This is a genomic window from Nocardia sp. NPDC004168, assembly GCF_040610355.1.
In the GTDB taxonomy this organism is placed as follows: Bacteria; Actinomycetota; Actinomycetes; order Mycobacteriales; family Mycobacteriaceae; genus Nocardia; species Nocardia sichangensis.
In genome coordinates, this window is the sequence record NZ_JBEXME010000027.1 from 1 (window position 1) to 56,244 (window position 56,244).

A 56,244-nucleotide genomic window follows, 5' to 3' on the forward strand; every position below is an offset into this window, starting at 1 on the left:
AGATCTCCGCGGTCGAGACCACCTACCAATTCCACCAGGGCGTGCTCTTCGTCAGCGCCGCCACCACCAACCTGTGCCCCGGGTTCGCCGGCTAGCGGGGCTGCACAGCCCAAACCTTTGGGCCGCTACGGATAGTTCTCAGGATCGGGCGGGATAGCGCGTCTTCGATCACAATCGAGCAATGTTCTAGTGGGCGAGTGCGGTTGACGCGCAGACATGTACAAAGACGGCCGCGTGGCGGGCGCGGATAAGCAGGGTCAACAGGGCGGCGCTCAGCCGCCGCGCGGGACTGATCGGGCACTCTCTGCAGTCGGTTTCGCGCAGTACTGCAACGGCACTCTCGGATCAGTCGAGTGGGTGGCCGCGGCGGTAGTGCGATAAGCGGGCCTGGTGTTGGCGGCGGCGTCGCCAGTGGGACCAGGCCCAGATGTGATCGACGCCGTGGATGGGGGGTGAGGACGAGCGCGACGAGCAGGCGGCGGATCTCGGGTAACGTCAGGGCGATCATGTCTGCGGGCTGGTAACCGAGTCCCTCTTTGCGGCAATAGCGTTCGAGGCGGCGAGGTAGGCCAGCGCGAGCATGGACAAGGTGATGTGGGCGTGTACCAGGCCCGATAGTCGCGGACCTGGTAGTGGTCGAGCCCCGCCTCGTTCTTGGCCTGCTGGAACGCCTCTTCCACGTGCCAGCCGGACCCGGCGGTCCAGACCAGGTCCACCAGCCGCGAGGTGGCCGGTCCGTAGCAGAGGTAATAGGCGATGTCGAGCTCGCCATTCTTGTTCGGGGTCAGCGCGCGGCGAGCCAGAAGCCAGTGCCGGTTGCGTCCAAAGGAGGGGTCCGACGACCCGACCGAATCCTGTGTCCAGGATTGATGCCAGTGATGTCGGCAAGAAGGAGACCTGGGCCTGCGCGTCATGGGCCCACCTGGCGAGGGGCGTCGTCTGAGACCGGGATGCGGTGCCACGGAGTCAGTCATCGTCAGCCGCTCTTTTCTTGGTCAACGATGCTTCCAGTTCAAAGACCGTATCGATGCGAAAGGCCCCGCCAGCTGGCGGGGCCTTTCTGCTTGGGCATCGGGTGCCCTGTGGTCAATGCGTTGCTCTACCGACTGAGCTACACCCCCATGAGTGGAGGTGACGGGACTCGAACCCGCGGCCTTCGCAGTTGTCACGAATCATACACCGGGGCATCGACATCAAACATTTTCGAGTGGTCACTCCGTGGTGGGCGCAGTTCCCAGTTGAGCGGCTTTCACTTCGCCGTGCACGACGGCGAGGCTGATGCCGACGCCGCGTGCGATCTCGCGCAGCGACTGTCGGGTGGCGGGCCAGGATCGCGCGGCGCTTGTCGGCGTCGACCACGCGCGGGCGCCCGCCCTTGCCGTTGAGGTGCATCCGATTTGCAGGGCGTCGTCGTGGCTAATGATGTGCCCGACGGCTGGCCACCTGTCGAGAATTGATCGATTGATGCACACAGACTGCTGCCACGGCAGCATCAACCCGACCGTCAGGGAGGCCAGGGTAGGCCTATCCTGTTCAGCGTGGGGGTGTACGAGCAAGTCACGTATCCGGTCGTCCGTGGGTATAGGCCACTTCTGCTGGACCTGTACCTGGTGAGAATCCGGTCTGGCGCTCGCAACGCCAGGTGAGCGAAGCGTGCGGCACCGAATTTGGACGTCGCAACAACTCGAGTGAGCGCTTCGAGCGCCGCCGCGGTCTCGAGATCGCGCCGCACGCAGCGTATCCATTCCGCCACTGTTTGCCGCAGCGTCCAGGTCTGGAGAAACGGGTCACGGTTGCTGTTGCTGAACCCGATCAGTTCGATGTCGGCGGCTACCCCGATGTCCACAACGGGGTCGCGCCGCCGCCCCGACCGCCACGGCGTGAACCTGAGCCCGATCCGCCGCGGGCAGCCTGCAACGAGCTCGGGCCAATAACCCGGACAAGACCGCGCTTCGTGCTCGCCGCGCACCGGCGTCTCTTTGACGAGCATTACAGTTACTGCCTGGTTAAATGTTGCTCACGCACTGTTTGGCATAGCTGTGAGATCTGTAGTCTCGGATCCGGATGCCACCCGATCTAGGGCACCCACAGCCGCCCGATCGGCGACTCGCAGACATTCGCGCCCCGAAGGGCGGTCCGACCTCAGCCTGTGTGGCGGGAGGGCACCGACACCGACACGATTCGGCCCTGCATGCAAGGAAGATCCGCACCATGACCGGTTACGCCCTCTTCGACCGTCAGATCCCGTCCCGTGACCAGCTACCCGATGAGTTCTTCGCGCAGTTCCTCGACCCGACTCGCACCTACAGTTGCGCGTACTGGACTCACCCGGACGACACCCTGGAACAAGCCCAGTCCGCCAAGATCGACCTTGCGCTGGCCAATGCGATCTGCGACCGGGGATGACCCTGCTCGACGTCGGCTGCGGCTGGGGTTCGACCATGCTGCGCGCCATGGACAGCTACGGCGTCAATGCGATCGGGCTCACGCCCCACCGCAACCAGCACCGGTACGTACGCGACCGCCTCGTCGATCGGCTCGTCCGCGGTTGCCCCTACGGCGGTGTGCGACGGCAAAGCTGGCAACAATTCGACCGCCCTGTAGACCGCATCGTCTGCATCGGCGCGCTCGAACACATCCCCCGCCAGCGATACCCCGCCTTCTTCGACTTCGCCTACCGGATGATGCCCGACGACGGAGTGCTGCTGGTACAAACCGTCGTCGCCCAAGACTTGAATCACGCGGACGCGCACCAGGCACCGGCCCTGACGACCGAAGCCGAATTCGCGTTCCTGCGCGGCACCGTCTTCCCGAGTAGCCAGCTCCCACGATCGACCGGCCACAGCCCCAGGGGGATCAACGAGTACGCGCAGGACGCCGGATTCACCCTCACCCGCATTCAGGAACTGGGATCCCACTACACCACCACCCTGGACAGTTGGGCCACCTCTTTGCATGAGCACCGCGACCGGGCGATCGAACTGGCCGGGCAACACACCTACAACGCCTACATCAGCTATCTGACCGAGTGCGCCGACCACTTCCGCCACGGCCACCTCAACGTCATGCAGTTCACCTTCACCAAACCCGGCGCAATACAACCCCCACCACATTGATCCTGCCCGCGCCACCCGGTTTGGAGGTCCCTGGAACCGGTAAGGAGTCGGTTCCTTCGTGCTCAATTCCGTGGGAAACGCCGGCCCCGAAGCCTGAGGTGCTCGAATTGCTCGAGCAGTCCGACCGAGGATTCGACGCCGTCGTCATCGGAGAACCCGCCCGCTACCGGCCCCGACAAGACGCAGAGAGAGGGACTCGGCCGGCGCGCCTGGGAAGCCAGCGAGACCGGCCGATGAGCGCCACCGCGACCGCCACGACGGAGACATCGCCGCGAACCGGCTGCTGCTACGGCAGATGAGCATCGCACCGGGCGACCTGCTCCCCTCCCCACCCGACGCGCCGACCTTCGCCGAGTACGTCCCCCAGGTCCGCGCCCGCCTGTCCGAGGGCACCCTGCGCACCTACAACACCCACCTGACACTGCCGGAGAACGAGTGGCCGGACCGCCGACTACTACATGCGTGGCGTTGCAGCTCGCTGGCGCACCCAGCCGATCCTCGACGAGCTCGACGACCTGCTGGACCGCTTCGATCAACTCACCGCAGGCCTGACGCTCAGCGATTTCGACACCAGTGCCCTGGACTCCTGGCGGATATGAACCACGGTGCGGGCCCGATCAGTAGTGGAAGCTCACCAGGTCGAGGTCGTTGTCGACGCACCAGTGGACCCAGTCGCGTAGCTCGGTCACTGATTCAAAGAGCTCCTCATCTCCGATCCCCGACAGGTCGGCGGCCGCGAACGCGCGGGCGACCGGCTCCAGCTCGGCGCGGGTGAAGTGCCCGATAGCCGGGAAGTCCTCGATCTCCGGCAGGGAGATCGGGGATCCGGAGAAGGCCAGATGATGGGGATCGAGGTCGATACCCAGCCCGTCGAGGACGTCGCCGACCTTGTCGAACCACGAGGTACTGATCGGATACCAGGCCCGGTTGCTCAAAGCGCCGCCGAACCGCGCGCACAGAATCTGCAACGCCATCCCATAGGGCGCGCCGTCGCTGCCGCTGTGCTCCTCGGAAAAGAACAGCTCCCGCAATGCCGTCCGGACGGCCTCAGAGCAAGTCGTGGCCCGATGGACATCCACCATCCAGTCGAAAAAGCCCTGCGGGTCGCCGGTATGCGCGGAGGGCGCCGATAGCACCTCGACATCCACCGCGTACGGCATGATCCCGTATCCCACACCATCTCCCCGTATCAGTCTTCGGCACTACGTCGCCATCGACCACGTCGATCTCACTGTCGCATGCCATGCCGACATGCCTCGATGGACCGGCGGATGGGCCGGCAGCCGCAGCCGGCTGATGCTCGACGATGACGCGTCCAACCTGGACAGGGCTGCAGTCCACGAGGGACGGCTCTGGGCGCTGGACGGACATGCCGCCACAGGAAGCCTGCCGGATGTGGGCGCCGCGGCCGCCGCGCCGCGGCTGTTTTGAGAAGCCGATTGCGAAGCGAAGGGGTGTAGCACGCCTCTACTCACCGTTTCCGCAAGTCGATCTATCGGCCGGATCTCCCGCAGCGAGCACTGCGCTGATATCACCCAGCCGAGGGCCATCTAGGAGCGTCCTCAGATTGGGGCGGGTGCAAACCGCGCTCTGTGCAGCAAACGCAGATACCGGCCTCGGGCTCCATCCGCTGCCGCTCAGCCCTGCCCAGCCGGCCGCTCGCAACGCGGCGCCGACGCTGTCATCGATGATGCAGCGAGGGTAGTCGGCGCGGCCACCACCGGCGAAGTAGAGAAACTTGATGGAGAACGCCCACCCCAACCATGCGCACCGCATTCCGATACGAACCATGCGCACCGCATTCCGATACAGCGAAGGCCGCAGCGGGGTGTAGGCGGCGACCGGGTCGCTGCGGCTCAGGCGGGCGGCCTCGACCAGCAGCGCGATCCGCCGCCCGGACTTTCGATCCAGGTCGCCCGCGACACCGCAATGATCGCCATCCTCGCCGACATCCCGGTCACCGTGGTCAGCGACCTGCTGGGTGTCAGCCCGGCCACCGCCGAACGGCGGTCCCGATACGCCCAGAACGATTGGGCCCGGTATCTCCCCGATACAGAGCCCGATTGAGCGGCCGACACCGGCACCATCCCGATAGTTCACAGGGACCCCCTGCGACATACTACGGACCGCTCGCCTGAGACCGATTTGCTCCGCTGTCAGGGTGGAGGACGCGGTGCAAGCGGTCGGCGAAGGTGATCGCGAACGCGTTGACCGTTGGCTTCCAGCGCATCATCCATCGTGCCCGACCGGCACCGGTCGGGTCGAGCGAACGAGTCACCGGATACAGGCATTTCAGGGCGGCTTGCTCGGTGAGGAATGACCTCGCGCCTCGATCGCACGCCGGTAGTGGACGTTGAGCGATTCCATGGCGTCGGTCGAGCAGATCACCCGCCTGATCTCGAGGTGGTAGAGGCTGTTGCAGAATCGCTGCGTCTTCGAGGTGTGGAGGCTGTGAAACGCTTTCACCAGAACGCCTTCGGGTGGGCGGGGTCTGGCAGGTGGTGCATCAGGCCGGCGGGGCCGGCTTGTGGATCTTCATGCGGTTGAAGGCGGTGCCTGCCAGGTGCAGTTCGCTGGTGGGATGCGCGTGGTCCTGGTCTATCGCAGTCGGCCCAGGCTCGTCAGTACGGCGTTCGCCGCTCGTTCGCCCGACGTGGCTGCGTCGGCGAGCGAAGGCAGATCGAGCTGGTAGTCGCCGGCGAGGTAGATGCTTCCGAGCGGATCACGCAACGTCGGAAGCGAGTTCCTCCGCCCGGGCGCCCAGAAGGGCACGACCCGGCGGTGCCGCCGCACGATGCCCTCGCCCAGTTGCCCTTCCAGCTCGGGGAACACTGTGAGCAGGTCCTGTGCGAATCGCGACACGATCTCCTCGTCGCTGAGGTCGAACAAAGAGTCGGCCTTGGCGCCGCCGGCGAAACAGGCTAGTGCTCCACCCGGCTTACGATCGTCGCCCTTCCGCATCGCCGCGGCGTGATTGAACATCGCCTGGAATGACAGTTGCGGCGTCGAGACGCCGAAATAGTGATCCCAACGCTGCGGCCCGACTTCTTCGGTGAAGAATCCGACGATCACGTACCGGCCGTAAGTGATGTCGTTGAAAGCGTTCCGGTGCTGCTGTGGAAGGTCCGGGATGATCCGCTCGGCGATATCGGCGGGTGTGGTCACGATCGCACGCTCCGCCCGCAACCGCACAGGCCGGTCACCGTCGTGATAGTCGACGACAACGCCGTCACCGTCCTGCCGCACCGAGTGCACCACAGAGTTCAGCCGGATCCGGCCTCCGAGATCTTCCGTCAGCACGTCGGTCAACGTCTGGTTGCCACCCACCGGCAGCGAGAAGTTCGGGATCTTCTCCGGGTCGGCCAGCGCGAGGCCCACCGACGTGACGAACTGGGTGGCGGCCGTCTCCTCCACCTCGCATCCCATCCACTGCGCTGACCACGACCGGACGACGGCGGCGGCCAACTCCGACCGGACACCCTTCAGTAGGTACGACGCCAGCCTGGTGTCGAGCTTGGCGCGAACCCGTTGCGCGATACGGCTCGGCGACTCCAGGAACGGCATGACCGAGAGGATGCGTGCACCGACGACGGCCATCCCGAGACGGTCCATCATGGTCATCCGGGTGCGGAACATGAGCGCGACGGGATTCGATGTGTCGACCACTCCCCCGTTCAAGTACAGCGCGATGCTCTTGCCTGCGAGCGAGCCCATCTCGATGCCGTGCCGGTCGAGGGCATCGATCAGCGTGCCGGTGCCCTCGGTGAACTGGGTGCCGACGTTGATCCAGTAATCGCCCAGCCGGATGGTCTCGACTCGTCCACCCGTGCGACCGGTGGATTCCAGCACGACTACGTCGGTTTCCGGCGCCAGCGTCGTGGCCGCCATCAGCCCCGACATCCCGGCGCCGACAATGACCACCTCGGTAGTCTCTTCATGCACTTCGTGCCTTGTCATTTCGGTTCCTGACTCTAGGTCGATCAAAAGGGACGCTCCGGCGACCACCCCCGGTCGCCGATCAGCGACGATTCGAGGCCCCGCGGAGGCGACATCGCCGCTGATCAACACATCACCCACAGGGGTTTCAGGTGGGCTCTGTGGCACGGCGCGGCTCAAGCCGTAGCCGGAGCGCTGGGACTGACCGCTTGGGCGTCGACGCGCTTGGTGTAGGCGTCGAACGCTTGGTAGGCGCGGTAGTACGCGAACATCTGCAGGCCCCACGTGGACAGCGCGAAGACGTAGAAGATCGTGTGCTCCGCGTCGTCGCCCGGGATGTGGACGAAGTCGTAAATCGCGGCGATGACGAATCCGCAGGCGGTGGCGACGGCGGTCCACACGGCGTGCCCGCGCTCGCGAATGTCCCACAGGCGCTTGACGAAGTAGATCAGGAAGATCGTGGTGAGCACGTTGACCACGATGTAGAAGATCTTGCCGGGGGTGCCGATCTCCTCGGCGAACTGGCTGAGGAGCAAGCCCACCACGGCCGCGAGGGCGAACGCACCGATGTCCACCGCCGCGGACGGTTTGTACCGGTGGGTGACCGTCATCAGCCCGAGGACCAGGATCAGCGTGATGCCGATGGACCGGGAGAAGGCGTCGAGGAAGTAGGCGACGGCGTACATCGGGCTGTCGTGGCCGGCCTTGATGAGACCGTAGATCAGGAAGTTCGTACCCGACGTCGCGACGATGATCCACTCGATGCCGAGTAGGTAGTTTTTGTAGTTGCGGATGAACTTGATCCCGTAGGTGAATCCGACGGCGATCATCCAGATGTCTGCGACCGCGAAGAGCAGTTCTTTGATGGACATGATTTTCTCCTTGGACGGCGGGTTGCGCCGATGGTCATTTCGTGAGGGCTGCCAGGCGGTCGGCGGCGCGGTCGGCGAGCCAGCCCGCGTACAGCGCGGGGCCGCTGACGAAGCTGAGCCGGAATCGCTTGCGGCCGTGCCAGATCGCCGCCAGGTCGGGGTGTAGCGGCGCGCCACCGATCCGGTCGGCGAGCAGATGGCCCACGTACTGCGCTTGGGCGAAGCCGTGGCCGTTGCAGGCCAGCGAGTAGAGCACGTTGTCGGAAGCCTCACCGGCGACGGGGAGCCAGGTGGAGCTCATCCCGATCCAGCCGCCCCAGGCCTTCTGCGGTGTGATGTCGCGCAGGCCGGGGAAACGCTCGTGGAATCCGCGGACGAGGTCGTCGGCGACGTGCGGCGCGGGAGTGCGCTCCGGCAGCGGGTTGCGGCCGGCCTGCACGCGGCGGGTGCCGAAAACGATGGTGCCGCGTGGAGTGACGCGGTAGCTCTCGATGATCATGTGCAGCGTGACCATCGGGGCGCGGCTGGTCCAGCCGATCTCGTCGAGTCGCTCGGGTGCGACGGGTTCGGTCTCGACCAAGGAAGTCCACACCGGGGTCGCGAGGTTCTTCGGCGTGATGGAAAGGCCTGCGCTGTAGGCGTTGGCGGTCAGCAGCGCCTTGCGAGCCCTGACCCTTCCGTTCGGGGTTTCGACGATGACGCCGTCTCCGGTGTCGGTGACGTCGCGGGCGAGTGTGTGCTCGTGGACACGCACGCCGGACCTGATCGTCGCGGCCCGCAGACCTAGGACGAACTCACCCGGGTTCAGCGTGCCGCCGACGCCCTCGCGCACTCCGCCCAGGAAGCCTTCCGGAAGCCCCGCCGCCCGGCCCTCGACGAATTCGGCCGACGATCCGGCCTCTGCCATGACCTTAGCGTTTCGGCGCGCATGCCGCAGTTGCCCCTTGGAAACGGCGGCCATCACAATGCCCTCTCGCCGGTAGTCGCAGTCGATCCCGTGGTGCGCGACGGCGTCCTCGGCGAAATGCACCGCGTTCTCGGCGTACCGGTACAGGGAGCGCAGCCGCTCGCGCTTCAGCAGAAAACCCAGCAGCTCCGGATCGGCGGCGATCGAGTTCGTGATATATCCGGCGTTGCGGGAGGTGGCGCCCCAGCCGAGTGTCTTCGCCTCGAGCAGCACCACGTCGACGCCCTTCTCGGCGAGACGCAGCGCGGCCGACATACCGCCGCCTCCACCGCCGATCACGACCACGTCGCAGTCGATGTCACCGATCAGTGGCTGTTCGACGATGGCAGGTTGTTCGGCCCAGCCGGTGTCGTAGATCAGTTCCATGCAACTACTCCCCCTGGTCTGCGGGGATGACCGCGGTGCCGCGTGCGCGGACCGCGACCAGGGGCGGCTCCAGGACCTGCGCGCGGCCGGAGTCATCGCAGCCGCGGCAGATCACGCGAAGCTCGAAATCTACTGTGCGGCTGCGGTTTCCCTTTTTCACCAGCCTCGCCTCGGCCTCGACGACGTCACCGCCACGCACCGGGACGAGGAACTCGACGGACGAGTAGCCGGCGAACAGGCCCTCGTGGCCGTCCAGTTCGATCGACAGGTTCGTGCCGACGTCGCCGAAAAGCTTCAGAGCGTAGGCGCCGTCGACGAGATTGCCCGCGTAGTGCGCCTCGGAGAAGGCGACATAGCGCCGGTGGATTGCCTTGCTCATGCGATTTCCTCGTGGATGGGGCCAAGAGCGCGGGACTGCGCTTCGCCGTCGATCTCGACGCCGGGGTAGCCGCGCTTGGCGATCTCGGTGCACATGCGCCGGTATTTGCCGACACCGCCCACGTAGCCCATGAAGGTGTTGGGTTTGCCCTCGATGTTGGAGCCGCGGTACCAGGAGTCGGTCGTGGCGAACAGCGTGGGGGCGACGGTCGCCTCAGTGATGTCCACCCACTCGGTTTGGGCCTCGGTGGTGGCCTCGATCAGCGTGGCACCGGTGTCGCGGGCGTGCTCGATGAGATCGGCGATCCAGTCGACGGCCTGCTCGATCGTCACCACCACGTTGCTCACCAGCGCGGGGCTGAGCGGGCCACCGACCATGAAGAAGTTGGGGAAGTCCGCGACCATGATGCCGAGGTAGGACCGGATGCCGTCGTGCCAGGCCTCCTGCAGCTTCTTGCCGGAAGCGCCGGTGAGATCGAGCCCGTACAGCGGGCCGGTGAAGGCGTCGAACCCGATGGCCAGCACCACGGCGTCCACCTCGTAGGTGCCCTTCGCGGTGACGATCGCGTTCTCGGTCATCGTCTCGATCGGCTCGTCACGCAGCGAAACCAACGACACGTTCGGCCGGTTGTAGGTCTCGTAGTAGTCGGTTCCGAAGCAGCTGCGCTTGGCGCCCAGCGGGTGGTACTTGGGCACCAGCAGCTCCGCGGTGGCCGGATCCTTTACGATCTCGCGGATCTTGTCGTGGATGAATTCGGACGCGGTCCGATTCGCCTCGGGGTCGATGAGCAGGTCGGCGAACTCGGCGCCGACGCCCTGGAAGCCGCTGCGCTCATAGGCTTCCTCGTAGCGTCGTCGTCGCTCCTCGTCCGAGACGTCGAAGGCGTTGTCGGTGACGGGGCGATCGGGGATGCCGCCGGGCGAGTGCCTGCACTCCTCACGGATCGCCACATAGTCGTCCTTGACGGCGGCGACCTGCTCGGGGGAGAGTGCGGCGTTGCGCGCGGGCATGACGTAGTTCGGGGTGCGCTGGAACACCGTGAGATGCTCGGCGACCTGCGCGATCAGCGGGATGGCCTGCACGCCCGAGGATCCGGTGCCGATCACGGCGACGCGCTTGCCCGCGAGGTCGTCGAGCGAGATGTTCCACCGGCTGGTGGACACCTGCAGGCCGGTGAAGTTCGCGAGGCCGGGCACGTCGAAGTCTTTGGGGGTGGACAGCCCGCCCGCACCCGAGATCAGGTAGCGGCTGCGCCGGGTCTGGCCGTTGTCCAGTCGCACCTCCCACAGCCGGTCGGCCGCGTTCCACGTCGCACCGACCACGCGGGTGTTGAACGTGAAGTGCTTGCGCAGGTCGAAGCGGTCGGCGACGTGCTCGAGGTAGCCGAGGATCTCGGCCTGCGGGGCGAACCGCTGGCTCCACGTCCATTCCTGTTGAAGCGCTTCGTCGAACGAGTACGAGTAGTAGATGCTCTCCACGTCGCAGCGCGCGCCCGGATAGGTGTTCCAGAACCAGGTGCCGCCGACGCTCGGCCCGGCCTCGAAACCGGCGAAGGTCCATCCGGATCCGGTGAGCCGGTGCGCGAGGTAGAGGCCGGTGAAGCCGGCGCCGACGCCGATGACGTCGACGACCCCGGTGTCCGAAGTGGAGGTGGAATTCATAGCGATTGCCGCTTTCGTCGAAGGTTGGTCGTTACAGGGGAAGGTCGGGAGAATCGACGCCGACTACGCGGTCGCCGCAGAACACCCGCACGGACTCCCCGGGGGCGTGGCCGCCGATTCCCGCGGAGCCCCAGAAGCTTTGTGCCGAACCGTCGGCCAGATCGGCGATCTTCGCGCCGTTCACGCGCACCTCGCCCGACAGCACCCGTGAGCCGATTTCGATGGCGCGGTCCAGGTCGCTGCCGAACACGTAGGCGTCCAGGCCCGACGGGTCGGCGTTGGCCACGCGCAGGGCGTCCTCGTCGGACTCCACGGCGTGCAGGCTGACCAGCGGCCCGAACAGCTCGGCGGTCGCCACTGACGCGTCGGCTCCCGAAGCGACCGTTGGCGACAGGAAGAACCCGTCGAGTTCGGGGAGTTTCGTGGGCTGATGGATGGTGGCGCCGTTGGCCCGCAGCCCATCGATGCGGTTCAGCAGCGTGGCGAAATGCGGGGCGTTCGAGATCGGGCCGAGTTGGGTGTCCTCGTCGAGCGAGTGCCCGACCTCGATACGGGAGATGCGGTCGAGCAGCGCCTCGAGGAGCGGTTCGACAAGAGTCCTGTGCGCGAGCACCTTTCCGGGACCTTCGCACCACTGGCCGTTGAGCTTGGTCATCCCGTCGAGGATCCCGTCGGCGGCCACGGCGATATCGGCGTCCTCCAGCACGAGGGCCGGGTTGTTGCCGCCGAGCTCGAGCTGGAGCACCTTGAAGTCCTCCGCGGCCGCGCGGGCGATCGCGCGACCGGCGTTCGGGCCACCGGTGAAGGAGACGATTTTCACCCGGGGATCGCCGGTGATCGCCGCGCCCACGTCGCCCGCACCGTGGACGAGCTGCAGCGCGCCATCGGGCAGCCCCGCCTCGACGAAGCTCTCGACGATGATCTGGGCGCTGCTCGGCGCGTGTTCGGACGGCTTGAGGATCACGGGGCACCCGGCGGCAAGCGCGCTCACCATCTTCGCGGCGGGGATGAAACTGGGGCCGTTCCACGGGGTGAGGATGGCCGCGGGCCCCCACGGAACCTTGTAGAGCCGCACGTCACGGCCACCGGCCGCCAGCGCAATGCGCCGCGGGATGGCGCGCAGATCAGCGGCCGCGGAACGGATCCGGTGCGGCAGGAACTGCGCGATCATCCGGGCTTTCGCGATCGGAACGCCGCTGGTGAGTGCATCGGTGCGGGCGATGTCCTCGATCTGGGACTCGACGATGTCGGCCGCGCGCTCGATGACAGCGGCGCGTTCCGCACCGGCCGCGTCGTCCCAGCGTTCGAAGCCGTAGGACCGTTCGGCATGGCGCAGGGCCCGCTCCACGTCGGCGGGGCTGGTGGTGACGGTGCGGTGCACGGGTTGCCCGGTGTTGGGGTCGAGGTTCCAGGCGTCCGGGATCGTCGCACACTCGGACCACTCGTCGGCGATGTAGTTGATCGGTTGGGGCAGTGACGCATTCGACATCTGCGACTTCCTTCCGTGCTCAGGTGGGGAACAGATTCGGGGTGATCACACGGTGAGATCGGCGACGATGCGGGTCACCTCTCCCGATTTCATCGCCTCGAAGCCCTTGTCGATCTCGCGGAACGGGATCACGTCGCTGACCATCTCGTCGAGCAGCAGGCGGCCCTGCAGGTAGAGCCGGGCGAACTGTGCGATATCTTCTTGCGCCTGACCAGAGCCCATGTAGGAGCCGATCAGGCGCTTCTCACCGAAGAAGAAATCCGAGGCCGGGAGCGCCAGGTCGGTGCCGTCGGGTGCGATGCCGACGAGGCATGCGGTACCCGTGGCTCGCAGGACCGCCAGCGCGCTCGCCGCCGTCCGCGCGGAACCGACGGCCTCGAACGAGTAGTCCACGCCGTCGCCGAGGAGGTTTCTGATCTCGGCCGCGACATCGGCCGCGCCGTTCACGACGTGGGTGGCGCCGTAGGTCCGCGCTGCGGCGAGCCGGGCGCCGTCGAGATCCACGGCGACGATCGCCGAGGCGCCGGCGAGCCGCGCGCCCTGAATGATGGCCGAACCCACACCGCCGCAACCGATTACGGCGACGGTTGCGCCGGGGCGCACCTGGGCGCCGCGGAACACGGCGCCGACGCCGGTGATGATGCAGCACGACAGCAGGCAGCCCACGTGCAGTCCCACCTGGTCGGGCATCTGCACCAGCGAGTTCTCCCGCATGAGGGTGTGGCGGGAGAACGCGCCGACGTCCCCGAGCCGCTCGACGACCTGGCCGCCGGGCAGTTGGAAGGCGGGCCGGGGCCGCTGCCGGATCCGGGAGACGCGCTGGCATTGGGTCGAGTGCCCGACCTGGCAGTTGCGGCACAACCCGCACGAGGGCGTGAGGGCGCCGACGACGCGGTCACCTGGACGCAACGAGCTCACCGCGGAGCCGACCGATTCGACGACGCCCGCCACCTCGTGCCCGACCACCACGGGCAGTTCGGCGCGCACGGTTCCGGTCATGTAGTGCAGGTCGCTGTGGCACAGACCCACGTTGGAGACCGCGACGCGGACCTCTCCGGGCCCCGGATCGTCGACCTGGATCTCGGTGAATTCCAGCGGTTCGTTCAGCGCGGTGAGGAGTGCCGCTTCGGTGGTGATCATCTTCGTCTCCGATCTCGATTGCGCTATGCGGGCGCCGACGGCGTCGCGTTCTTCGATGTCCAGAAGCGCTCGATGCCTTCGCTGAAGGCGCCGGACTCCCAGGACCGGCGGGCGGCGTCGTCTTCGCGGGCGAACGCCGCCTCGATGTCTTCGGGGCGCGGCCGCAGCAGACCCAGGTGCAGTGCGGTGATACGGGGATCGGAGTTCCATTGCCGGACCACTTCGGCCGCGCGGTCCACCAGCGTTTCCGGGGCAACGATCTCGTCGAGCAGCCCGATCCGCAGCGCCTCGTTCGCGCCGATCCGATGCGAGCCGAGAATGATGCGCATCGCGTGGTTGCCGACGAGGCGGCCCATCAGGAAGCTCGAGGCGTTGGAAATGATGATCCCGCGGTGGTTCTCCGGCTGGAAGTACTCGGCGTCCGAGCTGCCGATCCGTGAATCGCAGCACAGCGTCAGCTCCGAAGCGCCGCCGACCGCGATCCCGTTCACGGCCGCGACCACGGGGATCCGCGTCTCGAGAATCGCGCGGGTGATGTCGTGGAAGGTCGCGAAGGCTTCGCGGATCTCGTCGTAGGTCGCCGGTAGCGTCTGCAGGTCCTCGCCGGCGGAGAAGGCGCGTCCCGCGCCCGTGAGGACGATCCCGCGCACGAGCTCACCCGTGCCGAACCGGCGGATGGTCTGCGCGAGCAGCACCCGGGTGGCCACGTCCAGCGCGTTCAGCTTCGCTGGGCGGTTCAGGGTGAGCACCGCGACGTCCGCATCGATGTGCACGTCCAAGTAGTTGTCGGTCATGTGCGGTTCCTCAGTTGTCCTCGCGCGGTGGTTGCAGGTCGTAGGTGGTGCCGGGGCGCTCGGCGGCGCGCGCCTTCAGCGCAGGCTTCGACACTCGCTCGGACGGCGTGCGCGGGAAGTCGGCGACGAACTCCACGTAGCGAGGAATCTTGAAGCGCGCCAACTGGTTTCGCGCGCGGTCGAGGATCTGCTCGGCGGTGGCCCGGCTCTCCTCGATGCCGGGGGCCAGTTGCACGAAGGCCTTGACTTCCTCGCCGAACAACTCGTCCGGCACGCCGACGACCGCCGCCGCGGTGACGCTGTCGTCGCGTTCGAGAACCCGTTCGACTTCGGCGCCGGCGATGTTCTCCCCGCCGCGCCGGACCATGTCCTTGATCCGGCCCACCAAGCGGTAGCTGCTTGCTTCCCGGACCGCGACATCGCCGGTGTGCAGCCAGCCGTCGCGTAGGACCTGCGCGGTTTCCTCGGGCCGGTTCCAGTAGCCGAGCATCATCGGTTTGCCCGAGGTGATCAGTTCGCCTGCTCCGCCTTCGGCGACTTCGCGGCCCCGCGGGTCGACAACCCGCACCCGCTTGGTGGGAACCGGCTGCCCCAGCCGCCCACTGCCGATGTCGGCGGTGTTCTCGGGGAGGCTGACCAGGTCGACTCCGGTTTCGGTCATCCCGAAGATCTCCCGCCACGGCGCGCCCCACCGTTGCTCGAGTTGCGCGTGGAGCGCGACGGGGATGGCCGAGCACAGCACGATGCGCAGATCATTGTCGCGGTCCTGAGGACTGGGTGGCTGCTTGAACAGCAGAGTCGGCATCGAGCCGAGGACGTAGCAGAACGTGGCCCGGTGCCTGCGGACGTCGGCCATGAAACCCGAGGCGGAGAACCGGGGTAGCACGACCAGCGGCGCGCCGATCGTGAGGGACAGAGCGGTGTTCCACTGTGGGTCCATGTAGGAGTACGGCTGCGAGGTAAGGGCCACGTCGTCGGGCCCGAGACCAGCCGCGTTCGCGCAGACCCACCCCAGCCGGGTCCAGTAGTCGTGGGTCAGCATGCATGCCTTGGGGAATCCCGTTGTCCCTGAGGTGTATTGGAGGTTCGCCAGCGTCGCGCCTGTGATGTCGACGGCGGGCCGGTCCGCCGGGTATCGCGTTAGGTCCCCGGGCGACGCGGCTTCGATGATCCGGACATCGATCAGATCGCTGTTGGAGGTGCGCACCTCTTCGACGAGCGGGGCGTGCGCCGCGTCGGTGAACATCACCCTGGCGCCGGAATCGCGGAGCACGAATTCGAGGTCTGCCCGCTGATAGGACGAGTTCACCGGCACCGTGATCCCGCCCGCCTTGAGGATCGCCAACCAGGCGATCGGCCACTGCACCACGTTGGGCAGCATGATCGCGACCCGGTCGCCTCGGCGGACGCCGTCCTCGGCGACCAGTCGCTGCGCGAGGCGCGAGGTCCAGTCGTCGACTTCACCGAAGGTCCATGCCCGTTGCTCGAACCGGAGGAATTCACGGTCGGGAGCGCGCACGGCCTGGCGTGCCAGGAGGTCGACGAGGGTGTCGAGCGGCGGGTCCATAGCCAGGCGATCGAGTGCGATCGCACGTTCGGGGTGGACTGATTCGACTTGGATCACGTCGTCCTCTTCGGGTGTTTCTCAGGCGGCGGTGGTGAGCCGGGGTGAGCGCTGACGCCAGTGGCGAGCGCGGCCGCAAGGCGAGCTGGCTTGTGATGCCAGTCATAACGGTAGCTCGACTGAGTCATTTGATCAAGGCAAATGACTAACTGCGCCGTTCGCCCCCTCGGTTGTCGGCTGATGGCCTGCCGCCCCGGCTGATAGTGTGAGACCTGACTTGATCAATTGTTCATATCGAATTCGATAGGAGTAACGCATGGCTCGCATCCCCTCCGCCGAACGTCGCGCCGACCTGGTGGCCGCTGCCGTGCGCATGATCGCCGCTCATGGGGTGGACGGCGCGACCACCCGCCGCATCGCGCAGGAGGCGAACGCCCCGCTGGCCACGCTGCACTACTGCTTCGCCACGAAGGAGGCACTGTTCGCGGCCGTCTTCGAGTACGTCGCCGGGCAGTATCGGGAAGTGTTGACGCGCAACGATGTCCGCGGCGACGTACAGACCAGCGCACGCGCTCTGTTACGCGGTGTGCTGCAGTGGTACCTGACGAACCCGGACCTGGGCGCGGCGATCATCGAGCTGATCAGCTGGGCCCGGCGCCAAGAGGACAAGCAGGGCGAGATGGTCTACAACGAGGCGTTCGCGACCATGCGGATGATCCTCGAGGCCGCCTCGACCAAGTCGGGCCAGGCGATCCGCCCGGACACTGTCGACGCGCTGACCTACATGGTGTCCACCTTGTCCGACGGATTCGCACTCAACTGGTTGGTGTTCACCGACCGCACCGCGGCCCAGCGGCAGGCCGAGCTCACCGTGGGTGCGCTCGACGCCTGGATGGCCGTCCATCTCAACTCCGGGCCCATGGTCCAGGCCCCGGAAGCCGCGCCCGAGGAAAACCTTCGTTCACTGATGTCCTGGATGAGCGGGAATTGATGTCGCACCGACCCGGAAGAACTGTGGGCCGCCACCTTCGATGGCGGCCCACAGTCTTTTCCCGGATCAGATTCGCCTGCTCCCCTCGGCGACGATCCAGCTCAATGCCGGATCCTCGCGCTCCATCCACTCCGGATGCCACTGGACACCGAGCACCGGCATCCCCGGCAGCTCGACCGCTTCCACCACGCCGTCGGCCGTGCGCCCCGTGACGATCAGGCCGGTGCCGCAGCGATCGACCGCCTGGTGGTGCCACGAGTTGGTCACCGTGCTCGCGCCGAAGATCCGTTCCGCGATCGAACCGGGCTCGAACGTCACCTTGTGGTCGTCGGCGCCGTCGGTGAGCGGGGGCGACGTCGACAGATGCTCGACGGAGCCGGGCGGCAGATGCGGGATCAGGGTGCCGCCCAGCGCGACGTTGAGGACCTGCAGACCGCGGCACACCCCGAGGACGGGGATCTTCCGGTCGAGGGCGGCGCGCACGAGCGCGATCTCGAACCGGTCGCGTTCTGCGTCGTGGACCATCGGATCATCTCGCGGATCCACGTCACGGACCACCGACAGATCGCCGCCCCAGTACGCGGGATGAACGTCCTGCCCGCCGGTGACGACCACACCGGACAGCCAGTGGCACAGCGCATCCGGATCGGCATCGTAAGGCAGGTTCACCGGAACTCCGCCTGCCCTGGCGATTCGTTCCGAGAAGTCGGACATGAAGGTGTCGGTGAACAGATGACCGTAACGGTGGTCCAACCCCTCGACCAGCCGCAGCCGAACCCGACGGCCGGTGGTGCCGATCATCGGCCGGACGGCCCCCACCATCACGGGAACTCGAAGTATCGGGCCGACTCCCATTCGGAGAGCTCGGCTGACGGATCACCACCCGTGGTGTGGAACTGCATCCACTCCCACCGCCGCGTGCCGACCCAGTAGTCGACGAACTCGTCACCGAGCTGCTCGCGCAGGATCGGATCGGTCTCGAGCGCGGCGGCCGCCTTGGTGATCGTGTCCGGCAGTCGCTCCAGATCGGGCACACACCAGGCAAGGTCGCTGACCGGCTCGGGGGGCTCCAGCGTGCCGTCGAGGCCGGCGATCACCCCGGCGAGAATGGCCGCGACCGCGAGGTACAGGTTTGCGTCGGCGCCGGGGAGTCGGTACTCGAGTCGGGAGTAGGCCGGGTGTCCGCACACCGCGCGCACCGCGGTGCTCTTGTTGGCGATGCCCCACGTGACCGTGGTCGGCGGGCCGCTCAGGTCTACCAGGCGACGGTAGGAGGTGATCTGCGGGAGCATGACGGATGTCGCGCCCCGCATCGTCGCGAGGAGGCCGCCGACCGCGTGGCGCATCGTCGACGACGGCCCGTCCGGGGCGTGGAACGCGTTGATCCCGTCGCGTTGGAGGGATAGGTTGACGTGCGAGGCCTGGCCGTATCCTGCGGTCGGCTTGGCCATGAAGGTCACGGTGTGACCGAGCTCGAAGGCCACTTCGCGCATCACCTGCCGGGCGCGAGCCCAGTTGTCGCACACCGAGATCGGGTCGCCGGGAAGCAGATTGAGTTCGACCTGGCCCGCCGCGTCCTCGTCGCTCCACGCTTCCCACTCGATGCCGATCTCGTCGAGACGCCGAGCGACCGCGGACATGTAGTCGACCCAGTCCTTCGACCTCGCAAGGTGGTACGCGGTGCCCGCGGAACCGCCGAGCGGAGTCAGATCGCGATATCCTTTGGCACGGGCCTCGTGGATGGACTCCTGGAACAGGGTCGCCTCGATCTCGACCGCGATGGTGGCGGTGAAACCGCGCGTTGTCAGTCGGTCGACCAGCTTTCGGGCCAGATTGCGCGGACAGATCCCGATCGGGGTGCCGTCTGTCTGCCAGTAGTCACCGATCACGGACTGCAGACCTGGCCGCCACTGCACGAGGGTCGACATGTCGGGCCGGAACTGCACATCGGACACGTGTCCACGCCAGTCGGGGAAGGGAAAGCCGAAGGTCGGCGCGTTGCCCAGGTCGAGGCCGAACAGTAGATCGGCCATCGCGAAGCCCGAGGCCGCGCTCGCGGCGAACTTCTTGGGCGCGACGTTCTTGCCGAGGAAGCAACCCTCGTGATTGGTGGCCTCCAGCCGGACCGTGTGTACGGCGGCGCCCATATCCGCAGGGGCGGTGGTGATCTCAGACATCGTAACGAACCTTCCAGGATGCGGCGACCAGCACAGACAGCTGAGAAAGCGTGCCGCGCACGCCGATCCGACCGCTTGACATGGCGGCGATCAGGTCGTCGGCGCCCGCGAAGATGCCCGCCAGCAATTCCGATGGGCCTGCGATCACGTAGTGGGTTTCGCCGTCGCCGACGACATGCTCCGCCAACCCGTCGGGGCCCGCCGCGATCACGACGAGCACGTCGGGAATGCCCGGCACCGACCGGGCCGCGGCCCAGAACCGCTCCGCGGCGACCCGCCATTCCGGCAGCGGTGGCGACAGCAGGGCAAGCGCCACCGCGGCGAGATCCTCGGCGCCGACGGGCTCGCCGGCCAGGGCGAATCGCGCGTTCAGGTCGACGGTCATGGTGAGGTCCGGCTCTACGAACACACCGCTCGACACCGCGACGGCACCGTCGGAAATGGTGATCGTCGCGGCCTGCGGGGTGTCGTGGGAGCGAACGGCGACCGTGCCTTCCCTCGCCCCGGAGACGAAGTCCGCACCGTTGGCGCGGACGGAATCGGCGATGGTGCGGCCGATCAGCCGGACGATCGGACTCGCGTCGTCCTCGATCCGAATGTCGACCCCGCCGACCGTGTCGGCCCCGCGCGCAGCGGGGCCGATCGTCGTTTCGGTCATCATTGTTGTCCTTTCGATTCGACGAGATCGTGTGCGCGGTGCACCGCCGACAGCGAATCCCCGAATAGAGCGTGAATCACAGTCATATGTCTGAGTCATATGACTATGATGGTGAGGCACAGATCACTTCTTGTCAACGACTTGCGAGGTCTTCCCATGAACAACGACGCGCCCGCCTGGTGGAATCTGCTCGACGACCAGGCCGCAGCCGTGGCCAGGATGATCAGCCAGGCCCTGCCGAGACCCATCCGTGAGCTCGGGCCGGTGCACGCTCGGGCGCTGATGAACACCGCCCCGCCCGCCGAGCCGATCACGCCGCTGGACCATGTCGAACAATTGACCGTGCCGACACGTGCGGGTGCGATCGGGGCTCGCCTATACCGCGCGGACAGCGCCACATCGAGCCGCGCCACACCCGCCCTCGTGTACCTGCACGGCGGCGGTTTCGTCCTGGGAACCCTGGACGGGGCCGATGAGCTGTGCCGCGCGATCGCCGCCGGCTCCGGCTGGACGGTCGTATCCCTCGACTACCGCCTGGCTCCGGAGAACCCGTACCCGGCAGCGCTGGAAGACTGCGTCGACGCCTTCGCGTGGCTGACCCGGACAGCGCCGGAGCTCGGCATCGACCCGGACCGGATCGCGGTCGGCGGCGACTCCGCGGGTGGCAATCTCGCTGCCGCCCTGTGCCTGCACCGACGCGGCAGCGCCCTCCCCGTGGCGCAGGTGCTCGCCTACCCCGCCGTCGACGACACATTCACCGCGCCGTCGTGGTCGGAATTCGCCGACGCGCCGCTGCTCAGCGCCGCGGACGCGCGCTGGTGCTGGGAGCAGTACGTCGGCGCGGAGCATCCGGGGGGCGATCACCTCGCGGCACCCATGCGCGCCGAGTCACTGCGCGGCTTGCCGCCCACGCTGATCATGACCGCGGAGGTCGACCCGATCCGTGACGATGCCGAGGCGTACGCGGCGCGGCTCCGGGGCGAAGGCGTCCCTGTCTCGCTGACCAGGTTCACCGGCGTCTTCCACGGCTTCGTCACCGAAGTCGGCGTCTTCGCGCAAGCGAAACAGGCGATCGACGAGGTGTGCCTGTACCTGCGCGAGATCGCGCGGGCATAGCTCCGCACCCGGGGGTTCCAAGGCGCCCTGTTGACGTCTGCGAAGGTCCGGCGACACCTCGCGGGTCAATTGACATAGTCATCGAAAAATGAAGCTGCGAAGAGACCGAGTACGGCGATGACCACCAGCCACACCGTCGCTCCGAAGCCTGCGATGACGACAGTTCCCCACAGCATGATGAACGGCCCGTATCCCGCCACGCGCGCCCAGTATCCTTGAACCGTCCTGGATCTGGTAGAGACTCGGGTTCAGGCCACCTCGGCTGAGATGGTCTGTTGATGGTAGAGGTGTTCGTATTCGGTCGGCGGTAGGTATCCGATCGCCGAGTGGAGGCGTTGGGTGTTGTACCAGTGCACCCACGATGCCGTTTCCCGTTCGAGTTCTGCCCGGCCGGTGAAAGGCGGGTGCCAGTCGATCAGCTCGGTTTTGTAAAGCCCGATCGCCGATTCCATGAGGGCATTATCGAGGGCATCGCCGACGCTGCCGATAGACCCGGCGATACCCGAGCCTCGCAGCGTTTCGGTGAAAGCCAGCGACGTATATTGCTCAGGTTCAACCGGTGGTCGCAACACCCGAGGGTACGGAGGGTGTATGGGAAGGCGATCGGACTGGGTGCGGGAGGTCACCGGACGAGCGCCGATGCGGTCGCCGGGGGCTCCCGGGATGCAGCGCTCAGTGGAGCGATTGTTCTGGGACAAGATCGCCGAGGGTCTGTTGCCAGCGGAAGCTGGTGTCGCAGTGGGGGTATCGCCGGTCAAGGGCAGTCGGTGGTTCCGCGATGCTGGCGGGATGTCACCGTATTCCTGGAGCCGGCCCGGCGGCCGCTACCTATCGTTCGCCGAGCGGGAGGTTCGGGGGCGATCAGCAGGGGGCCTCCAGCGGACTCGACCCATGTGTAAAGCATGACGGCTAACTCTATGTTCGTTTGTCTGTCGGCGGCGGCAACCATGCGGCGGAGTCCGCGCGACACTGACCTACCTCGACCGCCGCGAGATCGCCGGCGCCTACCTCGATCCGCTGTGGAATGTGGTCCTCGCCAACGAACGGTTCACCGCGAGCCTGCCCGGCATCGAGCAGTTCCGCGGCAACATGGCCTTGTGGTTCTTTCACCCCGGCTCCACCACGCCCACCGCCGAACCCATCGTCATGCACTGGAATAGCGCCGCCGCCTACCGGGTCGCGACCCTACGCGGCGCCCTCGGACGCCACCGCGACACCCCGCACGCCCTCACCCTGTGTCAGCTAACGTTCGCGGCTGGGTTGAACACCGCTCGGGCAGTTGCCTTCCAGGCTGCGGATATAGTCATTCCAATTGAGCAGTAGCCGATGACCGCGCACGCCCTGGGCCAATTTGTAGATCGCGATCTCCGTCGACCGTTCTGGTGGCAGCGTTCACGCGAGCGCCTACGATCTACCTACGAGTCAGCACAACACCCGTGAGATCGCGGCCTCGCAGATCCGATTCCCAGAGCGACGTCATTTCCATGCGCACACCCCGAAGGTCTTCTGCTCGGTCATGGGGACAGGGCCGCCGCGGTCCACCAACGAACCACCTACTGGATTCTCCGTGGTGGGTTCCGTGGTCGGCACGGATGGCACCGGGGTGGCCCGTTCCTATCGTTATGGACATGGAAATCACCACGAAGACCAGCACCGACATCACCATCGAACTCGAAGTGGCCGACCCCCGAGCCGCCGCCGCGATCTACGAGTCCGCCTTCGGGCTCGGTGACCGGATCGGGTTCCGCGCCTCGCAGACACCCAGCACCGGATTCCGCGGATTCCTGCTGTCACTGGTCGTCTCCCAGCCCTCCGCGGTCGACAGCCTCGTCATCACCGCCCTCACAGCCGGGTTCACCATCGTCAAACCGGCCAAGAAGAGCCTGTGGGGATACGGCGCGGTCCTGCAAGCACCCGAAGGCACGATCTGGAAGGTCGACACCTCCAACAAGAAGGACGTCGGACCGTTCACTCGCGAGATCGACAACCTCGTATTGCTGCTCGGCGTGGCAGATGTCAAGGCCAGCAAGCAGTTTTACGTCGATCGCGGGTTCACGGTCGCGAAGAGCTTCGGCGGCAAGTACGCCGAGTTCGCCAACCCGGGTTCGCCGGTGACCCTGGCGATGTATCCACGCAAGGCCGCCGCCAAGGACGCCGGGATGTCGCCGGAAGGCAGCGGATCGCACCGCATCGTGATGGACAGCGGCATTGGTTCGTTCACCGACCCGGACGGGTTCATGTGGGAAGCCACGGCCTGAGCCCACAAGTTGACCAGCGGCAGAACAACAGGAGAAGGCTCATGAAGTTCCGGACCCACGTCGAACCGCCCGAGCCCATGCGTGGCCTGGAAGTTCCGCCCGAGGTGGTAGCCGCGCTCGGCGAGGGCGCACGGCCACCGGTGACGATCACGATCAACGGGCATTCCTGGAAGAGCCGGGTCGCCCTCATGCGCGGCCGCTACCTGCTCGGCCTCAGCAACGCCAACCGGCAGGCCGCGGGTGTCGAGATCGGCGAGGAAATCGAGGTCGAGGTCGAACTCGACACCCAGCCTCGTGTCGTCGTCGAACCACCGGACTTCGCCGAAGCTCTGGACGCCGACCCCGTTGCCCGCGCCGCGTACGACGACCTTTCCTACAGCCGCAAGCGCGAGCACGTGCACGCCATCGAGAGCGCGAAGAAGCCCGACACGCGTCAACGGCGCATCGAGAAGGCCATCGCCACCTTGCAGGGCTGAAATTCTTACTTCCGCTACAACGGCGGCCCAGGATGCGCCGTACGCGCGGGATTTTCGGTTGTCCGACGCGTGGTCTGGCGGCGGCCGGAGACGGCAAGCCGAGAACCGCCAGGACGCTGTACGCTCGCCTCTTCCAAGAGGAGGTCGCGCGTGAGTATCAATGAGAGTACGGACGACTCGAACGAAACAGTGGCACCGGAACCTGAGGCTCAATCCATCGGGTCGGACAGCCAGCACGCCGCCGAAAGCCTCTCGCGCTGGCAGGTGTCTTGGGCAAAGCTGCCCTACCTCGCCGTTCACGACCCGGAACTACCAGCGCCAAGCATCGACGGTCTGGGAATCCAGTGGATCCACGAGGTCTGTAACCGCTTGTGGTTCTATCGGAGTGCCGATCACTTCGAACCAGACATCACGGTGCCCATTGCCGAGAGTCAGTGGCGGGAATCCCGCGCGCTGACGGGGTCGATCGCCGAATCCTTAATGCTCGGCGCTGCGGGCCTGGTGGAGGGTCATGTGGCTCGAGAAGGGGATCGACGAGGGCAAGTTGGATGTCGGGTGGGGTATCGGGCAGCGGTATCTCGCTGATACGCTGTGTGAGACCGCAATCGCGGTCGGCCACAGATTAATCAACCTCGTCGTCCGTGTGATGCGCACCGATCCGCATACGCAGCAGCGCATGGATGCACTCCGTGTTGGCCGTCAGAAGCCTCTTGCACCGCTCGGCTCGACCTATAAGCCGTTCCAGACCGAAGTCCGCGGCGCCTGGCTGTCGCTCAACGCCACCACAATTTCTCATCTGCGGGCCGTTGCATCACCGCATGCCGACTTGGCCGATGCTGTGACCAGGCTCGCCGACTTAGACGAGCAGAGGTTCGGCCGCGGGAATCTACAGCCTCGTGTGTCCGCCATGGATTGTCATGACTGGCTGGACGTTGCTCACCCATCGGCGGTCCCCATCTTCGACCCGGCGACAGAAGCGTCTCGACGAACCGCCCGCCTGTTCGGAGCCGCAGTCCCGCCCGGTTCGTCGGTTGCCCGACGGCACGTTTCTACGATTTTTCTACGATTTTCAGGCGGGTCAGCACGGGCAACTGTGGGAAAGAAAGGAGATCATCGGGTGCCAGAAATAGTCACCTACCTGCATGAACAGGGAAGGCATGGGAAACGTTGGGCGACGTCGTGGACCTGCGGAAACGCTGTGCCGACTTCATGACCAAGCTCGCACATTCTGCTTCCTGCGGCGCCGAGTGCGAAGTATGGAGCAAACACCGAACGGTGTCGGGAACAGTTGTCCAGCCCGCGCCGTGCATCGCGGTCCGTCAGTCTGAATAGACACCCAGAATGACCAGGCGTTTTCCGATTGCCATATTTCATGTTCGGCCCAGGGCACAGACCTGTGACGGCCGACTCCACAAGCGCGCCATCCGTCGGCTTCCACGCTCGGAACGCCCTCCCGGACTCCCGCATCGACGAGAACCTGAGCCTTCCAGCGGAACAACGCGGCGAGCGGGTTCCCGGTCTCCGCTGCAACTTCGGCAACAGACTCGCCGGCTCTCAGCCGAGCGCACACCTGTCGGCGCATCGGCGGCGCGAAGGATTTTGGCATCGTGACCCCCGGTTAGTCTGCCTCAACTCTCGACACCACGGCCTCAAGAGCTGGGGCCAGATCAGGCGGTCTCATTCACCGGGACAGGCCACTCAAAGGCTGTACCAATGGGTGCGTCCGCGTTTCACCCACCAACATCGCTGCCGCACGATCGCGTGCATCCTGCGCGGAACCCGGAACCGCCGCTGGGCGACCCCCCCTCCAGGAGGGCTGCTCACGCCGGGGCCGCGTTACTCACTGCGTGGACCGGCGACGGCAACGGATCTTCACGCCGTTGTTCAAGCCCGACCCGCCAGCCTCGATGCGGATCGAGCCCAACGGCGGTGAGTAGTCGGCGCATCTGGCAGGATCACACCGTGATCGACTCGCTTGCAACTGATTTGGCGATCGACTGGAAGGACTACGGTCCATTCGTTCAAGGAACCGGTGCAGTTATCGCGGCGCTGGCCAGTGCTGCTCTCGCTGGCTACTTCGTCACGCGCACTTCGAAGAAGACGCCGTATGAACACCTTGCCCTCCTGGTCGAAGCAAGATCAGGTTGGCCAGAAGGACTATCCAGCGTCGATACCGTTGATGATTCGATCAGGCGGGCACTGGCGCAAATCAGATTCATTGAGGGGCGCAATGCGCGTCCCGAGGCTACCGAGGATGAGTTGCTCGCCGAGTTGGACGTGATGCAGGAGCAGAGACGGGAGGGATGGCTCAAGGTCGGCATAACTCTTGTATCGATCAGCTGGTTGGGGGTCCATCTATGGCTCGGTAGCCCACCAAGGCCAGCAATGGTGGGGGTACATATGGTTGCCGGTCTTCCTCGTGGGAAGCGTAATCACGTTCTTTGCCGAGCGCGCTTCGACTCGCCACCTACCCGCCCAGGCGCGCGTACTGGATTCGCTCTTCTCGCGCGAGGCACCAGCGTTGCCGAAGGCTGAAGACGTCTTTGGGGACTACGAGCCGCCGGAGTTGTTCGACTACTGAATGCCACGACCTGCGGGTTTTCGTCCAAGTGTGGATGGCATCAACATCGATCAACCCCGATCAGGTACCTCTGATCGGCCGTGTTCGCCGCGGCGCGGTCGGCGGGATGGACTGCTGCTCCGGGTCGCCAGGCGGACGGCCGAGCCGATGTCCGATACGAGGTCTCCAGATCTTGATTATCCTCGGTCGAGCAGCGCCCGTAGAACGCGAACCGTTGATCACCGGCGCGTTCGACGATTTCGGGGACGAGTCCCAGCAGTTCGTCGAGGACGGCCCATTCGTTGGGTTCGGTCGGCATCGTCGTCCCTCTCGCCGGAGTGTTCGCGGAAATGTCGAAGCCGAAGCGCAAGCAGTGCCCTGGCCGCGTCGTTGGTCAGCGCGGGTGGGCTGTCGGGGCAAACCACTTCGATGATGCCAGGCTCATCGCCTTCTCTGTTAACCCTGCGATTGTTGGGCCTCAGCAGACATGCTGGGACGCCACGCTTTCAACGCCCAGAGCTGGACTGAAGATGGCAGAACGCGCAGTCGCCTCGGAAGACTCAGCGCATGTCCGCAGAGAGGATGTGCGGACTAGCCGAAGCAGCGTACGGGCGCGCATCGAAAACCGATGGCAGTGGACCGAGGGCGAAAGAGTCTGTCCTGCAGTCATTACGGAAGCAAGCCAGCGATGTGGACGAAACCCGAACTTGCAGCGCACTCCGCTGAAAGCAATGCCAGCTACGCCCGGATGCGTCTCGATTGCCCCACTAATCCTTGCGATTCGGTGGACTGCACCCTGCGACTCCATGGTCGTACTCGAAACTGGCTCGGTCGGAAAGAAACAAGACCAGCTTGGCGGCACGCGCGAGGGAAGCGATGAACCAGGCATGGACATGACAGTCTCCTGACTGCCTGTCCGCCGATTCTCCGGAATCCAGGTTACCGCAGCAGGAACACCGCCCCGGACACACCGGGCGACGTGGTCACCACGGCTGCCGGCAACCCCGCGACGAAGCCCGGAGCACTACACCCGCCTCCAACTCCGGGGACTGTGGCAGCCAGCCGGGCGGCCCGTCCTTGCCGATGACTCCCGGCGAATCAGGAGCCACGACTGGCAAGGGCGCTACGGTGTAAAACACCGCCCAACCCGGCGGTGCCGCAGGACTTGGTGGCCATCCGCGACCGCAACCCCTCGCGCCGGATCGGAAGCGCCGGGAGGCCGGTATCAGACTTTGCTGGCGCCGTCGTCGAGTAGTGCGCGCAATGTCATGTGGGCGATGTGGGTTTCGAGTCGTTGCCGGTCGGGCATGACGGCGGCACGGAAGCGGTGTCCCGCTAGGAAGGACAGCACCGCCCATGCGGCCGCTTGCGGGTCGAGGTCCGCGCGCAGTTCCCCGGTTCGCCGGCCCCACGTGATCATCTCGGCCAGGACGTCGGCGAGTTCGCCCATGTGGTGGCGGACCGCCTGCTCGACAGCGGGCTCGGCCGTCATGGTCATGGCGTCGGCGAAGATCACTCCGAGCGAGCCGGGTGCGTGGAGTTCATCGATGTGGCCGGGGCTGAGCAGGTGGGCCAGCAACGTGGCGACGGAGTCGGTTTCGGAGGCGACGGTGCGCATCATGGCGCACATATGCCTGGAGGCGTGTGCCACGACAGCGGCGTAGAGCGCGGCTTTGGAGCCGAAATTCTGGAACAGCACCGGCTCGGTGACACCGACACGAGCCGCGATCTGCGCCATGGTGGCGCGCTGGAACCCCGACTCGGCGAACACCACAGTGGCGGCGCCGATGATCGACGCGCGCCGGTCGGCGGCGCGTAATCGAGTGCGCCGCTGTTCGGCGGGATCTGAGGATGCGCGTGCCATGCAGTCATCGTATCCGCCCTTGCCCAACAACTTAGTTGCGACTAAGTTATTTACCATCTTAGTCGTCACTAAGTTAAGGAGGGGCCATGGGCCTCGGACATTTGATGCATCACACCCCGAACCCGGACACCGCGGGACTCACCATCGACCACGGCGGTACCTACGACGTGTTCGGCGCGGTGTTCTTCGGCGGACGACGCGACCGGATTTATCGCCGCCTCGCCGAGTTGAGCGGCGCCCGCCCGAGTGACCGCGTGCTCGATATCGGTTGTGGGACCGGATATTTGACGCGCCGCTTGGCCGCGGTAGCGGATGTGGGGACGGTGGTCGGTGTCGATGCGTCGGCCGCGGTGCTCGAGCGCGCCCGCAAGATCACCACCGAACGGAATTGCACCTACTCCGTCGGCGTCGCCGAATCGCTTCCCGGCGAGGACAGTTCGTTCGATGTGGTGACCAACTGTTTGATGCTGCATCACCTGCCGGAGGATGTGCGCGCGACAGCGCTGGAGGAGATGTGGCGGGTGCTGCGTCCTGGGGGCCGCCTGTTGATCGGCGAGTTCCGGCCACCGGCCAACCCTCTGGGCCGCCATCTGGTCGGTGCATTGACCGGTCCTTCGATGCAGCACAATCCCATCCATTTGCTCGAGCCGATGGTCGCTGAAGCGGATTTCGAGCAAATCGGCTCAGGCGACCTGCATCCCTGGATCCGCTACATCACAGCCCTGAAGCCGGGAGCCACTCGATGAGGCACTCGACGGGCGTGCTGCGGGTCCTCGCTGTTGTGTTGATCGTCATCGGCCTGGCCGTGCATGTGGGGCTGGGCAGCATGGCCGGGCTCGGAGCCGCCGCCGTGGGCCTGATACTGGTCGCGCATCTGCTGCTCGCCGCCGTCGGGCGTCGATGGCTGCACCGCCCCTCCTCGAGATAGCCGCGTCAACGGCTCGGGGATGAACCGCGATCCATCCCATCCGCCGCGACCAGCCGAGGCGTGTGACCGTCCGCGGCACCCTACTCGCCAATAGGTTCGCATCTGCGCACCTATTGGCGTAAGGTCGCCCTTAGTCGAGCGAGTTCGGGAAGGTCAGCGTGATCGAGGTATTGCGGCGTCGCCGGTTCCGGCGGTTGTTCACCGCGCAGGTGGTGGCGCTGGTCGGGACCGGTTTGCTGACGGTGGCGCTCGGGCTGCTGGCCTACGATTTGGCCGGTAGCGACGCCGGGGCGGTGCTGGGTACCGCGCTGGCGATCAAGATGGTCGCCTACGTCTTCGTCGCGCCGGTGATCGCGGCGATTGCCGAGCGCGTGCCACGCCGGGTGCTGCTGGTGTCCGCGGACGCGATCCGGGCGGTGATCGCCGTGACGCTGCCTTTCGTCACCGAGGTGTGGCAGATCTATCTACTAATCTTCGTGCTGCAAGCCGCCTCGGCGACATTCACCCCCGCCTTCCAGGCAGTGATCCCGGCGGTGCTGGTCGACGAGGACGACTACACCCACGGATTGTCGCTGTCACGGCTGGCCTACGACCTGGAGTCGCTGCTGAGCCCGGTGCTGGCCGCCGCATTGCTGACGCTGATCGACTACAACCTGCTGTTCGTCGGCACCGCCGCCGGGTTCGCCGCATCCGCCGCGCTGGTGGTGAGGACCCCCTTGCCGCGCCTGGTGCCCGGTGACCGGACCGTGCCGCTGATCGAGCGGATCACCCACGGCGCCCAGGTCATGGTCCAGCGGCCCGTGCTACGCGGCCTGCTGGCCATGAACCTCGCCGTCGCCGCCGCGACCGCGCTGGTCATGGTGAACACCGTGATCTACGTCCAGGACCTGCTGCACGGCTCCGCTACCGGTGTCGCCCTCCTCCTGGCCTGCTACGGCGGCGGCTCGATGCTCATCGCGCTCACCATGCCGCGGCTGCTCTCACGCTTCAGCGACCGCCGAGTCATGCTCACCGGCAGCGCTGCGCTGCCGGTGGGGCTGCTCGCCGCCGCCGCGATCGCCGCGATTCAGCCCTCCGCCGAGCGTGGCTGGTTTCTGCTGGCCCTGGCGTGGACAGCGCTCGGCGCGTGCACCTCGATGATCAACACACCGTCCGCGCGTCTGCTGCGCGCGGAATCGACACCGGAGAACCGCACAGCGGTCTTCACCGCCCAGTTCTCGCTTTCCCATGCCTGCTTCCTGCTCACCTACCCCATCGCGGGATGGGTCGGCGCCGGAGCGGGCCAGCTCACCGCCGCACTGACCCTGGCCGCCATCGCTACACTTGCAGCAACCACAGCCGCCCGCGTCTGGCCCGCGACCACGCCGACCGAACCGGAGGCGGTGCCAGCAGGAAGGCGGTGAACGATGGCAGGGCCTCCGAATCCGGCCGCTGACCCTCCCGTGCCCAGCCTCCTGCACCCGATCAGCCCCGACCAACCGCGTCTGGACGCCGCGACCGGCGCCTTCCGCATGCTGTCCGACCCCACCCGGCTGCACATCCTGTGGATCCTCGCCGACGGCGAAGCCGACGTCACCGCCCTCACCGAAGCAGTCGGCGCCTCCCGCACCGCGGTCAGCCAACACCTCGCCAAACTCCGCTTCACCGGCCTGGTCGACACCCGAAGAGAAGGCCGCCGCATCATCTACCGCGTCCGCGACGGCCACCTCACCCGACTGGTCCGCGAAGGACTCAACCTCGCCGACCACATCGTCACCGGCGAACCACCACACGCCTGACCGATTCGATCCGAGCCGACTTCGCCATGCCATGGCCTTCGCCGATCAGGCTGGACACGACAGGTGCGCACACTTCACATCGCAGCCACAGTGCAGCGGGCACAGCGGTACCAATTGTCGGGTCGACAGCATGAGCCGCCTGATGCCGCCGAAATATCCGGCGTACGGCCGAACTCATCATGCGAGCTGCGGTCACCGAGACTGCCGTGGTGCATGCGGTCAACGATTCGCTGCCGACTGGCCGACCGGGTGGCGCTGGTCGCGTCGACGCACTGTGCGCAATCCGAAGGCTTGGCCCACGCTCGCGCCTTCGAGCAGGTATTGCAGTCCTATCACCACGAATCCGAACAGCCATCGTGCGACCGTCTGCCACAACCGGGGGCGTCGGCCGTCCTTCCATCGGAGGACCCGCATTCCGAACAGCAGCTTCGCGACACTCCCCCGCAGCAGCAGTGTGCCGAGGACGTGGTTGGCGAATGACAACGCGAGCACACACGGAATGAACGCGCCCAGGAACTCCGCGACACCGTTGAAAGCGTGAAAGGCACGTTGCGACAATGCGAAACCCACGACCAGCGCGACGAAGGCGTCGGTCACCGCAGCCAGGGCCAAGCGGTTCTCTCCCGCCTGCTCCGGGACACCGACCCCCCGAGGTTCGGGCGACTGGGCGGGTGATCGGCTCTGGTGAGGACCAGGGTGCGTTGCGTTCACGCGACGTATTGTGCCGCCACCCACCAGCTCTCCCCAGGGATGTGGAGGTCGCACCCGTGCGGGACGCTGAAAAACGACAACACGCCCGCGGTGGTGACCTGCAGAGCGGTGCGCACCAGCGGGATGCGGTAGGCGGTGTTGTTGTCACCGAACTTGCCGGTGCGCCCGAAAGTGTCGGTGACCGGTTTCCAGTCCGCGTCGGTGGTCGCCACCGGTTGGCGCCCGGACGCGGCGGAAGTGGTCGCGGGTGTGGGCGAGGTGTCGGCGCTCGAGCATCCTGCCGCCGCGGTGAGCGCCAGCAACGCGGCCATTGTGGCCGCGCGTAATGGGGGTCGACGTGTCGAAACTGCCATGGCATGTCCATGTCGTCGAAAGATGTTGTGCCCGACGGTTCAGTGGGTGGGTTCGAACTCCCACAGCACCGGCGCACCGTCGGCGCCCCGGGGGATCGGGAAGTAGGTGTGGTGGGTGGCGGGGTCCAGCGCCAGCGAGTGCGCCCCGTCGGCCAGATGCGCGGAGCCGACGGCGAGGGTGCGGCCGTCGCGGCGGTCGAACACGCTGACCCAGCCGCTTTCGGCCGCGAGGTAGACCCGGTGCGCGCCCGGGTCGTAGACCAGCACGTCGGGAGTCTCACCGACACGGTCTTGTCCGGTGACGGTGCGGGCGGCCAGGTCCACGGTGACCATGCTGGAGTTGGCCTCGCAGCCGACGAACATCACTCGATCGGCGGCGTCGAGGGCTTGGCCGTGCGGATGGTCGCAGCCCGGCGTCGGGATCCGGTCGGTCACCACGAAAGTCGCGGGATCGATCACCGCCAAATCGTCGCGCCCCTGGACCGCCACGACCATGCGGTCGGTGACCGGGTCGTAGACGACGGTGCCGACCTCACCACCCAACCCGACGGTGGCGCGCACCGCCCCGGTGTCCGCGTCGACGACGGTCTCGGTGCCGGCGTGCTCGTTGGTCGTCCACACCGCATGACGGACCGGGTCATAAGCGAGTCCGTCGGGGTAGTCACCGGTCGGGGCGGTGAACACCACCGCGCCGGTGTCGGCGTCGAAGGCGACCAGCTGGTTGCGGCCGGTCGCGGTGGCATACAGCCGGTGGGTGTCAGGGACCACGATCACCCCGTGCACGTTCGGCACATCGGGCAGGGTGCGCACCACTTGGTGGGCCTGCACATCGACCTCGATGACCTCATCGGCACCCATATGGGCGAGGAACAGCCGCCCGCGCCCGGCGTCGAGACTGGTGTAGTCGAAGCGCACCGGCCCGCCGGTCAGCGCCACCTGCGCGACCTGCCGCAGCGGCAGCTCCCCGGGATGCGGGGGCCCCGCCGACGGGGAGGTCGAGCATCCGCTGACGGCAACGGCTGCGGCGCCCAGCAGCGCCGCGAGGGTGCGCGTCGGGGGCATCACCCATCTCCCACTCGGTGTAACCGTGGTTTCAAAACTACGCTAGGGGCTAGGTGCGGTGAAATGCCGTCACCGGATCGGAGGATTTCGCGCCCGACTCGCCAGCGGCGACGCCTGGGCAATGGGTGATGCTGTCGTATCGCATGCCTCGTGAGCCGTCCACGCCGCGGATCGCGTTGTGGCGCAGGCTCAAACGCCTCGGGTTCGGGCAGATCTCCGACGGCCTGGTCGCCCTACCGGCGGATGCGCGCACGCGTGAGCAGCTGGAATGAATCGCCGAGGACACTCGGCGACCGTGCCGCGGTCAGGCGTGCCCGAAGTGCGTGATGTTCATAACCTCCTCGCCGACCCAGCCGATCTGCCGGCGCAGGCGAGATCGCCGACGTCCTCGCCGGCAGGCGAGTTCGGCGGTCGAGGTCGACCAGTCGGGATGACCCGTTCGGCTGGTCCCTCGCCTAGCTAGGAGTCGCTCACTGTCAGCGCGTCTGCCTGCACAATGCCGCCGGAACTGGGCGGGCGACTGATGGGTTCGACGCGTTCAGCGGCTTTCGGGGTTGGCGAGCCGGTCTGCGCCGGACGTGCACTCGGCGCGAAACTCGGCAGTGACGAGTACAGATCCGACACCGTTCTCCCGCAGGTCTGCACGGTGCCGTCGGGGCGGACGAGCACGGCGTCGGCGCGCCCGCCGCGCAGCCAGCGGTGCAGCGCGGTGCCCGGCACGGCCCGCAACACCACACCGCCGCGCTGTTCGACGGTCGCCGCCTGCACCGGTGATGGGGCCGATGTCGTGATGATGGCGTAACGCCCGGCGATGAGGTCGTCGACCCGGCGCCCGTCGGCCATCCGTTCGTTCGGGACCAGCCGTCCGGCCAGACCTCGACGCAGCGGCGGTGCGGTCACCAGCGCGGAGCGGTGCAGCGGCGGTGACTCTCCGCTGATGATCGTCCGGGTCAGCCCGGGCAGCCGGTGCAGTCGCGGAGCGAGCAGGCCGCGCAGTCGATTGCCCAGTTCGCCGCCCTCGGTCATGGTCGAACCCATGAGTTTGGCCAGCCGGATCATCATGTGCGCGTGCGGTTTCCGCTCGGTCTCATAGGTGGCGAGCACCGGCTCAGGAAGCTCGCCGCGCAGCACCCCGGCCAGCTTCCAGCTGAGGTTGGCGGCATCGCGCACGCCCGCGCCCATGCCCTGCCCAATGAACGGCGGGGTGAGGTGGGCGGCATCGCCGAGCAGGAATACGCGTCCGGTACGCCATCGGTCGGCCAGTTGCGCGCGGAAGGTGTACTCCGCCACCCGGACCAGCTCCAAGCCCTCGCGGTCGGCGTCGGACAGCCATGGGGCCAGCAGGGGCCACAGTCGAGCCAGATCACGGTAGTCGTCGGCGGATTCGCCGGGCCGCAAACGGAATTCCCACCGGTGGCGGGTCGTGCCGATGCGCATGTATGTCGCGGCTCGATGCGGGTCGCATACCTGATGCACGCCTCCCCAGTGCCCAGGATCGACCGTGGTCGCGAGGTCGACGACCAGCCAGCGCTGCTCGAATCGCAAATCCCGCATGCGCGCGCCGATCGCGGTGCGCACCAGGCTGTTCGCGCCGTCGCAACCCAGCACGTAGCGGGCGCGGACCGACTCGGACGCGCCGGTCGCGCGGTCTTCGAAATCAACCCGGATACAGTCCTTCTCGACCGTCAGCCCGGTGACTTCCACCCCGCCGCGCAGCGAAACGGTCGGATGCAGCGCCAGATTGGCCCGCAACAGCGCCTCCAGCTCCGGCTGGTCGAACAGGTTGGCTTCGGGGAATCCGTTGCGGCCCCCGGCCGGATCGCGGTCGAATTGCGCCAGCACCCGATGCCGCGAATCCACCAGGCGCAACCCCGGGGCGGGCCGGGTGATCGCGTCGAACCCCGGCCCGATGCCGAGACGTTCCACGATCCGCCGGATCTCACCGTCGAGATGGACCGCGCGCGGCTGCGGGTAGACGCCCTCCCACCGCTCGAGGACCAGCGATTCGATGCCGTATTGGGCGAGCAGCGTGGCCGCGGTGAGCCCGGACGGGCCCGCTCCGACGATCACCACCGGAACTGTCGGCGAAGTCATCGGGATCCACCGATCAACGTGGCCACGTAGGCCGTGGCGACCGCAGCCGCACCTGCCGCGGGCGCGATTTCGGTCGTGCCGTCGCCGTTTCGGAGATGGCTGGCGACCGCACCGGTCATCAACAGCACCAGCCCGGCCACGGCAGCCCGGCCGATCGCAGGGCGAACCGGTCCCAGCAGCACCCCACCGGCCGCGAGGAGTTCGACCGCGCCGATGCCGCGATAAGCGGTGGTGGAGTACCCGAGATGCGCCGCACGCTCGCGCATCGCCGCGACGGCGGCGACCTTGGCCGTCCCGAGGTATAGGAATTCGGCTGCCAGCACGCCCCCGAGCACCTTCGCCACGGTTTTCATCGCCGCACCTCGATTCTCGCGTCGATCGCATAGCGGCCCAGGATCGCCTCGGCCGCGGCTGGATCGACATCGGGGTCCAGGACGACGGTGGCGACGATCGCGCCGTCCTCGACCGCGGCGGAGATACCCGCCACACCGGTGGTCTCGGCGAGCGCGTCGAGCAGTTCGCGGCGAGTGGCATCGGCGCGCAGGCTCAGCTTGTAGGGCTTTCCGACATCGGTGACGGGCAGCGAGTCGAGGATGGTGACCGTCTTGGGGGCGGCGGCGCGCTCGTGCACCCGCTCGGCCGCCCACGCCACCAGTTCGCCCTCGGTGGCCTCGGCGCCCGCGGTGAGCGCGACGTAGGCGACCGGAACCTCGCCGGCGTGTACGTCCGGGCGGCCCACCGCTCCGGCCGCGCTCACCTGCGGGTGGCTCAGCAGGGCGTCCTCGATGCTCGCGGGATCGATGTTGTGGCCGCCGCGAATGATGAGATCCTTTGCGCGACCGTGCAGATGGATGAATCCCTCCTCATCGATATGGGCCAGGTCGCCGGTGCTCAGCCAGCCGTCGACCACGGTGCCCAGTCCATCGAGGCGGTGACCGTGTTCGTCGCGGCCGGTCACGTATCCGGCGAAGACCGTGGGGCCGCTGATGACCAGGACACCGGTCTCCCCGTCCGCGAGTGTCTCCCACAGCCCGTCTTCAGCCGTGCGGACGACCGCGACCTGCTGATAGGGCATTCGCTGCCCGACCGCGCCGGGCCGGGGAACATCCGGGAAGCTGCGTGCGGTGGCGCACGTCGCCTCGGTGAGGCCGTAACCCTCCACCAGCGTGACCCCGGTGTGCAGCTGGAAGTTTTCGCGTACCGCGAGCGGCAGCGGGGACGCGCCGACCATCGCGTAGCGCAAGCTGGTGACGTCGGTGTCGATCGGGCATTGGGCCAGTACCGCATACACCGTCGGCACGGCGCTCATCGCGGCAATCCGGAAGTGCGCCACGATATTCCAAAACTCCGCGTAGAGCGTGAAGTCCCGATATCCCAGCGGACCGGCCCATACCACCGGCTGACCGCGGAACAGCGGCGCGAGCAGGGTGACGACCAGCGCGTTGACGTGGAACAGCGGAAGCGCGGCGAAGACCACCGATTCCTCATCGAGCAGCGAGTTGGCGGCGATCATCCACGCATTGGAGACCTCACCGGAATGTCGGTGCGCCGCCAGTTTCGGCACGCCCGTCGTGCCGCCGGTGTGGAACAGCGCCGCCAGATCCGATGCCGCCGGTGCCTCTCCGTGAAAGCGGCTCGAATCCTCCTCGGCGGCAAGGGTATCGAGGTAGCCGATCCGGATGCCGCCGATGCCTGGCAGGGTCGGCGGCGGCTCCGGAGCTGCCGTCGGACGCAACACCAGCAGGGCATCCAACAGACCGCGCGCCGCGAGTTCGCGTGCGGTGGTCCAGGTGTCAGGCTCGAGTTCCGGACCGGCGGCGATCAAGACCCGAGCGCCCGAGCGGCGCAGCAGCTCCGCGACGTGCTCGTGCGACAGGCCGCCATTGATCGGTGCGGCGATGCCCGCCAGCTGTGCGGCGAGGGTGGCAGGGATCAGCTCCGCGCAGTTGGGTGCGATCAGCGCGACCGCGTCGGTGCGGCGCACACCCAGCTCGTGCAGCAGGTTCGCGTACTTGTGCACGTCGGTGAGCAGCTCGGAGTAGGTGCGCTGCAACGGCTCTCGCCATCGCGCCGCATCCGGCAGCACGGTGATCGCGGTGCGCTCCGGCCATCGCGTCGCCGCGCGGACGAGCAGGGCGTAGGTCGATTCGGGCAGGCCGCGCGCCTCGAGCGGTACCGCTTCGATGGCGGCCAGGTCCTCCGGGCCGGTGTACCGGGGCCAGAGCAAGTCCTCCGTCGAGGTCTCGAGGGTCGTGTTGTCGGTCATCGGGCGTACCTCACGACCGTGCGCTGGCGGCCCAGGTCGAGGGCGCCGTCGTCGGTGCCGATCGCGGCCTCGACCACGTCCCCGTCCTTCAGGTACTTCGGGTTCTTGGCCTGGCCCTGGAAGAACATCTTCCACTTGACCTTCGGCGGCAGCAGCGAGCCGATGATCTCCACCGGCTTGGGCGGGGCACTGAGCGCGGTGCCGATCGGGGTTCCGGTGAGTAGCAGATCCCCGGCGTCCATGCGCTGGAATCGGGTCAGCGCGCGCAGCGTCTCGACCGGCCGGTAGATCATGTCCGCGACCGTCATGTCCTGCCGCAGCTGGCCATTGACCCACAGCCGCAGCCGCAGATCTCCGAACCGCTTCAGCTCATCGGCGTCGAGCAGCACCAGCGCCGGGCCGACCGGGGTGAAGGTCGGATACGACTTCGCTTCGTAGAACTGCGTTTTCGGCAGCTGCACGTCGCGCGCTGAGATGTCGTTGGTAACCACCAGGCCCGCGACGTAGTCCGCGAGGTTCTCCGCCGAGACATCAGCGCCGACCGGCATCTCGCGACCGAACACGAGGCCGATCTCCACCTCGTAGTCGAGCAGCTGCACATGCGCGGGCCGGATGACGTCGTCGTGGGGTCCACTGATCGATCCGGACGCCTTGCGGAAGAACGTCAGCGGCACCGTCTCGGGGTCCATCCCCGAATCCTTTACGTGCGAGGCGAAGTTCGTCATCTGCGCAACCACCCGACACGGCGCGGTCACCGGGGAGAGCAACGAAAGGCTTTGCACTGCCACGGGTTCCGCGCCGGACGCAGCCGCGGCGATCGCCTCACGGTCGGCGAGCAGTTCCCGCGTGGTCGTCGCGGTGATATCGATACGGGCGGCACCGGCGGGGGTCTGCACCCACCAGGCGTCGGCGGTGCGGAGGATGGATGTGCTCATGAGTTGGCCACTTTCAACAGGCCGCGCAGGCGGCGGATATCGAATTCGTTGTCCTCACGCAGCGCGTCGACGATCGAGCGCAGTTCGCGCAGCGATTCGGCTCCGGGCTTGATGCCGAGGAAGTCCTTGGTCACGGGCGGGCCCCACTGCGCCAGACCGGAAGCGCTCATCGGCGCCCAGCCCGGCTCGAGGGTGCAATCGAACATGTCGCCGTCACTGAAGTGCTCCACCATGAACCCGTCGGGATCGCGCCAGTAGTCGAAGATCTGGCTGCCATGGATATGGCGGCCGATCCCCCACGATCGGCGATAACCCTGTTCGCGCAGGTACTCTCCACCCGCCGCGAGCGCGTCCAGGTCGGCGACCTGATACGCGGAGTGCACATAGCGGTTCGACGGCCCGAGCGTCAACGCGAGCGTGTGATGGTCGGTCGGCACCGAACCCTGGTCGCAGCGAATGAAACTCATGACCGGACCACGCTCCCGCTGGCCCGGGTAAAAGAGGAAGTCGCTGACGATCAGGCCCAGATTCCGCAGATACCAGTCGAGGCTCTCGCGGTAGCTCGTCGACTGGATCACCACGTGTCCGAGCCGACGCACGCGTGCCGGTGCCCGCGGCGGTCGCTGCGTGGCATTCACCCGCGCCACCTCGTGCCCGAAGTTGAAAATGTGGGGCTGCTGCGTCGGCAAAGCCTCGAGTTCGTGCGTCTCGGCGACCACTCGCACCCGCAGGCGGCTCGGATCGGAAAGGTCGACGGTCAGTCCGCCCAGTGACTCCGGCAATGGCATGGCTCGCGCACCGGTCGCGGCGGCCAGTCGCAGCAGATCGGCGGAATCGGCGGCACGAAAGGCCGGACCGGCGAAGCGCGAGCGGACACCACGCCGGATGAGCACGCAGGGCGCGCCCGGATCGGTCCCGCGCAGCTGCAACTCGTCGGCCGTCCGCATGGCGGTCGCGAACCCGAAGGCGTGGGCGAAAGCCTCCGCTCCGTCCAGGTCGGGCTTCTCGAACTCCAGCCACGCCAAGTCCAGCACCTTGATCACGGGATTGCGCGCCCGGCCCGGATGCTCACCCGCGTGCGCCCCCTGCTCGCTGTGCAGACCGCTGTGTACATCGTGATGGCCGCTCATCGACCACTCCCTTCCAATAACTGACGATATCGTCACTCACGAGAGCAGCGTCAGTCAATACCATCTGACGATTCCGTCAAAATTGAATCGAGCGGCTATGATGGTGAGCCTGTCCAGTAGGAGAGATGCATCGATGACCACGCACAATGGGTCGGCACCCAATCGCCTGGAACGCCGCAAGGCCCGCACGCGCGCCGCGCTGGTCGGCGCGGCGCAATCACTGCTGGCCGAGGGCAAGATCAATGTGCCGATCCTCGAGATCACCCAGGCCGCCGACGTCGGCATGGGATCGTTCTACAACCATTTCCAGAGCCGCGAGGAGCTGTTCCATGCTGCCGTCGAGGAGGCACTCGACCGGCACGGAGCACTGCTCGATCTGCTGTGCGAAGACGTCGAGGATCCGGCTCAGGTCTTCGCGCAGAGCTTCCGCCTCACCGGCCGCCTGCACCGCCTGCATCCCACCCTCAGCAAGGTCTTGCTCAATGACGGGCTCGGCCTGGCGAACTCGGACCGCGGGCTCGCGCCTCGCGCACGCCGCGACATCGAGGCCGCGGCCGAAGCCGGGCGCTTCGACATCCGCGACCCGGAACTGTCGATGACCATCGTCGCCGCCGCGGCCCTGGGCCTCGGACGCCTGCTGCACGACCATCCCGAACGCGACGACGCCGAGGCCGCCGACCAGGTGGCCGAGGACCTGCTGCGCATGTTCGGGCTCTCCTCCGAGGAAGCCCACGAGATCTGCCGACGCCCGCTACCGCCATTGGACCTGCCGCGCGTCGGCTCGACTCCATAGACTCCGCGGTCGTCAACGGCGGGAGCCTGCGGCAACCATCTCGAGGGGGGAACGCTAGCTGGGCCGTCGCGGCCGGAGCACCGCATGCTCTACCGGGGCCGGCCCACCACCGAACGCCGGTCGGTGGACCACGCGCCGCGCGACTCCAGCCGCTGGGCAGGGGGAATAGTGCTGGCGCGCATACGCTGCATGCGCGACGCTACGACGACGCCTGCGCGCTCGGTGAAACAGCCGAAGCCATCGGCTCGGCACGGACCACCTGCTCACGGAGCCCGATCGGCTCGTCGTGCCGGCGGGCGGCCGCATAGACCTGCAAGTAGCGAGTGATGGCGATCCGACCCTCGTCGGTCAGCGCGTCACTCTCGTCGCCGCGCTGGTGGGCCAGCTCGAAGACGTGGTCACCCAGCTCCACGGCCACCTCGACGACGCGTCGGCTGGTGCCGGGCGCGAGCAGGCCGGTGGCAAGCAGGTGGCGGTGGAGCAGGTCGGTGAGCCTGCCGAGGTGTTCTCTGATGTCGTCGCGGAGAGCCTCGTTGTGCCGGGAGGCGTAGTAGAGCGCGACGAAGTCCGGGTGGGACATGTAGTGGCGGCCGTGAAAGGCGATGAACGCCTCGACGGCGGCCGCGATGTCCGGGTGTGGCCGGGCGGTGGCGAGGGACTCCTCCAGTTCGCTATCGAGGCGCGTGAGTTCGCGGGCGAGCAGCTGCTCGAAGATGGCGTCGCGGTTGGTGAAGAACTGGTACACCGTCGCGGACGGGACACCAGCACGTTCCGCCACGGAACGGACCGTCGCCGCGTCGGTTCCCTCGGCCGTGATGATCTCCACGGCGGCGTCCAAGATCCGCTGGACGCGCTCGCGGCTGCGCTGCTGGACCGGTTCGCGGCGGAGGGGGCTGGCGTCGGGCACGGCATCCATGGTAGACACGAAAAAAATAACATGACGTCATGTTCATGTTTCAGCGGATCTCTTGCGGAGGCGACTACACCATGAGCACGACCGGGGCAGCCGTCGATGCGTTGACCGAGGCGGGGCGGGCGATACGCGGCTCCGGGGGCGGCGGCACCGCGAAGGCCGCTTGCAACTTGTGCGAGGCGATTTGCGGGATCGAGATCACCATCGAGGGCGGGAGGGCCGTCGGTGTGCGCGGCGACCGCGACGACCCCCTATCCCGCGGCCACGTGTGCCCCAAGTCCGTAGCGATGACCGACGTGCACAGCGACCCGGACCGGCTACGGCGGCCGCTGCGCAAGATCGACGGAGAATGGGTGGAGGTGGACTGGTCCGAGGCGATCAACGCGGCGGCCCGCGGACTCGCTCAGGCCCGTCGGCGGCACGGCGCGAATGCGGTGGCGGTCTACCTGGGCAACCCCTCGGTCCACAGCCTCGGCGCGATGACCCACGGGTCCGCGTTCGCCTCATTGCTGCGAACCCACAACCACTTCTCGGCATCCTCGGTCGACCAGTTGCCGCACCAGGTCGTTTCGGCACTGCTGTACGGGCACCAGTTCCTGCTGCCGGAGCCGGATCTGGACCGGACACAGCACCTGCTCATGTTCGGTGCCAACCCGCGTGCATCGAACGGAAGCCTGATGACCGCGCCGGATATGGCGCGGCGGCTGCGGGAGATCCGCGAGCGCGGCGGGCGGGTCACCGTCATCGACCCGCGCCGCACAGAGACAGCCGCGGACGCCGATGAGCACGTATTCATCCGGCCCGGCACGGACGCCGCGGTGCTGTTGGCCATGGTGCACGTCGTCTTGCGAGACCGGGCACCGCGCCTGGCCGAATACATCACGGGTGCGGACGCGCTCCGAGACGCGGTCGCCGAGTTCACGCCGGAAGCCGCCGGCCGTTTCAGCGGCGTGCCCGCCGCCACGATCACCCGCCTCGCCCACTCCTTCGCCGACGCGGGTCCCGCCGCCTGCTACGGCAGGTTCGGCGTGTCGACCCAGCGGCACGGCACTGTGTGCCAGTGGGCCATCCAGGTGCTCAACATCATCACCGGCAACCTGGGCCGCGAGGGCGGGACGCTGTTCACCGATCCGGCCATCGACATGACACGGCTGCTGAGTCCGGGCCATTTCGGCCGACGCCGCAGCCGTGTGCGCGGGCTTCCTTCCTTCGCCGGGGAGTTTCCGGTCGCCGCCCTTGCCGAGGAGATCACGACGCCGGGCCAGGGGCAGGTCCGGGCGCTGTTGACGATCGCGGGAAACCCGGTGCTGTCCACTCCTGCCGGAGCCGCACTCGGCACCGCGCTCGGCGGCCTCGACTTCATGGTGGCCGTGGACTTCTACCTCAACGAGACCACTCGCCACGCCGACGTCATCCTGCCGCCGACCAGCGCGCTGGAACGAGACCACTACGACTTGGTTTTCCGGTCCTTCGCCGTCCGCAATACCGCGAAATACTCGCCCGCGGTGCTGCCCAAGCCGCGCGGCGCGCGGCACGACTGGGAGATCTTCCGCGACCTCGGCTCGGCCTACCAACGCCACCTCGGAGGCGGCCGGATGCAGGTATTGCGCCGTCGCCTCAGTAGGCCCGCCCTGGCCACCGAGATTCGGCTGCGGACACCGCCGCGCCGGCTGGTGGACCTGCTCCTGCGCACAGGTCGCTACAAACTGAGCGTGCGGCGACTGCTCGCTCACCCGGCCGGGCTGGACCTGGGCCCGCTGCGGCCGGGCGTCGAGCATCGCCTGCGCACTCCTGACCGCCGACTACACCTCGTGCCACCGGAGATCGCGGACGCCCTCGCCACCCTGCGCTCCGACCTGGGTACGGCTCCGGCGGATCCAGGGTCGCTGCTGTTGATCGGCCGACGGCACCTGCGCTCCAACAATTCCTGGATGCACAACTACGCCCGCCTCGTCGCCGGTCCGCAGCGACACCATCTGCTCATGCATCCTGCCGACGCGGCCCGCCTCGGACTGGCCGACGGGCCCGCCGTGCTGCGCTCGCGCACCGGCGCCGTGCGGGTGGACGTCAGGCAGACCACCGACATCATGGCGGGCACGGTCAGCCTGCCGCACGGGTACGGGCACGCGGCGGCGGAAAGTCGGCTGTCCGTGGCCTCCCGCGTCGCGGGCGCGAGCGCCAACGATGTCACCGACCCACTGTTCCTGGACACCGTCAGCGGAAATGCCGCCCTCAACGGAATCCCGGTCACCGTGGAACCGCTCCCCGACTCCCGCTAGCAAGGAACGCCATGCCCCACGTCATCACCCAGCCGTGCTGCAACGACGCCTCCTGTGTGCCGGTGTGCCCGGTCGGCTGCATCCATCCCACCCCCGACGAACCGGGCTTCGCCTCCGCCGAAGCCCTCTACATCGACCCCGCCAGCTGCATCGACTGCGGCGCCTGCGTCGCCGAATGCCCGGTCGGGGCGATCACCCGCGACACCGCGCCCGCCGCAGACCGGTTCTTGGACCTGGCGGAGGCTTATTACCAGCGAAACCCGCTGCCGCCCGGCATCCCCGACGCCTCGCCGCCCGCTGCGCGGGCCGAGATCGAGGAGCTTCGAGTCGCGGTGGTGGGCTCCGGGCCCGCAGGCGCGTATGCCGCACTCGAGCTGCTCGAGCATCCGGGCGCGACAGTCACGATGTTCGACCGGCTGCCCACACCGTGGGGGCTGGTGCGAGGCGGCGTGGCCCCCGACCACCCGTCCACCAAATCCGTCACCGAGGTATTCGAGCGCGCCGCCGCCAATGGCCGCTTCCGCTTCCACCTCAACGTCGAGGTCGGTACCCACATCACCCACGACGAGCTGGCCGCAGCGCATCACGCCGTCGTCTATGCCTATGGGGCCTCCGGTGACCGCCGCCTGGGGATTCCCGGCGAGGACCTGCCGGGAAGCGCGTCGGCAACCGAGTTCGTGAACTGGTACAACGGCCACCCGGACTTCATCGACCGCACGTTCGATCTCTCCTGTCGCCGTGCGGTCGTCGTCGGCAACGGCAACGTCGCCCTCGACATCGCCCGCCTCCTGGTCGCCGATCCCGCGGAGCTCGCCGCCACCGATATGGCCGACCACGCGCTGGCCGCCCTGGCCGCAGGCACGATCGAGGAAGTCGTGGTGCTCGGCCGGCGCGGCCCCGCGCAGGCCGCGTACACCACTCCCGAGCTGCTCGCCCTGACCGATCTCGACGGCGCCGATGTCCTCGCCTTGTCCGACGAGGCCAAATTGGATCCCGACCAGCTCGCCGCACTTCGATCGGACCCGATCGGGCTGGCCAAAGCGCAGGCTGCCGCGGAACTCACCACACGCCGCCGCGGTGCGTCGCGCCGTATTGTCCTGCGCTACTTGTGTTCTCCGCTGGAGATCTTGGGCGATCAACGAGTCACCGGAGTGCGTGTGGCTCGCAATCGGCTCGAACACGGCCCCGGCGGCGACGTCCGCGCTGTCCCGACCGGAATCGAAGAGACCATCGAGGCGGGCCTGGTACTCCGGGCGGTGGGCTACCGCGGCGCTGCGCTGTCCGGCCTGCCCTTCGACCATGACCGCGGTGTGCTGCCCAACGACTTCGGCCGAGTCCTCGCCGGCACCGGCGAACCCATCCCCGGCGTTTACACGGCGGGATGGATCAAGCGGGGCCCGTCCGGAGGCATCGGCGCCAACAAGAAATGCGCCCTGGACACCGTCGCCGCACTCCTCGCCGACCATTCCGCAGGATTGCTTCCCGCCCCCGCAACAACCCCGCAGGACCTCGACGCACTGGTCCGGCAGCGCCGGCCCACCGCCGTCGGTGTGCACGAGTGGAGGGCGATCGATCGGACCGAGCGCGACCTCGGCGCGGTTCAGGGACGGCCGAGGCGCAAACTTGCCTCGTTCCCCGCCTTGCTCGCCGTTGCGCATGGGGAGGACTCGATGCCGACGATTCCACTGCCGATCGACGCAGACGGGTTCCGCCTCTGACCAATTCCTGCTAATGCTGCGTGTAGAGACTGACGATGTGGGTTCTTTCGGGACGAAGTGCGGGTCCTTGCTCGTCGTCCACGACCGCGGACGACGCCGCCGAATCCTCTCTGCCGCAAGTATTCTGCACACCTGGCTACGTCGCTCGTCCAGCAAGGTCTTCGGATGCCGAGGCGAGCGCCGAGGAGTTCGCGGGGGTGTCGACAGAGGTGCTAGGCGATCCGCGCGGGCCGGTGCGACGCCAGTTCGGCATCCGGTGCCTGATATTCGACTCTGCGGCCTTGCTGGACGAATGCGAGCGCGAACCCGGCGTGCGATGCCGGGTGGGGCTGTCACGAGCGGCGGCAGGAGTTGTCGGCACGTGGTGGCAACGTGCGTCTGCGCTACAGCGATATCGCACGGAAACTGGACATTCTCGACCTCGCCCGGCCTGCTGTTCAGCGCGACGCGTTCACCGATGCCGACTGAAACCCGCCCGCGCGCACCGCGTCGGTGATGAGTGTCCGAACGTCGCGCGGTGCGCTCGGCAGCAGTTCGAGGAGGTCGGTGCTCGATGCCTCGAGTAGTCCGGCACCAAGGTTTGCGAACAACGAGAGGGTATGCGTGATCTGGTACGGCTCCAATCCACTGCCCTGCAACATATCCCGCGTTTCGCCGAGCGAAATCGGCACGTATCGCACTGGGCGACGGAGGGATTCGCTCAGGATCTCGGCGATATCCGGGCCGCCGATCGCGGTCACACCCTCGAGCTCGTATACCTTGCCCGCATGTCTGCTGGGCCGCCCCGCGGCCAGATCACGCTCGGATTCCGCGGCTACCCGAACGGCTACCTCGGCCAGGTCCTCGCGCGCCACCACCGAGATCCGGCCGGTGCCGAATGCCGCCGCGAATACACCCGATTCGGCCGTGGAGGCGGCACCGGCGACGGCGAGGCCGACCGGCACCTCCGCGTAGAGGCCATTGCGCAGGACGGTCGCGTCGAAAGGTGCTGCGGCGAGACGCTTTTCGGTCCAGCGGTGCGGCAGGGCGATGGTCGTCAGATCGCCGGATCCCGCGAGACCGGTGTAGATCACGTGCCGGACACCGGCCGCGCTGGCGGCGTCGATCACCGCACCGTGACGGGCCAACACCACATCGTCTTCGGCATATCCGGCCGAAATCAGGACCAGGACATCGACATCCCGCAGTCCCGCGGACAGCGTCGCCGGGTCGTCGAAATCGATACGGCGCGTGGTGATGTCGTCACCGGAGCGGCTGCCCGCCGCTACTGTCAGGTCGTCGAGGGTGGACAGGCCGCGGTGGACGAGGCCGCCGAGGGCTCCGGAGATGCCGGTTACCAGGATCATCGCAACACTCCCGATTGTTGTAGTTGCTGGATTCGACCCAGCATCGGCGGCCGCGGCGCGCGGCATAAGGAGGCACTTTCATGTCGGTCACGAACACTGCGGTCACCGCGCAGGTCGCGGGCACTATTCCCGACGGGCCCTGTGGCGATGACGACTGCGGCATCCGCGATGTGCTCGACCGGTTGGGGGATCGGTGGACGGTATTGGTGATCGTCGAACTGAGTAAAGGAGTGCGGCGTTTCCGTGAGTTGGAGCGGGCGATTCCGGGCATCTCACAGCGGATGCTGACACTGACCACCAAGCGCCTGTGCCGCGACGGCATGGTGGAGCGGATCGCGTACCCGACGATCCCACCGCAGGTCGAATACCGGCTCACCGAGACCGGCCAGAGCCTGGCCGCGGCCATCGGCGCACTCGCCGATTGGTCGCGCGAGCACAAGGACCGCATCGCCGACGCGCGCCGACGCTGGGATGCCGAGCACGGCGACTGAACACCTGTCGCGGGCGGGCGAACAGCGCTTGAATGGAAGCATTCCCACAGGGAGGTTCCCGATGACCCTTACCGCTCGTGACCTGCTCTACGGGATCCAGGCCGAGCTGGCCCCGCACGACGACGACAATCGCATGGTTCCGCTGATCTCGGTGGGCAAGGCGCCACGCGCGGTATTCGCGGCGATCGCTGCCGAGGAACAGCGCATCATAAGCAGCGACTGGCGCAGCTTCCACGCCATGGCGGCGCGGGCGGACGACCCGAACGTCAGAGCGTTCCTCGACGCCCTCCCGCCCGGCGAGCAGCAGGCACTGGCTCTATTGGACGCACTCGTGGCGGCGGCCGGACCAGATCAGGGCATGGAGCCGCCCAGGGCGGGTTGTCAGGCATATCCCGCGTATGTCGCGTGGCTGGCGCTCAACGCCGAACCCTCCGCAGCGACTGCCGGTATCTACGCGAATGTCGCCGCATTCGGCCGCTACTGCCGTGTGGTCGCCGACAGCATGCGCACCAACTACAAGTTCGATGACCCGGCCTGCGCATTCTTCGACTTCTTCGCGGCCGATAGCCCCGGATACGAACAGCGGGCCCTCGCCGCAATCCAGGCCGGAATCGACACCGACCGACTGAATCCGAACGACGCCCACCTCTACGCCAGACTCTTCCAGAACTACGAACTCATGTTCTGGAACACCCTCGCCGACGAGTTCGCCGGATAGCACCGTCGGTGTTCCTCCGAGCCGACCGCTCGTCGGCAGCTGAGCTCGCTCTCACCGTCGTAGACCACTGCCGATCGGCGAATCTCTATATGTTGATCAACAACGCGGGCCGCCCGCTGCAAGACCCGTCTGACAATCCCGTGGCACACAGAACGGGTTAGCTCAGTCGAGCGGCGTCGCGGCGGGCTCCACGGCCACCGGCTCGGGCTGCGCCGGTGTGGCCTCTGCCGGTCGCGTCGGCCGTTCGGGCGTTGCCGGGACCGCCGCGAGCGGCTTCCGAGCCCCGGCCAGCCGCGAGTAGGCGAGGCAGACCAGCCCGCATAACAGATAGCCCAGCGCCACCTTCGGTGCCGCAGCCCAGGCGATCTGGGCGGCGTGGATCAGGCCGATCCAGCTCAGTGCCGCGGCGGCGGCGCACGCGGTGGCCGCGGCGACGAAGCGCTTGTCCAGGATGAAGGTCACGACCGCGCCGAGCACCAGACCGGCCAGCACACCGCCCGAGCCCAGCGTCTTCAGCCCGTCGTACACCACGCCCGCTTGGCCGAGCGCGGCGTCGCCGACGTTGTCGGCGGTGGTACCGGCCGCCGTCAGCGCGTTGTCGATCTGGCCGACCGCCCACTCGGCGAGGTTCGGGATCAGCGCCGCGACCACCGCCACGGCGTGCAACTTGGGCACCGCCTGGAACGCCTGTGCGCCGATCAGCAGGCCGATATACAGCAGAATCGGCACGATCGCCGGGATCGGCAGCAGGGTGGCGAGCACCCCGAACAGCCCCAGCAGGCACATCACGCCGATGGTGACGCCGCTGGCCAGCGAGTATCCGGTGCGCCCGCCGGCGTCCTTCCAGCCCGGATGGCCGATGTAGACCGCGGGCGGGAACGGCGAGCCGAAGCCTGAGCCGACGACGGCGCCGAGCCCGTCGGCGAGCAGCACGCTGCGCAGGTTGTAGTTGTCGCCCGCCGCCGCGGCGCTCTCCACGTTGCTCATCGCCTCGGTGAAGTTGTAGACGCCCAGCGGAATCGCCGTGGCCAGCAGCGGGCTGAGATTGCCGAGGCCGGTGAACAGCAAGTGCAGGTGCAGGGTCGGCAGCCCGATCGCGATGTCGTGCGCGGCCTTGCTGACGTCCGGCACCGACATGAACCCGCCGATCCAGCCGATCGCCGTGCCGATCAGCAGCGCCACCAGGCCGACCGGGACGTTGCCGGGCAGCCGCACGTCGGTGAAGAAGCCGATCAGGATGATCGCAAGCACGGGCAGCGCGATCCACGCGGCCTCCCACATCTGCGCGGCCGGGCGCATGGAGATGAACGTGATCGAGATGCCCGCCAGCGTGCCGAGCATTGCCGCGCGCGGGGTGATGCGGCGGATGTAGGGGCCCACGAAGCCGCCGATCATGACGATCACGCCGATCAGGAACGCCCAGGCCAGGCCCGCCGACCACGCCTTCAGCGGATCGTGGCTGCCCAGATAGATCGGCAGCATGACCACGAACACCACGATGAACATGTGCGGCACGCTGGGTCCGTACGGCAGCGCCGTCACCGTCGCCCGCTGTTCGCGGCGAGCGAGGCGGCGGGCCAGCAGCACGTAGTAGAGGTTGCCGAGCACCAGGGCCACCCCCAGCGCGGGCAGCACGCTGCCCAGCACGTCCTTGCTGGAGATGTTCACCACCGTGATGGACAGCGTGGTGAGGGTGAGCACGTTGACCAGGATGTTGAAGCAGAGCCCGAAGTAGGCGTTGGTGTCGCCGCGCGTCCACCAGGGCAAGCGGAGGGCGGCGGGTTCCTCGGCGGGTGCAGTGTCACTGGGTTGCGTTTCGAGGGACATCGGCTTTCCTGTTCACTAGACCGGGCGTATCGGCGGAAGGAGCGAGCTGGGCGGGGGTGGTCAGCGCGGCGACGACAGCGGCCGAATCGGCGACCCAGCCGAAAATGCCGCCCTGTGCCGCGATCATCTCCAGCCCCACTCGCTGGAATTCGGGGAAATAGGAACCGACGCAGTCGGACACGACCAGGCACTCGTAGCCCCGGTCGTTGGCTTCGCGCACGGTGGTGTGCACGCACACCTCGGTGGTGACTCCGGTGACCAGCAGGGAGCGGAGGCCCCCGCGCTGCAATTCGTCGGCGAGGCCGGTGGCGTAGAAGGCGCCCTTGCCCGGCTTGTCGATCACGACCTCGTCCGGCAGCGGTGCCAGCTCGTCGACGATGTCGTGGCCGTACTCGCCGCGGATCAGGATGCGGCCGAACCGCCCCCGGTCGCCGATGCGCTGGGAGGGGTTGCCGCGCAACAGCTTCGACGGGGGGCAATCGGACAGATCGGGCCGGTGACCCTCCCGGGTGTGCAGCACCGGCACCCCCGCCTCGCGGGCGGCGGCCAGCAGCGCGCGCAGCGGCTCGATCACCGTGCGCAGCAGGCCGACGTCGTTGCCGAGGCTCTCGCCGAAGCCGCCGGGCAGCAGGAAGTCCCGCTGCATATCGATGATCAGCAGGGCCAGGGTGCCCGGCTCGTATCGGAAGGGTCCCGGCCGCGCCGGAATGGACTGTGTGGCGGTCATTACCGCTCCTTCGCTGCTCGGGCGGCGGCCGCGGCGGTCACCACCGTGCGGGGTTCGTCGAGGATGCGCGCCGCGGCCGCCAGCACGGTGTCGTCAGCGAGCGCGGGACCGGCCACCATGACCGACAGCGGCCGTCCGTCGCCGGTCACGCCCACCGGCACCGCCACGGCGGTGAGGTCGAGCAGATTCCCGAAATGGGTGTAGTGCCCGAGCACGGTGTTGGTGGCGACAGGATCGGCCAGCACCTGCGCCACGGTGAACGTGGTGCCGATGGCGGGCAGCACCAGCACGTCGAAGTCGGCCCACATCCGGGCCACCCGCGCGCGCAGCCGTTGTAGCCGCTGCTGCGCCCGGAACACGTCCACCGCGTCGAACCGGTAGCCACCGGTGAGGATTTCGCGCACTGTCGGCAGTATCGAGTCCGGATGATCGGCCAGGAAGTCGCCGAACTCCACCAGCCGCTCGGCCACCCAGGGGCCCTGATAGAGCAGCTCGCCCGCCGCCAGGAACGGCTCCAGAGTGGTCGCCACGCAGTCGAATCCGAGCCCGGACAGGCGCTCCCGCAGCGTCAGGTGCGCATCACGGAACACCGTGTCGCCGAAGAACTCCAGCTCCGCCGCCGCGGGCAGCCCGGCGCGCAGCCGACCGCCGCGGTGGCGCGGCCCGCGGGGGCGGCTCCAGGGATCGTCCGGGTCCACCGCCGCGATCACGTCGAAGACCCGGTCGAGGTCCTCGATCGAGGTCGCGGTGAGGGTGACGCAGTCCAGCGACTTGCACGCCGGGACCAGCCCGACCGCGCTGATCAACCCGCGCGACGGCTTCCAGCCGACGATGCCGTTGAGCGCGGCCGGGACCCGGCCGGACCCGGCGGTATCGGTGGCCACGCAGAACGGCACCTCGCCCAGGGCCACCGCCCGCGCGGAGCCGGAGCTGGACCCGCCGCAGACGAGGTCGCCGCCGAAGACGCTGCGCGGGATGGTGTATGGGGTGCGGGTGCCGTTCAGCCCGGTGGCGAACTGATCCAGGTTGGTCTTGCCCACGAACAGCGCGCCCGCGTCCAGCAGGCGCTGCACCGCCGGGGCGGTTCCGATTGCCGTATAGGCGAAGTCGGGGCAGGCCAGGGTGGTGGGCCAGCCCGCGACATCGATGCTGTCCTTCACCCCGAACGGCACGCCGTACAGCGGCAGCGTGCGCGCGCCCGGCCGCCGCTCGATCTCGGCCGCCGCGGCCAGCAGTTGCGCGCGGGGCACCGGCGTGATCCAGGTGCCGTCGTCGCCGTGGGCGGCGATCGCGTCGGCGACCCGCGCCGCGGTGTTCATCGGTGAGCCGCTACCGCTTTCGTGTGAATGCAGGATCTCGGCGATGCTGGGTCCCGTGCTGCGCATTTGTCGATTGTCGACAGAATGCGTGAAGCCCGGTGTGTTCGTGTGTTTCGGCTGTGTTGCCGGTCAGCGGAATTCGAGATCGAGGTAGGCCAGCTCGCCGTGCGTGCGCATCTCCTCCAGCACGATGTCCCGGTCGTTGGTCTCCAGGGCGGCCAGCAGCGCGGCGTGCCGGCGCACCCCGTCGCGGCGGTGCGTGGCCCGCGCCTCCTCCCGCAGGTTGCGGGCCATCGGCAGCTGCAGCTTCAGCAGGATCGGCGCATAGGCCAGATCCAGCTGCCGATGGCCGGCCAGCGCGACGATCGCGGCGTGGAAGCGGCGGTGCGCGTTGTCCCGCTCGAAGTCGTCGCCGCAGCCGTCGGCCGCCCGCATGTCGGCCAGCGCGGCGCGCACCGCGCGCAGCGGATCTCCCGTGGCTGGCAGCGGAAACGCGCTCTCCACCGCGTGCCGCTCCAGGACCCGCCGCAGCTCGAACAGTTGCCGCACGTCCGTGGCCGACCACACCACCACCCGGAAGCCGCGGCGCGGCAGATGCTCGATGAGCCCCTCCTGCACCAGCAGCCGCAGCGCCTCCCGCACCGGCGCCCGGCTGGTGCCCAGCCGGGCGCACAGCGCCTCCTCGCCGATCCGATCGCCCGGCGCGTACGCCCCGCTCAGTACCTCCGACCGCACATGCCGCACCGCCAAATCCACCAGGCTCGGCGGCAGCACGGTCTCCTCAGCACGCACCGTCATGCTTCGAGTCTACGAACGGGGTGTTCGGCGGCCGCTGCCCCGGACCCGCCCAGGACAGGAAGGCCGCCGTGGACACCGTGACATCGGCGGAGCTGTAGTACCAGCCGTTCCAGGTGTCGGCGACGATCACTGGATGCCGTGCCCGCGCGCCGTGTCATTGGTGGGCAGCCAGATCCCGTTGCAGCCTCGACCTTGTTCCACTGCCTCGGGGAGCGCCACGTGCGGCATGAACAATCTGAAGCGGTTCACCGAATTCGACACTGGCGCCGCGCGCATCGGCGGCCACCGCTACCGAACGAATGCGCTGCGCGAGCACCCCGAGTCTCGGCTTCGAACGCACGGTGTTGTCGCGACCCGCGCGGTTCAACGCCGCCTCAGAACAGCCGATCACCCGAAGGCACGGGCGTCGTTCCCACGCGTACGCGCTCCTCGTCGTCGATGACATCCTCGATCGCGTCGATCTGGTCCTGAACCACCTCGGCGCGCGCCACCAACTCGATCCGGTCGGGCTCGGTGAGGCTCTCGGCACCGAGCTTCTCGAAAACGCAGGAGAGCACTGACCGTAAGTCCTCTAGCTTGCTGTCTGACTCCACGGGACCTCACCCTACGTCCGAACTCGACGAACATCCGCTTCTGCCGATTATCGAGTGGTAGACGCCGATCAGCTCTGGGACCATCGGGTCAGCGTTCGACATTGATGCCGATGGAAGGACATCGCGGATGACCACGCCGCGGCGGTACTGGATCAGATTCGACCCACAGCAGTGCTCCGACCCACGGTTCCGGCAGGGCGTCGGCGTGACTGGATTCGACGTACCGGATTGCCTGTCGATGGTGGTGAAGCTGTTCCCCGACGAGCCGATGCCACCTGTGCGCCGAATTACGGCCGACATCTCACTGGCCGAGCCACTGCCGGTGAATCCTCGCTATCTCGGCGTCCCGGTGTGGCGCGGCGTGTGGTATCCACCCGTGAATCTTGAAACCGGGCCGACCCGCGCCATCGACCGAAGAGGCGCGCCTTCCGAATACCCGACACCCGTCACAGCATCGGGCCGTCGAATGCGGGTCAGCGAGACACTACACACGAAAACCACATGGCGGGACGAAATCCCGCATATCAATGGGCTGCTGTGGCCGCTGGTGACCATGCACCACGCCGAGTACGGCCGCGGAATGCGGCTCAGCGCCCCAGCGCTTCGCGCCGTCTGCGCCACGGATCCGACCTACGGGGACATGGTGCGCGAAGCTCTCGACTACATGATCGCCTGGCGCCCGACACCGGATGAATGGTTCGACGCGACCGAAACCAGGTTCGCCGATCAACGGGACCTGGACGAGTACCTGCGAGCCTTCCGCGACTACCTATTCGGAACTCGCTCGGAGCCGCTCTATCCTCCCGGCAGCGAACCGCTTTCACCCGAGGACGAGTACATGCGAGCCATCCGCCGCTTGGTCATCACTCGCCCGGAGCCCATCCACCCACCCGGCAGCGAACCGCTTTCACCCGACGGGGAACAGGGTTTCGCTCGCGCTGCACGTCAAACCCCTGTTGAGAGCTCAACTCTTCGTTCCGAAGCCGAATAATCTCTACACGCGGCTCACGGGTCCAACCGCCGCTCGGCAACACCTCGGAACCACTCCCCCGGCCGATCACCGAGCTGGCTCTAGTGAACTCGAGTGCGCGCTCATGCCGATTTCCGTGCATCCAGCGGGATCGGTCTCCAGTGTGGGATCTGTTGATCGGGGCAGCTCGTCGCGCATGGCTGGCATCGCCCCAGCGGCCACGCACTTTCTCGATGATCTCCCTACTCGGGGAAGGTGGGCTGGAGGACGCCGTATCGCTCGGAGACGATGCCCCGTGTCGGCTCTTCGGGTAAAGCCGGCTCGGAACGGTCGGTAATTGCGCGCGACGCCCACTGATGTCGTGAGAGCTGGCCCGCCAGGCATGCACCGACCGCGTTCAACAGTACGTCGTCGACGGATGAGTGACGGCCGATTGCGAGGGCGAACTGTGCAGTCTCCACCGCGATCGAAGCTGCCGCTCCCGCCAACAGGATGCGGTACGAGCGGGCGAACCAGGGTCGGCGCACGGGCAACAGGAAGCCGAGTACGGCGAAGACCAACAGATTCCCGCCGAACTGCTCGATCACCCGGTCGTCGGCCAGTTGCTCGGCCAGATCACGCAGCGGCACGAGATTCAGCGAACGACCCGTTCCGGTCGGCGTGAGGATCATCCACAACCACGGCGCCGTACCCGTCACCATCCCGACATCGCACAGCGCCGCCCGCCACCCGCGCGGCCCAACCAGCCGCCAGGCCACGAGACCGGCTACCGGTATCGCGGCGATCGCGGCCACCACGACCCCACCCCACGCCTCCCAAGTCCCGTTCACCCCGCCAGTATCACCCAAATGACTAGCGCCACAGACTTGGCCGAAATCGCCACCCGCACAGCTCCACCCATCGCCACCCATGCCCGGCGGAGGTTCCTGAAGTCAGGTGAGCGGCAAAAGCCCTGACACCAGTCTTAAGTAGCCGCTGTGCGCGCTGAGCGAAGCTCACGGGCGGTGCCCGGCCCCCAACTCAGCTGGATTGAACGAGCCTTGGCGAAGGTCCCTCTCTCGACCGATCTCGCATGCTTACCATTGGCGACCTACGTCCCCTTGCATGCCGCGCACGCATCACAGCCACATGGCTGGATGCAGCGCTCCTTTCGCGTGCCGAACCTGATGGCCATGCTGCTGCGGGCTGGGCCGTTGGGCCCTTCCAAATCGGTTCCGCGAAACCGGACGCCGGGCATCGCGTCTCGTGAATGATAGTTTCAAAGCGATATGCGCGGGTGTCTCTGTGTTCAGCAGCCAGCACAGCACCGCTGGTCGGCGATCCCGTCGTGCGCGGCATCGCGTCCGAATGGGGTGGGGCAGAGCGAGGATGAGCATGACAGACACGGCGGCACCTGCCCGCACCGCATCGAGGCAGGCTGTCACGGCCGCGGATCAGGTCGAGTTGCGCCAGCTACTGGCCGGATTGACAGCCGTGCGCGACGGCGATTTCGGCACCCGGTTGCCGACGGACGCCGACGGGTTGCTCGGCGAGATCGCGACGGTGTTCAACGGCATGGTGGACCAGCTGTCGCTGTTCACCTCGGAAGTCACCCGGGTCGCGCGCGAGGTCGGCACGGACGGGCGGCTGGGTGGTCAAGCCGAGGTGCCCGGCGTGTCCGGCACCTGGAAGGACCTCACCGACTCGGTGAACGCGATGGCGGGCAACCTCACCAGCCAGGTGCGCGACATCGCCCAGGTCGCGACCGCGGTGGCGCGGGGCGACCTGTCCCAGAAGATCGACGTGGACGCACGCGGTGAGATCCTCGAGCTGAAGAACACGGTCAATACGATGGTGGACCAGCTGTCCGCGTTCGCGGACGAGGTCACCCGCGTCGCGCGCGAAGTCGGTTCGGAGGGCCGGCTCGGCGGTCAGGCGGAGGTGCCCGGCGTCGGTGGCGTGTGGCGCGACCTCACCGCTTCGGTGAACTTCATGGCGGGCAACCTGACCGACCAGGTCCGCAACATCGCGCAGGTGACGACCGCGGTGGCGCGAGGCGACTTGAGCCAGAAGATCACAGTGAGCGCCCGTGGCGAGATCCTCGAGCTGAAGAACACCATCAACACGATGGT

General features: G+C 67.3%; 53 protein-coding genes and 5 pseudogenes (1 of these 58 only partly in view). 23 read left to right on the top strand and 35 right to left on the bottom strand.

All coding sequences use genetic code 11. The features are described 5' to 3' along the window. Positions 1–504 precede the first annotated feature (504 nt). Positions 505–812, bottom strand: a pseudogene (locus ABZW96_RS30965) (IS701 family transposase); the annotation flags it as partial. A gap of 1,399 nt (positions 813–2,211) precedes the next feature. Between ABZW96_RS30965 and ABZW96_RS30970 the strand changes: the two are divergent. After that, a pseudogene (locus tag ABZW96_RS30970) lies at positions 2,212–3,116 on the top strand (class I SAM-dependent methyltransferase). A gap of 458 nt (positions 3,117–3,574) precedes the next feature. Next, positions 3,575–3,715 (top strand): hypothetical protein, encoded by a 141-nt coding sequence (locus ABZW96_RS30975; protein ID WP_355079442.1) that lies wholly within the window; start codon positions 3,575–3,577, stop codon positions 3,713–3,715. 18 nt (positions 3,716–3,733) lie between these two features. Here ABZW96_RS30975 and ABZW96_RS30980 read toward each other — a convergent pair whose 3' ends face one another. Continuing rightward, entirely contained in the window at positions 3,734–4,276 is a 543-nt protein-coding gene (locus ABZW96_RS30980) for a hypothetical protein (RefSeq protein ID WP_355079443.1), read from the bottom strand. Between ABZW96_RS30980 and ABZW96_RS30985 the strand changes: the two genes are divergently transcribed. Continuing rightward, a complete protein-coding gene (locus ABZW96_RS30985) occupies positions 4,275–4,547 on the top strand; it encodes a hypothetical protein (protein WP_355079445.1) in 273 nt (90 codons plus the stop codon). The two genes, ABZW96_RS30980 and ABZW96_RS30985, sit on opposite strands and share 2 nt — an antisense overlap. Positions 4,548–4,583: 36 nt before the next feature. Here ABZW96_RS30985 and ABZW96_RS30990 read toward each other — a convergent pair whose 3' ends face one another. From ABZW96_RS30990 to ABZW96_RS31040, 11 genes and pseudogenes are all read right to left on the bottom strand, one after another. Further along, entirely contained in the window at positions 4,584–5,216 is a 633-nt protein-coding gene (locus ABZW96_RS30990; RefSeq protein ID WP_355079447.1) for a hypothetical protein, read from the bottom strand. Positions 5,217–5,235: 19 nt separating this feature from the next. Then, positions 5,236–5,519: pseudogene (locus tag ABZW96_RS30995) on the bottom strand (transposase); the annotation flags it as partial. Between the two features lie 195 nt (positions 5,520–5,714). After that, on the bottom strand, positions 5,715–7,073 hold the full coding sequence (locus tag ABZW96_RS31000) for an NAD(P)/FAD-dependent oxidoreductase (protein ID WP_355079449.1): 1,359 nt from the start codon (positions 7,071–7,073) through the stop codon (positions 5,715–5,717). 155 nt (positions 7,074–7,228) lie between these two features. Further along, on the bottom strand, positions 7,229–7,924 hold the full coding sequence (locus tag ABZW96_RS31005; protein ID WP_355079451.1) for a transporter: 696 nt from the start codon (positions 7,922–7,924) through the stop codon (positions 7,229–7,231). A 34-nt stretch (positions 7,925–7,958) separates the two neighbouring features. After that, a complete protein-coding gene (locus tag ABZW96_RS31010) occupies positions 7,959–9,257 on the bottom strand; it encodes an FAD-binding oxidoreductase (protein WP_355079453.1) in 1,299 nt (432 codons plus the stop codon). Between the two features lie 4 nt (positions 9,258–9,261). Further along, entirely contained in the window at positions 9,262–9,636 is a 375-nt protein-coding gene (locus ABZW96_RS31015; RefSeq protein ID WP_355079455.1) for a hotdog domain-containing protein, read from the bottom strand. Beyond that, positions 9,633–11,297 (bottom strand): NAD(P)/FAD-dependent oxidoreductase, encoded by a 1,665-nt coding sequence (locus ABZW96_RS31020; RefSeq protein ID WP_355079457.1) that lies wholly within the window; start codon positions 11,295–11,297, stop codon positions 9,633–9,635. Before ABZW96_RS31020 ends, ABZW96_RS31015 begins: the two co-directional genes overlap by 4 nt. A gap of 31 nt (positions 11,298–11,328) precedes the next feature. Then, the gene (locus ABZW96_RS31025; protein ID WP_355079459.1) at positions 11,329–12,786 is read right to left on the bottom strand and encodes an aldehyde dehydrogenase; all 1,458 of its coding nucleotides are present in this window, start codon (positions 12,784–12,786) and stop codon (positions 11,329–11,331) included. 45 nt (positions 12,787–12,831) lie between these two features. Continuing rightward, positions 12,832–13,926, bottom strand: coding sequence for a Zn-dependent alcohol dehydrogenase (locus ABZW96_RS31030; RefSeq protein ID WP_355079460.1), 1,095 nt, complete (start codon positions 13,924–13,926; stop codon positions 12,832–12,834). Positions 13,927–13,949: 23 nt separating this feature from the next. Further along, on the bottom strand, positions 13,950–14,720 hold the full coding sequence (locus tag ABZW96_RS31035) for an enoyl-CoA hydratase/isomerase family protein (protein WP_355079462.1): 771 nt from the start codon (positions 14,718–14,720) through the stop codon (positions 13,950–13,952). A gap of 10 nt (positions 14,721–14,730) precedes the next feature. Continuing rightward, entirely contained in the window at positions 14,731–16,344 is a 1,614-nt protein-coding gene (locus ABZW96_RS31040; RefSeq protein WP_355079463.1) for an AMP-binding protein, read from the bottom strand. Between the two features lie 256 nt (positions 16,345–16,600). Here ABZW96_RS31040 and ABZW96_RS31045 point away from each other — a divergent pair, with 256 nt between their 5' ends. Next, the gene (locus ABZW96_RS31045; protein WP_355079465.1) at positions 16,601–17,275 is read left to right on the top strand and encodes a TetR/AcrR family transcriptional regulator; all 675 of its coding nucleotides are present in this window, start codon (positions 16,601–16,603) and stop codon (positions 17,273–17,275) included. Positions 17,276–17,341: 66 nt separating this feature from the next. On the opposite strand, the gene ABZW96_RS31050 is transcribed toward ABZW96_RS31045, so the two are convergent. The 3 genes from ABZW96_RS31050 to ABZW96_RS31060 are packed head-to-tail and all read right to left on the bottom strand — an operon-like array spanning position 17,342 to position 20,110. Beyond that, a complete protein-coding gene (locus ABZW96_RS31050) occupies positions 17,342–18,097 on the bottom strand; it encodes a gamma-glutamyl-gamma-aminobutyrate hydrolase family protein (RefSeq protein WP_355079467.1) in 756 nt (251 codons plus the stop codon). Further along, positions 18,097–19,452, bottom strand: coding sequence for a glutamine synthetase (locus ABZW96_RS31055; protein WP_355079468.1), 1,356 nt, complete (start codon positions 19,450–19,452; stop codon positions 18,097–18,099). Before ABZW96_RS31055 ends, ABZW96_RS31050 begins: the two co-directional genes overlap by 1 nt. After that, on the bottom strand, positions 19,445–20,110 hold the full coding sequence (locus ABZW96_RS31060) for a hypothetical protein (protein WP_355079470.1): 666 nt from the start codon (positions 20,108–20,110) through the stop codon (positions 19,445–19,447). Before ABZW96_RS31060 ends, ABZW96_RS31055 begins: the two co-directional genes overlap by 8 nt. Before the next feature lie 156 nt (positions 20,111–20,266). Here ABZW96_RS31060 and ABZW96_RS31065 point away from each other — a divergent pair, with 156 nt between their 5' ends. After that, entirely contained in the window at positions 20,267–21,226 is a 960-nt protein-coding gene (locus ABZW96_RS31065; RefSeq protein WP_355079472.1) for an alpha/beta hydrolase, read from the top strand. A gap of 65 nt (positions 21,227–21,291) precedes the next feature. Here ABZW96_RS31065 and ABZW96_RS31070 read toward each other — a convergent pair whose 3' ends face one another. Together ABZW96_RS31070 and ABZW96_RS31075 are read right to left on the bottom strand one after the other, a co-directional pair. Then, positions 21,292–21,426 carry a hypothetical protein gene (locus ABZW96_RS31070; RefSeq protein WP_355079474.1) on the bottom strand — a complete coding sequence of 45 codons (135 nt, stop codon included), beginning with the start codon at positions 21,424–21,426 and terminating at the stop codon, positions 21,292–21,294. Positions 21,427–21,474: 48 nt separating this feature from the next. Continuing rightward, positions 21,475–21,771: pseudogene (locus ABZW96_RS31075) on the bottom strand (integrase core domain-containing protein); the annotation flags it as partial. A 46-nt stretch (positions 21,772–21,817) separates the two neighbouring features. Here ABZW96_RS31075 and ABZW96_RS31080 point away from each other — a divergent pair. The 6 genes and pseudogenes from ABZW96_RS31080 to ABZW96_RS31105 all read left to right on the top strand — a co-directional run. Beyond that, positions 21,818–22,075: pseudogene (locus ABZW96_RS31080) on the top strand (IS30 family transposase); the annotation flags it as partial. 120 nt (positions 22,076–22,195) lie between these two features. Beyond that, positions 22,196–22,549 carry a hypothetical protein gene (locus ABZW96_RS31085; protein ID WP_355079575.1) on the top strand — a complete coding sequence of 118 codons (354 nt, stop codon included), beginning with the start codon at positions 22,196–22,198 and terminating at the stop codon, positions 22,547–22,549. Between the two features lie 305 nt (positions 22,550–22,854). Then, positions 22,855–23,484: a glyoxalase gene (locus ABZW96_RS31090; protein ID WP_355079476.1), complete on the top strand. Its 630-nt coding sequence runs from the start codon at positions 22,855–22,857 to the stop codon at positions 23,482–23,484. 41 nt (positions 23,485–23,525) lie between these two features. After that, entirely contained in the window at positions 23,526–23,960 is a 435-nt protein-coding gene (locus ABZW96_RS31095) for a YdeI/OmpD-associated family protein (RefSeq protein WP_355079477.1), read from the top strand. Between the two features lie 511 nt (positions 23,961–24,471). Continuing rightward, the gene (locus ABZW96_RS31100) at positions 24,472–25,173 is read left to right on the top strand and encodes a hypothetical protein (protein ID WP_355079479.1); all 702 of its coding nucleotides are present in this window, start codon (positions 24,472–24,474) and stop codon (positions 25,171–25,173) included. A gap of 749 nt (positions 25,174–25,922) precedes the next feature. Beyond that, positions 25,923–26,495, top strand: coding sequence for a hypothetical protein (locus tag ABZW96_RS31105; protein ID WP_355079481.1), 573 nt, complete (start codon positions 25,923–25,925; stop codon positions 26,493–26,495). A gap of 1,250 nt (positions 26,496–27,745) precedes the next feature. On the opposite strand, the gene ABZW96_RS31110 is transcribed toward ABZW96_RS31105, so the two are convergent. After that, complete coding sequence (locus ABZW96_RS31110) at positions 27,746–28,384, bottom strand: helix-turn-helix domain-containing protein (protein ID WP_355079483.1); 639 nt, start codon at positions 28,382–28,384, stop codon at positions 27,746–27,748. A gap of 86 nt (positions 28,385–28,470) precedes the next feature. Between ABZW96_RS31110 and ABZW96_RS31115 the strand changes: the two genes are divergently transcribed. The 4 genes from ABZW96_RS31115 (at position 28,471) to ABZW96_RS31130 (ending at position 31,090) form a co-directional block, all read left to right on the top strand. Further along, positions 28,471–29,130 (top strand): methyltransferase domain-containing protein, encoded by a 660-nt coding sequence (locus ABZW96_RS31115; protein ID WP_355079485.1) that lies wholly within the window; start codon positions 28,471–28,473, stop codon positions 29,128–29,130. Then, positions 29,127–29,312: a hypothetical protein gene (locus ABZW96_RS31120; protein ID WP_355079487.1), complete on the top strand. Its 186-nt coding sequence runs from the start codon at positions 29,127–29,129 to the stop codon at positions 29,310–29,312. Before ABZW96_RS31115 ends, ABZW96_RS31120 begins: the two co-directional genes overlap by 4 nt. Before the next feature lie 158 nt (positions 29,313–29,470). Then, positions 29,471–30,715 carry an MFS transporter gene (locus ABZW96_RS31125; protein ID WP_355079488.1) on the top strand — a complete coding sequence of 415 codons (1,245 nt, stop codon included), beginning with the start codon at positions 29,471–29,473 and terminating at the stop codon, positions 30,713–30,715. A 3-nt stretch (positions 30,716–30,718) separates the two neighbouring features. Next, positions 30,719–31,090 (top strand): metalloregulator ArsR/SmtB family transcription factor, encoded by a 372-nt coding sequence (locus ABZW96_RS31130; protein ID WP_355079489.1) that lies wholly within the window; start codon positions 30,719–30,721, stop codon positions 31,088–31,090. Between the two features lie 219 nt (positions 31,091–31,309). Here ABZW96_RS31130 and ABZW96_RS31135 read toward each other — a convergent pair whose 3' ends face one another. The 3 genes from ABZW96_RS31135 to ABZW96_RS31145 form a co-directional block, all read right to left on the bottom strand. Beyond that, entirely contained in the window at positions 31,310–31,702 is a 393-nt protein-coding gene (locus ABZW96_RS31135) for an RDD family protein (RefSeq protein WP_355079491.1), read from the bottom strand. 95 nt (positions 31,703–31,797) lie between these two features. Next, positions 31,798–32,154, bottom strand: a complete 357-nt coding sequence (locus ABZW96_RS31140; RefSeq protein WP_355079493.1) for a hypothetical protein — start codon at positions 32,152–32,154, stop codon at positions 31,798–31,800. Between the two features lie 39 nt (positions 32,155–32,193). Next, complete coding sequence (locus ABZW96_RS31145) at positions 32,194–33,216, bottom strand: YncE family protein (protein WP_355079495.1); 1,023 nt, start codon at positions 33,214–33,216, stop codon at positions 32,194–32,196. Positions 33,217–33,341: 125 nt separating this feature from the next. Between ABZW96_RS31145 and ABZW96_RS31150 the strand changes: the two genes are divergently transcribed. Then, on the top strand, positions 33,342–33,488 hold the full coding sequence (locus ABZW96_RS31150; protein WP_355079497.1) for a hypothetical protein: 147 nt from the start codon (positions 33,342–33,344) through the stop codon (positions 33,486–33,488). Between the two features lie 187 nt (positions 33,489–33,675). Here the strand turns inward: ABZW96_RS31150 and ABZW96_RS31155 are convergent, their stop codons facing one another. From ABZW96_RS31155 to ABZW96_RS31175, 5 genes are read right to left on the bottom strand one after another with little or no spacing between them, the layout of a single operon-like run. Further along, a complete protein-coding gene (locus ABZW96_RS31155) occupies positions 33,676–35,310 on the bottom strand; it encodes a bifunctional 3-(3-hydroxy-phenyl)propionate/3-hydroxycinnamic acid hydroxylase (protein WP_355079499.1) in 1,635 nt (544 codons plus the stop codon). Continuing rightward, the gene (locus ABZW96_RS31160; protein ID WP_355079501.1) at positions 35,307–35,663 is read right to left on the bottom strand and encodes a DoxX family protein; all 357 of its coding nucleotides are present in this window, start codon (positions 35,661–35,663) and stop codon (positions 35,307–35,309) included. The genes ABZW96_RS31155 and ABZW96_RS31160 overlap by 4 nt, the downstream gene beginning before the upstream one ends. Next, complete coding sequence (locus ABZW96_RS31165; protein ID WP_355079503.1) at positions 35,660–37,576, bottom strand: acyl-CoA synthetase; 1,917 nt, start codon at positions 37,574–37,576, stop codon at positions 35,660–35,662. The genes ABZW96_RS31160 and ABZW96_RS31165 overlap by 4 nt, the downstream gene beginning before the upstream one ends. Continuing rightward, the gene (locus tag ABZW96_RS31170) at positions 37,573–38,511 is read right to left on the bottom strand and encodes a fumarylacetoacetate hydrolase family protein (protein WP_355079505.1); all 939 of its coding nucleotides are present in this window, start codon (positions 38,509–38,511) and stop codon (positions 37,573–37,575) included. The genes ABZW96_RS31165 and ABZW96_RS31170 overlap by 4 nt, the downstream gene beginning before the upstream one ends. Next, positions 38,508–39,641, bottom strand: coding sequence for a VOC family protein (locus ABZW96_RS31175; RefSeq protein WP_355079507.1), 1,134 nt, complete (start codon positions 39,639–39,641; stop codon positions 38,508–38,510). Before ABZW96_RS31175 ends, ABZW96_RS31170 begins: the two co-directional genes overlap by 4 nt. Positions 39,642–39,774: 133 nt before the next feature. Between ABZW96_RS31175 and ABZW96_RS31180 the strand changes: the two genes are divergently transcribed. Next, entirely contained in the window at positions 39,775–40,434 is a 660-nt protein-coding gene (locus tag ABZW96_RS31180; protein WP_355079509.1) for a TetR/AcrR family transcriptional regulator, read from the top strand. A 199-nt stretch (positions 40,435–40,633) separates the two neighbouring features. Here the strand turns inward: ABZW96_RS31180 and ABZW96_RS31185 are convergent, their stop codons facing one another. Continuing rightward, positions 40,634–41,341, bottom strand: coding sequence for a TetR/AcrR family transcriptional regulator (locus ABZW96_RS31185; RefSeq protein ID WP_355079511.1), 708 nt, complete (start codon positions 41,339–41,341; stop codon positions 40,634–40,636). A gap of 38 nt (positions 41,342–41,379) precedes the next feature. Here ABZW96_RS31185 and ABZW96_RS31190 point away from each other — a divergent pair, with 38 nt between their 5' ends. Together ABZW96_RS31190 and ABZW96_RS31195 are read left to right on the top strand one after the other, a co-directional pair. Continuing rightward, the gene (locus ABZW96_RS31190; RefSeq protein WP_355079513.1) at positions 41,380–43,626 is read left to right on the top strand and encodes a molybdopterin-dependent oxidoreductase; all 2,247 of its coding nucleotides are present in this window, start codon (positions 41,380–41,382) and stop codon (positions 43,624–43,626) included. An 11-nt stretch (positions 43,627–43,637) separates the two neighbouring features. After that, entirely contained in the window at positions 43,638–45,344 is a 1,707-nt protein-coding gene (locus ABZW96_RS31195; RefSeq protein ID WP_355079515.1) for an FAD-dependent oxidoreductase, read from the top strand. Between the two features lie 437 nt (positions 45,345–45,781). Here the strand turns inward: ABZW96_RS31195 and ABZW96_RS31200 are convergent, their stop codons facing one another. Further along, positions 45,782–46,690 (bottom strand): NmrA family NAD(P)-binding protein, encoded by a 909-nt coding sequence (locus ABZW96_RS31200; RefSeq protein ID WP_355079517.1) that lies wholly within the window; start codon positions 46,688–46,690, stop codon positions 45,782–45,784. A gap of 80 nt (positions 46,691–46,770) precedes the next feature. Between ABZW96_RS31200 and ABZW96_RS31205 the strand changes: the two genes are divergently transcribed. Together ABZW96_RS31205 and ABZW96_RS31210 are read left to right on the top strand one after the other, a co-directional pair. Continuing rightward, positions 46,771–47,181: a helix-turn-helix domain-containing protein gene (locus ABZW96_RS31205; RefSeq protein WP_355079519.1), complete on the top strand. Its 411-nt coding sequence runs from the start codon at positions 46,771–46,773 to the stop codon at positions 47,179–47,181. Positions 47,182–47,242: 61 nt separating this feature from the next. Next, entirely contained in the window at positions 47,243–47,899 is a 657-nt protein-coding gene (locus tag ABZW96_RS31210; RefSeq protein ID WP_355079521.1) for a hypothetical protein, read from the top strand. 162 nt (positions 47,900–48,061) lie between these two features. Here the strand turns inward: ABZW96_RS31210 and ABZW96_RS31215 are convergent, their stop codons facing one another. The 5 genes from ABZW96_RS31215 to ABZW96_RS31235 all read right to left on the bottom strand — a co-directional run bounded on the left by ABZW96_RS31215 (position 48,062) and on the right by ABZW96_RS31235 (position 53,127). Further along, a complete protein-coding gene (locus ABZW96_RS31215) occupies positions 48,062–49,726 on the bottom strand; it encodes a regulator (RefSeq protein WP_355079523.1) in 1,665 nt (554 codons plus the stop codon). Beyond that, positions 49,701–50,453, bottom strand: coding sequence for a cysteine hydrolase (locus ABZW96_RS31220; protein ID WP_355079525.1), 753 nt, complete (start codon positions 50,451–50,453; stop codon positions 49,701–49,703). The genes ABZW96_RS31215 and ABZW96_RS31220 overlap by 26 nt, the downstream gene beginning before the upstream one ends. Beyond that, entirely contained in the window at positions 50,453–51,838 is a 1,386-nt protein-coding gene (locus ABZW96_RS31225) for an allophanate hydrolase (RefSeq protein WP_355079527.1), read from the bottom strand. The genes ABZW96_RS31220 and ABZW96_RS31225 overlap by 1 nt, the downstream gene beginning before the upstream one ends. A gap of 63 nt (positions 51,839–51,901) precedes the next feature. Continuing rightward, a complete protein-coding gene (locus tag ABZW96_RS31230; protein ID WP_355079529.1) occupies positions 51,902–52,570 on the bottom strand; it encodes a GntR family transcriptional regulator in 669 nt (222 codons plus the stop codon). A 374-nt stretch (positions 52,571–52,944) separates the two neighbouring features. Then, a complete protein-coding gene (locus ABZW96_RS31235; RefSeq protein ID WP_355079531.1) occupies positions 52,945–53,127 on the bottom strand; it encodes a hypothetical protein in 183 nt (60 codons plus the stop codon). Positions 53,128–53,290: 163 nt separating this feature from the next. Here ABZW96_RS31235 and ABZW96_RS31240 point away from each other — a divergent pair, with 163 nt between their 5' ends. Then, positions 53,291–54,154 (top strand): hypothetical protein, encoded by an 864-nt coding sequence (locus ABZW96_RS31240; RefSeq protein WP_355079533.1) that lies wholly within the window; start codon positions 53,291–53,293, stop codon positions 54,152–54,154. A 221-nt stretch (positions 54,155–54,375) separates the two neighbouring features. Here ABZW96_RS31240 and ABZW96_RS31245 read toward each other — a convergent pair whose 3' ends face one another. After that, on the bottom strand, positions 54,376–54,963 hold the full coding sequence (locus ABZW96_RS31245; RefSeq protein WP_355079535.1) for a VanZ family protein: 588 nt from the start codon (positions 54,961–54,963) through the stop codon (positions 54,376–54,378). Positions 54,964–55,507: 544 nt separating this feature from the next. Here ABZW96_RS31245 and ABZW96_RS31250 point away from each other — a divergent pair. Beyond that, positions 55,508–56,244, top strand: partial view of a HAMP domain-containing protein gene (locus ABZW96_RS31250; RefSeq protein ID WP_355079537.1) — the 5' end (the start) only. 3,793 nt of this gene lie beyond the right edge of the window; the window shows 737 of its 4,530 coding nt (coding positions 1–737); it begins with the start codon at positions 55,508–55,510; its stop codon lies off the right edge, out of view.

Bases quoted from the DNA above. Each gene is read 5' to 3' on its own strand.
- ABZW96_RS31035 (WP_355079462.1), bottom strand. From the start codon at position 14,720: ATGACCGACAACTACTTGGACGTGCACATCGATGCGGACGTCGCGGTG.
- ABZW96_RS30980 (WP_355079443.1), bottom strand. From the start codon at position 4,276: ATGCCGTACGCGGTGGATGTCGAGGTGCTATCGGCGCCCTCCGCGCAT.
- ABZW96_RS31220 (WP_355079525.1), bottom strand. From the start codon at position 50,453: ATGACCGCCACACAGTCCATTCCGGCGCGGCCGGGACCCTTCCGATAC.
- ABZW96_RS31215 (WP_355079523.1), bottom strand. From the start codon at position 49,726: ATGTCCCTCGAAACGCAACCCAGTGACACTGCACCCGCCGAGGAACCC.
- ABZW96_RS31065 (WP_355079472.1), top strand. From the start codon at position 20,267: ATGAACAACGACGCGCCCGCCTGGTGGAATCTGCTCGACGACCAGGCC.
- ABZW96_RS31130 (WP_355079489.1), top strand. From the start codon at position 30,719: ATGGCAGGGCCTCCGAATCCGGCCGCTGACCCTCCCGTGCCCAGCCTC.
- ABZW96_RS31205 (WP_355079519.1), top strand. From the start codon at position 46,771: ATGTCGGTCACGAACACTGCGGTCACCGCGCAGGTCGCGGGCACTATT.
- ABZW96_RS31225 (WP_355079527.1), bottom strand. From the start codon at position 51,838: ATGCGCAGCACGGGACCCAGCATCGCCGAGATCCTGCATTCACACGAA.
- ABZW96_RS31115 (WP_355079485.1), top strand. From the start codon at position 28,471: ATGGGCCTCGGACATTTGATGCATCACACCCCGAACCCGGACACCGCG.
- ABZW96_RS31160 (WP_355079501.1), bottom strand. From the start codon at position 35,663: ATGAAAACCGTGGCGAAGGTGCTCGGGGGCGTGCTGGCAGCCGAATTC.
- ABZW96_RS31165 (WP_355079503.1), bottom strand. From the start codon at position 37,576: ATGACCGACAACACGACCCTCGAGACCTCGACGGAGGACTTGCTCTGG.
- ABZW96_RS31010 (WP_355079453.1), bottom strand. From the start codon at position 9,257: ATGGAACTGATCTACGACACCGGCTGGGCCGAACAACCTGCCATCGTC.
- ABZW96_RS31170 (WP_355079505.1), bottom strand. From the start codon at position 38,511: ATGAGCACATCCATCCTCCGCACCGCCGACGCCTGGTGGGTGCAGACC.
- ABZW96_RS31000 (WP_355079449.1), bottom strand. From the start codon at position 7,073: ATGACAAGGCACGAAGTGCATGAAGAGACTACCGAGGTGGTCATTGTC.
- ABZW96_RS31195 (WP_355079515.1), top strand. From the start codon at position 43,638: ATGCCCCACGTCATCACCCAGCCGTGCTGCAACGACGCCTCCTGTGTG.
- ABZW96_RS31210 (WP_355079521.1), top strand. From the start codon at position 47,243: ATGACCCTTACCGCTCGTGACCTGCTCTACGGGATCCAGGCCGAGCTG.
- ABZW96_RS31025 (WP_355079459.1), bottom strand. From the start codon at position 12,786: ATGTCGAATGCGTCACTGCCCCAACCGATCAACTACATCGCCGACGAG.
- ABZW96_RS31230 (WP_355079529.1), bottom strand. From the start codon at position 52,570: ATGACGGTGCGTGCTGAGGAGACCGTGCTGCCGCCGAGCCTGGTGGAT.
- ABZW96_RS30985 (WP_355079445.1), top strand. From the start codon at position 4,275: ATGATCCCGTATCCCACACCATCTCCCCGTATCAGTCTTCGGCACTAC.
- ABZW96_RS31095 (WP_355079477.1), top strand. From the start codon at position 23,526: ATGAAGTTCCGGACCCACGTCGAACCGCCCGAGCCCATGCGTGGCCTG.
- ABZW96_RS31055 (WP_355079468.1), bottom strand. From the start codon at position 19,452: ATGTCTGAGATCACCACCGCCCCTGCGGATATGGGCGCCGCCGTACAC.
- ABZW96_RS31145 (WP_355079495.1), bottom strand. From the start codon at position 33,216: ATGCCCCCGACGCGCACCCTCGCGGCGCTGCTGGGCGCCGCAGCCGTT.
- ABZW96_RS31110 (WP_355079483.1), bottom strand. From the start codon at position 28,384: ATGGCACGCGCATCCTCAGATCCCGCCGAACAGCGGCGCACTCGATTA.
- ABZW96_RS31030 (WP_355079460.1), bottom strand. From the start codon at position 13,926: ATGATCACCACCGAAGCGGCACTCCTCACCGCGCTGAACGAACCGCTG.
- ABZW96_RS31090 (WP_355079476.1), top strand. From the start codon at position 22,855: ATGGAAATCACCACGAAGACCAGCACCGACATCACCATCGAACTCGAA.
- ABZW96_RS31045 (WP_355079465.1), top strand. From the start codon at position 16,601: ATGGCTCGCATCCCCTCCGCCGAACGTCGCGCCGACCTGGTGGCCGCT.
- ABZW96_RS31060 (WP_355079470.1), bottom strand. From the start codon at position 20,110: ATGACCGAAACGACGATCGGCCCCGCTGCGCGCGGGGCCGACACGGTC.
- ABZW96_RS31005 (WP_355079451.1), bottom strand. From the start codon at position 7,924: ATGTCCATCAAAGAACTGCTCTTCGCGGTCGCAGACATCTGGATGATC.
- ABZW96_RS31240 (WP_355079533.1), top strand. From the start codon at position 53,291: ATGACCACGCCGCGGCGGTACTGGATCAGATTCGACCCACAGCAGTGC.
- ABZW96_RS31175 (WP_355079507.1), bottom strand. From the start codon at position 39,641: ATGAGCGGCCATCACGATGTACACAGCGGTCTGCACAGCGAGCAGGGG.
- ABZW96_RS31120 (WP_355079487.1), top strand. From the start codon at position 29,127: ATGAGGCACTCGACGGGCGTGCTGCGGGTCCTCGCTGTTGTGTTGATC.
- ABZW96_RS31190 (WP_355079513.1), top strand. From the start codon at position 41,380: ATGTTCATGTTTCAGCGGATCTCTTGCGGAGGCGACTACACCATGAGC.
- ABZW96_RS31180 (WP_355079509.1), top strand. From the start codon at position 39,775: ATGACCACGCACAATGGGTCGGCACCCAATCGCCTGGAACGCCGCAAG.
- ABZW96_RS31015 (WP_355079455.1), bottom strand. From the start codon at position 9,636: ATGAGCAAGGCAATCCACCGGCGCTATGTCGCCTTCTCCGAGGCGCAC.
- ABZW96_RS31155 (WP_355079499.1), bottom strand. From the start codon at position 35,310: ATGACTTCGCCGACAGTTCCGGTGGTGATCGTCGGAGCGGGCCCGTCC.
- ABZW96_RS31020 (WP_355079457.1), bottom strand. From the start codon at position 11,297: ATGAATTCCACCTCCACTTCGGACACCGGGGTCGTCGACGTCATCGGC.
- ABZW96_RS30975 (WP_355079442.1), top strand. From the start codon at position 3,575: ATGCGTGGCGTTGCAGCTCGCTGGCGCACCCAGCCGATCCTCGACGAG.
- ABZW96_RS31140 (WP_355079493.1), bottom strand. From the start codon at position 32,154: ATGGCAGTTTCGACACGTCGACCCCCATTACGCGCGGCCACAATGGCC.
- ABZW96_RS31100 (WP_355079479.1), top strand. From the start codon at position 24,472: ATGTGGCTCGAGAAGGGGATCGACGAGGGCAAGTTGGATGTCGGGTGG.
- ABZW96_RS31200 (WP_355079517.1), bottom strand. From the start codon at position 46,690: ATGATCCTGGTAACCGGCATCTCCGGAGCCCTCGGCGGCCTCGTCCAC.
- ABZW96_RS31050 (WP_355079467.1), bottom strand. From the start codon at position 18,097: ATGGTGGGGGCCGTCCGGCCGATGATCGGCACCACCGGCCGTCGGGTT.